We start from the raw sequence: 51,118 nt of genomic DNA, 5'->3' as shown, positions 1-51,118 counted from the left end.
TGGCATCTCATGCACCCTATTATAGAGTTGTGGCACTTTGAGTTTAACCATTCAGGAAAATCTTCTGTGCTTTCATTCTGTAAGGTAACACATTTGCTTGCATGTACTAGAAATCTATCATTATCTATTGCTCCTGTAGGACAATTTTTTTCGCATAAATCACAATTTGTACATGATTTCATAATCTTTGCTTCCTGCCAAGAATCCTCTTCACATGGTAAATCCGATATATATACTCCCATCCAATAAAAGCTGCTTTCGTTATTTAAATAGCATACATTGTTCTTCCCATAAGACCCAAGTCCACTTCTTGAGGCTACAAGCTTACATGGAAGATTAATTTTACGCATCTTGAAGCTATTTTCTAAAAGAATATTCTCAACAGTCGAAGTTACTTCACATATCTTCTTATGCTGCTTTTCTCCTTCAACACTCGAATTTAATAAATACATTGGAGGCATTATTACTGCCCTTTTTTTAGCTCCTAAGGTAAAATATATCCTGCTCATTGGCTGGGGCATTGCTATAACTATAATGGATTTGGCCTCTGGGAGCTCGTCCTTGTAATCATAAACAAATCCACTTAAGTATTTACCTATGTGAGTACTAACATCCTTATAATTATTCACTGTAGCTTCTATATCTGATTGTATTTCGTCCATATGCTTAATAGATATGATTCCTGCTTTAAATCCATGTGCTTCAATTTGATTGATAAAATCCTTAGTAATATCACTCATATGTTTGAACACCTCTTTAATATTTGATCAATTACATCTTTTTTTAAAACTTTATTGTGTCCTGATATACATAAGTCAAAATCCATCTTCTCATATTTTTTAAGAGAATTTATATAAATCTCCTTTTCACAGCAAAGTTCAGGAAGAAGCTCCTCCATATTATCACCAATATTGTCTGCAGCTATGAGAATCTTTTCTTTTTCATCAAATATACTTATAGAATCAATTGTATGCCCAGGAGTATAAAATAATCTAATTTTATCATCTGCAAAATACAGTTCATCTTCGAAAACTAAATTTGGCAGTGCCATTTTAACTTCCCCATAACAATAATTCTTGTTATTCTCCAACATATCTTCCCATTCTGATTCAATCTTTTCTCGGCACAATCTATGTGATACAATCAAGCAATCTTCAAATGAGCCATTCCCCCAGACATGATCCCAATGATAGTGAGTGTTTATCACAATTATTGGTTTAGAGTCATTTTCCAGGTACTTTTTAATTGGTTCAACACTTAAAGAGCCTAGGCCTGTATCAATAATATAATTGTATTTTTCACCCTTGATTAAATAAAGATTAAGATCCCATGTTGAAAAACCTTCATATGTAAATAAAATTCCTCTGTTTTTTATTTTCTTTGTATGCATCATAGCCCTTTCCCCTTATATTCAAATTTTTTATATTGATATTATAGATATACAAGTTAAAGCAGTGACAAGTCAAAAATCAAATTCTTAATTTGTTTATACCTAAAATATACTTTCAATTACCTGACTTGTTATAATTTAACATTCATTTCTATAATGATATCATATCAAGATCTACTAGTAAAATTAGTAATTTTTATGTTGGCGAAAAGCAAATAAATAAATTGATATTTGAAGTTTATTTATGAATGAAAATACAGAAAATAGATATCATCATTATGTTGATGATGGAGAAAGTTTCAGATATCAAGCAGAATAATAAATTTGGTTCCCATTGTGGAACCTATATAGGGTTCCTGAGTGAGATTAAAACTCATGCAATTTGGAAAACACTTACATTTCCGGAATTATAATAACGCATATGTTTTGTTATCAATATGAAATCCTGTAATCCACATCCAAAAAACACTTGACTTAGAGTTAACTTAAAGGGATAGTATTAACTTACAAGTGATTATATAGTTTAAATAATTACTATAGATAACCAATTTACGAATTTGACTTATTAGATAAACATATTTACAAATTTGCTAAGACTTTAAAGTAACATCTTTACTAGAAATTATAAATATTTTCATAGTTTTTCGCAGCAAAAGTATTTATAATTTAGGTAAGTTATCGCTTAAGTGTAAGTTCAAAGTTGGTTATCTATAAATTTTAAATTAATTAAGGAGAGAATCGTAATGGAAAATTTTAATTATTCAATCCCAACTAAGATTTATTTTGGAAAAGGGCAAATAAAAAATCTTGCAGCAGCAATTAAAGAATATGGAAATAAAGTACTTATAGCTTATGGAGGCGGAAGTATTAAAAAGAGTGGTTTATATGATGAAATGGTTAAAATCCTAAATGATAATGAAATATCATATGTTGAACTTTCAGGAATAGAACCAAATCCTAGAATTGAAACTGTTAGAAAAGGGGTTCAAATTTGTAGAGAAAATAATGTTGAAGTAGTTCTTGCAGTTGGAGGCGGAAGTACTATTGACTGCAGTAAGGTCATTGCAGCAGGAGTAAAATATGATGGTGATACATGGGATTTAGTAACTAACCCTGGAAAAATCAATGAAGTTTTGCCTATAGTTAGTATATTAACATTATCAGCTACAGGTTCAGAAATGGATGGATTTGCCGTAATTTCTGATATGACTTCAAATCAAAAACTTGGAACAGCTCATGAAAATTTAAAACCAAAAGCTTCAATTTTAGATCCTGAATATACTTATTCAGTACCTAAAAATCAAACAGCAGCGGGAACAGCTGATATCATGAGTCATATTTTTGAAACTTATTTTAATCACTCAAAAGGAGTAGATATTCAAGATAGTACAGCAGAAGGATTACTTAGAGCTTGTATAAAGTATGGTAAAATAGCAATAGAAGAACCTAGTAATTATGATGCAAGAGCAAATTTAATGTGGGCATCAAGCTGGGCAATAAATGGATTGATTTCTTATGGAACAGGAGCACCATGGGTTGTACATCCTATGGAACATGAGTTAAGTGCATTTTATGATATAACACATGGGGTTGGTCTTGCAATATTAACACCACATTGGATGAGATATTCTTTAGATGATAATACAGTTTTTAAATTTGCACAATATGGAATAAATGTGTGGGGAATTGATAAAAATTTAGATAAATTTGAAATAGCTAATAAAGCAATAGAAAAAACATCAGAATTCTTCAATGAACTAGGAATACCAGGAACTTTAAGGGAAGTTGGAATTGAAGAAGAAAAGTTAGAAATAATGGCTAAAAAAGCTGCGAATCCATCATTTAAATATGCATTTAAGCCATTAGATGAAAATGATGTTCTTAATATTTTTAAGGCTGCATTTTAATATTTATATAATATATAAATCTATAGAGGGAATTCCTGTAAAGGGGTTCCTTTTCTATTTGTAGCACAAAAGGTAAACATATGAATATCTATAATCAATAAAACTAATATTGAATAAAATTTGTATCAAAAGCCAACATAGTATTATAAATTAAAATCTATGGAGGCTAATATAATGTTGTTTAAGAGAATAATAATATTTATTACAATAATCATAATGACTTTTACATTAATGTATAACTATAAAAATAATGCATATGCCAGCCAAGTCTCAAACTCTAATTCTGAAAAGCTAGTCAATGTTGCATTCTTATTGTTTAATGCCGATGATTTATATATGCAGCATCTAAAAAAAGGTTTTGAAAATATAGAAAAGGAAAATCCAACTAAAGTTCACTTTACTTTCTATGACGGAAAAAATAATATAGGCGTCCAGAATGAGACACTAGATCTTCTTTCTAAAGATGAATCTGAAGTTGATTTAATTATTGTGTATTTAGCAGATGTTAGCGAAAATGCTGTAAATATGGCTCTTGATATAACTAAGCCCAAAAATATTCCAATGATTTTTTTAGGGATTCCTCCTGAAGTCGTATCAAATATCTCCAGAGATTGTAAGAGAGTCGCTTTTTTATCAGCAAACTCTGCTAAGGCTGGTACTGCTGAAGGCAATATATTAGTTAATCTATGGAATACCAATAAGAAAGATCTAGATAAAAATGGTGATAATATATTGCAATATGTTATCTTACAAGGTAGAATGGATAGCCCTACTGCAATTTCCAGAACAAAGTATTCTATTTCAGCACTTACTAATGCGGGAATAAACATAGAACAGCTTGCATCAGCAAATGATAACTGGTTAAAGGATTTAGCTAAAAATTCTATGGACTCTATATTTTTAAACTACGATGATAAAATCGAAGCAGTAATCTCCAATACTGATGTTATGGCAATAGGTGCTATTGAAGCATTACAAAAATACGGCTATAACAAAGGAGATAAATCAAAAAATATAGCAGTTGTTGGAATTGACGGATTGCCAGAGGCTAAAGAACTTGTTGACAACGGATTTATGACTGGTACTGTCTCTCAAGATCCAAATGTTTTAGTTAAAGCTCTTTATGATATTGGTACTAACTTAATTAAAGGCTTAAATCCAATAGAAAATACACACTATTCCCTTATAAATAAATTAATTGAAGTTCCATATTCATACGATACATACATTAAAAAATAACTTAAAAAGGTCAGTAACTAGATTCACTCTAGCTGCTGACCTTAATTCTTTTAATTTCTTTTTCTTTTTTATATTCTTAAGCTATTTTTTAACCTTCTATTTAGCTGAACAAATACTGACGAATTCTTCAAAAAGAGTCAGGTTATCGTCCAATCCTTCTGGATGCCATTGTACTCCCTGCATAAAAAAATCACCCTTATACTCTATTGCTTCTATAATACCATCCTGACTTTTAGCAGTGACTTTTAAACTTTCACCCAGCTCTTTAATACCTTGAACATGAAATGAATTTACTGATAGCTCTTTCTTTTTATAAACTCTTGCAAGAAATGAATCTTTCTTTAAAAAGACCAAATGTTGTTTTTCTTCCAGTTTTCGCCCAGCGCCGCTATGATCAATTTTAGTATTTATCTGCTTACTAATATCTTGATAAAGGCTACCGCCTTGCAAAACGTTAATCAGCTGACTTCCTCTACAAATCCCTAAAATTGGTATCTTCCTATTCTTTGCCACAAAGAATAAAGCTCTCTCAAATTCATTACGTAATTTAGTTTCTATACTCTGCTCTACTAACGGCTGCTCACCATACCATAATGAATCTATATTATCACCACCAGTAAATATTATCCCATCAAGAGACTCAACTAGATTATCCAGCGTTTCAATTGCAGAATTAATTAATATTGGAATCTCTAGTGGAATTCCTTCAGCTCTTTCAACCTTTTCTATATATTCATATCCCACATTGGAATACACCCTAAACGTCTCTTTCTTGATAGAGCTTGTAATACCAATAACAGGTTTCATATTATCCTCCCCTTTTCAACTTAGTCATATAAATGACATGCCAGAAAATGTCCATTACTAACTTCCTTTATAACAGGTGCTTCATGCCTGCAGCGTTCTCTCGCATATGAGCAGCGGCTGCAGAATTTGCATCCGGCTTTCCTGTTTTCCTGTGATATTTCCGACTCTTCTACTTCTAAGTTTAATCTCTGCCTTCGTAATTTTGGATGACTCACGGGTATAGATTCTAATAACATTTTCGTATATGGATGCATTGGATTTTCAAACAAATCTTTTCCATTTGCTAATTCTACTATACTTCCCAAATACATAACTGCAATTCTATCGCAAAAATATTTTACAACTCCCAAGTCATGTGAAATAAATAAAAATGTCAATGAATAACGCTTTTTTAGTTCATTAAGCAGGTTTATTATCTGTGCTTGAATCGAAACATCTAAAGCTGCTACAGGTTCATCTGCTACCACAAATTTAGGCTTAACAGCTAACGCTCTTGCAATTCCAATCCTTTGCCTCTGGCCGCCGCTGAATTCATGAGGATAGCGACCCAAAGCTTCCTTATCTATACCACAAACTTTCAAATATTCTTCTGCCATATTAAGTGCATCTTTCCCCTCATATGCTAGTTTATGCTTTTCAATTCCTTCTGATACAATTTGTCCAACTTTCATTTTTTTATCCAAACTGGCATAAGGGTCTTGAAAAATTATCTGCATATCTTTTCGTAAACTAGACATATCTTTATTAGAGATTGCCTGCTTATTTTCAATATCAAATAAAGTCTTATCCTCAAATGTAACTTTGCCCCCATCAGCTTCTATTAATTTCAAAATACTTCTTGCTGTTGTTGATTTTCCACATCCGGATTCTCCTACTAAGGCAAAGCTCTCTCCTTTTTTAATAGAAAATGAAACATCATCTACTGCATCTAAAACAACTTTTTCTTTCCCTAAAAAAGTTCTTTCAAGTATATATTTTTTCTTAAGATGCTCTACTTTTAAAATGACATCACTCAAGATTCTTTCCCTCCTCCTCATATATCCAGCATGCTGCTTTATGATTATCCTTAATTTTAAACAATGGCGGCTGCTCACTTACACATTTCTCACAAAACTTCTTACTGCATCTGGTACTAAAACGACAGCCAGAAGGCATATTAGATAAAGCTGGAACCATTCCTGGAATACTTGGCAGCTGTTCTCCATTTTCTAAGTTTAGAGGCTTAGACTCCAAAAGTCCGATTGTATATGGATGCTTAGGATTATCAAATAATTCATAAATATCACTTTGCTCTACTACCTTTCCTCCATATAGTACTATAACTTCATCACAAACTTCAGCTACTACTGACAAATCATGAGTAATAAATAAAATAGATGTATTAACATCCTTATTTAATTTTTTTAACAAATATAAGATTTGAGCTTGAATAGTAACATCCAAAGCAGTTGTGGGTTCATCAGCAATTAAAACTTCAGGTTCACAGCTTAAAGCCATTGCAATCATTACACGCTGCCTCATTCCACCACTTAAACTGTGTGGATAAGCGTTATAAATTTTTTCTGGATTTGGAATATGAACAGTCTTAAGAAGTTCAATTACTTTACTTTTAAGCTCACTTCCATGGAGATTTTTATGTATCTTAAGCGGCTCTCCAATCTGCCTACCTATTTTAAATAATGGATTTAATGAAGTCATTGGTTCTTGAAAAATCATAGAAATTTTATTCCCACGAATATTTTCAAGTTTCTCTTCTGAAAGTTTGCTTAAATCCTCTCCATTAAATAAAATTTCTCCCTTTTCAATTTGACTTATTTTTTCTGGCAAAAGCTTCATTATTGATAGCGCAAGTGTACTCTTGCCACAGCCTGATTCTCCAATTACTCCTAATACTTTGCCCTTTTCAAGAGAAAGACTTACATCATCTATAGCAATTACCTTACCATTATCACTGGTGAAGCTGACTGATAGATTATTAACACATAGATTTTGTGAATTCATATCATCTGCACCTCCTAAAGCTTCATTTTTGGATCTAGAGCATCCCTAAGTCCATCGCCTACAAAATTAATTGATAAAACAGAGAGAAATACCAATAATCCAGCAGGAATCCATAACCACCATTCATTTTGCAGTACACGCATGCTTTGGGCTGCAGATAATATATTCCCCCAGCTTGGTTGTGGTTGTTTTACTCCAAGTCCTAAAAAACTCAAGCCAGCTTCCATTAAAATCCCCTGAGCCACACTTAAGGTTGCATTTACAATGACCGGTGATAATATATTAGGTAGTAAATGCTTACGAATAATTTCAAAATTACTAAAGCCCATAGCACGAGCTGCTTCAATAAATTCACTATGCTTAAGAGATAAAATCTCAGCGCGCACAATTCTAGCTACACCTGTCCACTGAAGCAAACCAATAATTAAAATAACATTCCAGGCACTAGGTCCAATTAATGCTGCAATTGAAATTGCAATTACAAAGAAGGGAAAGCACATAACAGTATCAACAACACGCATGATAATATTATCAATCCACTTCCCATAAAATCCACTTATACACCCAAGAGTCACCCCTATAACCAGCTGCATTATAGTTGCACTAAGAGCAACTCCCAAAGAAACCTGTCCACCATAAAGTAATCTAGTAAAAACATCTCTGCCTAATTCATCAGTTCCAAGAAGATGCTTTAAGCCAGGATGACTTTCTATACTCATTAAATCTATTGAATCCCGTGAATAAGGAGCTACTACAGGCGCCAAGATTGCTGCTAATATAAATAGAGTCAAAAGAATAAATCCGAGCATTGCCAGCTTATTTTTTAAAAATCTATGTAAAATTGTATGCTTCAACTGTATTTCACCTCCCTCTAATCAAAGTTAATACGCTTATCAACTACGGCATAAAGTATATCTGCTAATAAATTAGTTAATAAACTGATCACTGCAACCATCATTACTATCCCCATAATAAGTGGATAATCACGGCTCATAACCGCATTAAAATTTAATCTTCCAATTCCCGGCCAGACAAAAATTGTTTCTGTAAGCAGTGCTCCAGATAGTAAAGCAGGTATCTGCATGGTTACTACTGTGATTAAAGGCAGCAATTCATTTTTTAAAGCATGCTGATAAATAATGCTTCTACGCCTAACCCCTTTTGCACGAGCTGTTCGTATATAATCTGTTTTAAGTATTTCAATCATGTCTGAACGGGTATAGCGCATTAAGCTTGCTGTATTTATAAGAGCAAGCACTATCATTGGCAGTATCATATGCTTTGCAATATCAAAAGCAGCTGCCCAGCCTTTTAAGTTAACCCCAGTACTGACCATTCCTGAAATCGGAAGCCAGCCTAAATCTACGGAAAATATTTTAATCAAGAGCATTCCAAAGAAAAAAGATGGAATTGATAGTCCCATGAAAGCAAAAACTGTAACGACATAGTCAGTTTTAGTACGCTGCTTTGTAGCACTTATTACACCACATGGAATTGCTATTAAAATACTAAGTATCATAGAGCATAAAGATAAAATCACCGTATTTCCTAAACGGCTTGCAATAACAGTTAATACTGGCTGCTTAAATTGAATTGAGTATCCAAGATTTCCTTGAAGCGCTCTAAGCAGCCACTTAAAGTATTGAATTAAAATAGGATCATTATATCCTAATTCATCTAACATTTTTTTCTGCATTTCTTTTGTTAAATTAGGATCCATCATAGAAGAAAATGGATCTCCAGGCTGCATCTTTACAAGGATAAATACAATAATAGAAATACCAAAAAGTACGGGAATGCTTTGTATCAACCTCTTAAAAACATATTTTCTCAAGAAATCTCAGTCCTTCCTATATAAAAATTGTATGCACCAAAGCTTTTGCTTTAATGCATACTTTTACTTCTATTCTTATAATTAAAATTTATATATATGTTGCAATTAATTTTATGCATTTTACATCGAGATATCTACTTAGTCTATAGCAATTCCAAATGTAATTTTATTATTGCAACATATATATTAAAATTATGGAGGTTTTTTACCATGTCTTTAATAAAAATCCTTCCAGAAAATGTACAGTTGATTTTGCTTTATTAAGGCTTAACCCTATTTTGAAATTGACCAGTTTTGAACATCTGGGAATACTGAATATGCTGAGTATTTGTAGCCTTGTAATTTAGGATTATATGCATGAATAGCATTTTGTGAATACAAGAAAACATATGGTACTTCATCATTTAGTAATTGTCCCCACTTAGCATAAATCTCTTTACGCTCATTTCTGTCAATTGTAGTTGCAGCTTTTTCAATTAACTCATCACTTTGAGCATTAATAAAGTTCGAGAAATTAAATTGTGAGCCATTTGCAATACTTGAAGACCAATAACGATCCGCATCACCTGGATCTACTTCTAAAGTAAAGCCGAGAAGACCCATGTCATAATCTCCTTCTCCCTTAGTCTTATCCATAGCAGATGCAACATCCATAGTGCTTATATTAACTTTGATCCCAACATCTTTTAAATTTTGTTGAATGATTGGAGCACTTTGTTCACGGATTTTATTCCCTGTTGGCACCATTAAATCTACTTCAAACTGCTTGCCATCTTTTTCAAGAACTCCATTATTATCATTCCAGCCAGCTTCCTTTAATAACTCTTTTGCTTTATCAATGCTATAGTCATAACTATTAAGTCCTGATTCTGGATAAGCCCAGCCAGCTAAAGATATTGGTGTATTTATAACTTGTCCATGTTCACCTAATAAGCTATCTACAATTCCTTTTCTGTTTATAGCATAAGTGATTGCCTGACGAACTCTCTTATCTTTAAAGAATTCACGGTTACTGTTCATAGTCATAAATTGATAATTTGCACTTGGTTTTTCCTCAATATTTATCCCAGCATCTTTCAAGGTTTTTAAATCTTCTTCTTTAGTGCTTGAAAGTTCTACTACATCAAGATCTCCTTTAGCTAATTCAGAAAGTTCTGTTTCTGCATTAGTAACTTTAAAGATGAACTTATCAATTTTAGGTGTTCCGCCAAAGTAAGTATCATTTTTTGCTAGTTCCACATATTGATCTGGCTTAAAATCTGTAAGCTTAAAAGGGCCAGTTCCTACTGGTTTATTAAGTAAATCACTTTGCTTATCCCAGTCTGCAATACTTACTTTACTCCAAATATGCTTTGGAAGAATGCCACGCTGTGAGAAGTTAGATAATGCAGGTGCATAGGTTTTAGTATAGGTAAAGCTTATTGTATTTTTATCAACGACCTTTATTCCACTAACAGAATCTGCCTTGCCATCATGATAATCCTGTGCTCCAGCTATCTTTGAAATTTCATTAAATCTTGGCCCTGTATACTTTGGGTCAGCCATACTTGTAAATGTAAAAGCTACATCATCCGCTGTAAAATCCTCTCCATCCTGCCACTTAACATCATTTCTTAAATGAAAGGTTAAAGTAAGCTGATCATCTGAAAATTCGTATTTTTCTGCAAGCCCTGGTTTAAATTCATTATTTTCATCTAATAAAATCAATGGTGAATATACCAAATTATTTACATTATTATCGTAAGTAGTATTTGATAATAATGGATTAAATAGTCCTTTTGGTGAAGATTCAACTGCATACCTAAGTACAGAACCATCACCAGCGCCTTGCGAAGCTGAAGGTGCATTAGTTGGTATTTCTGCAGAGGTAGATCCACAGCCAGTTAAGAATGATATTGATAACATGGCTAAAAGCATTCCAGCTAATAATTTATTTTTTCTAAAAAACATAATTACTCCCCTTTTTCATTAATTTATAATGTACATACTACTTAAAGAACCTAAATTGCTATGTTTATCTAAGATATTTTTCTCTTGTACAGGCTATATGTAGTTGATTATTTTAAAAATCCAATTCATAGTATTTTTATAGGTTTAGTATATGTCATGGTTGTTTAATTGTCAATAAAATACCAAAATAATTAATATATATTTCTAATTATTACATTTTATAACTACAAATAGCACATAAAATAAATACAGCCAAATCAATGACTGTATTCTATATAATGAATATATAAATAACATAAAAAAGCAGCAACTGGATTAATTTTAGTTGCTGCTTTTAATTTTGCTGGCTGCCTGCAATAAGTGTAGCGTTCTTTTCTAAGCACTGTGAGCATAAACCTTCAAAAACTATGCTTTGCTCTGTAAGATAAAATCCATACTTATTACTGATTCTATTATTAAAAATACTTATAAAATCATCTTTTACATCTATAATGGTTCCACACTCTTTACATATAAAATGATGCTTATGTTCACTTTCACTTGAAACCATCTCATAACGAGCGACATTATCGCCAAAGGTTAATTTTCTCACTATTCCAAATTGATATAGTAATTCTAAAGTCCTATAGACTGTAGCCAGACCAGTATCTGGAATTTTTATTCTAACATAATGATAAATTTCTTCAACACTTAAGTGATTATCTTTATTTTCAAATAAAACTTGTAGTATAATCTTACGTTGACAGGTAAGCGCAATTCCTGCTATTTTTAATTGTTCATATATCCTATCTAAATAACAATTCACAATATCATCTCCTGTATGATTTCATGAATTCATTATAAAATTTCTATTTAAAATTACTTTAAACTAATTATAAAAATTTTATAAAATATTTAATGAATTCTCCTTGCTACTTATAAAATAATTATTTACCTATATATTCATAGTAAGGAAGCCTAATTGAAATCCCCGTCTCATCAAATTCATATTGTGTACCATAAACAGGATTTCTATTATAAACTAAATTAATACCAGTATTATAAAGAGCTTTAGCAACATCTGCTGGATCTTGAAAAACAGAACCTGTCATTACGCCTGTATTAATTAATTCTCTGGCTTCCGGTATGGCATCAACCCCCACAACTGGTATGATCTTAGTATTATCTCCTTTATTATACCCATATTCCTGTAATGCTTTGACTGCACCTATTGCCATAGAATCATTATTGGCAAATATGGCTTCTATCCTATTACCTTGTTGTAAAAACAATGCTTTAACAGCTTCCTCTGCTCCTTTTTCATCCCAGTTGCATGCTCTTAGTGCAAGTTCCTGTGTCTGTATTCCTGAATTATTAACTTTTAAAATAGGATATTCAGTTTCTTTAACCGCCTCTAAGTTGTTTTCCTGTCCCATCAACATAATATACTGTAGTATATTATCTTTATTTCTATCTATTGCAGCCTTATTACTATTCCATAGATTAGTAATAATATTTCCTTGCAATAGCCCTGCTTCTTCTGCTTTTGTTCCTATATAACAGCTTTTATTATAAGATTTAATAGACTCTATAGAAGCAGGTTCCCTATTAAATAGAATTATTGGAATATTAACCTGCTTTACTTTATTAATAACCGACTGTGTACTACGTGTTGTAACTAAATTTACCATAAATAAATCTACATTTCTTCTTCTAACCAGCTCATCAATGCTTGTATTTTGTACTGACTGATCATTTTTACCATCATAGAAAGTAAATTTAATTGCTCCTTCATTTTGTTTTTGGATTTCTTCTAAGTTTTGACGTATTAAAGATATGTAAATATCATCAAAACTATATAATAATACTGCTACATTAATTGGCCTATTTTTGCCAAATATCTGACTAGCATTAGCTGTTATTTCAGTACAAGATATAATTATAAGAAATGTAATAATGGTGTTTTTTAATATATTCTTAGTCATTTTAATATCCCTCCTTTATCAAATCCCTTGATTATCAGCATATGTAAATTTCATCTTTCAATTTATATATTTACTAATCCAATACGATTTTATTATTTATTCCATTAAAGAGGCTTATACTAGGCATTTGATGCCAAATTCATCAAGTATTACAATAAATCATTTACTTTATACCTAACATTTAAAAACAATTTCTTCTTAATAATTTTCTATATATCAAATTACTATTTATTATATCTTTTTATAAGTGCTGTCGTGGAAAATAAACCTTGTACTTCTGCTAAATAAAAAATGAACTAAGATTATCTTAGTTCACTTTTTATATAAAACTATAAATAAGTAACTATTGCTGTATTTGCCATAAAGCTGGTACAGCACTTGGTTCCCAGCCTACTAACGAAGTATGCGCTTGAATACATTTATAAGTATTACCATTATATTGAAACCATCTTTTTTAAGAACTTATTTTTACTCAATACTTCCCTCTCCCTTTTTTATATTTCATTGATTTCCCAAGAATTTCAGTAAATTTAACCTGCATTTATAATATATTCAACCTCTGGTAATTACCAATTAAGTATTTAAATTCTATACATATTTCCATATTACTTCCATAGTTTTCAAGTTTAAAATTCTCATTATGATATCTATCATTTCTTTTTTACTTTCATACTCATATAAACGTTATATTCTCAGGATTCATCATTAGTCTTCTAAACTAAAAGAAGAAGGAAGAGTCTTAATAATTTATAATATCAATAAATTTTTTAACCAAACTTGAAACTTTTTCATTCTTACGTACACAAATAACAATTTCATTTTTAATATTAATATTGTCCACATAAACTCTTGATAATTTTCCCATGTCAACAAATTCCATAGCTGCTATTGACGAGCAAAAATTCACACCGTATCCAGATGCAGAAGCCATAAGAGTTTCATGCAATCCATTGAATTCAATTGCTACTTTAGGCATTCCAATACCATTGACATAGCAAAGGGATTCCAAAAGTACTCTTGCATAACTGCCTTTTTCTCTCATTATAAATGGTTCTAACATAATATCAGCTAAGCTAACCTTCTTATCAGCATACTTATGATCTGTTGAAACCACAAACCATAAATCATCATCCATTATTTTAGTAAAGTTTATTTTATCTACATATTTTATTGCTCCATTTCCTAAAACTGCAATATCAACCTCATATGAAGTAAGCTGGTTAATCGCCTCTTCAGTATTCATAGTACTAACTTCAATATTAACATTTTCATTACTCTGTTTTAATTTTGCTACCCACATAGGTATTAAGAAATTGGTTGAAAGATAATTACCTGCTATTTTTAAAGTACCACTTTTGCCTTGGTTATAATTATCTATAAGCGTTTCTATTCTATTTTCTATTTCAAAAATTGCGTCTGCTTCTTTTACCAGCTGCCTGCCTATTTCACTCAAGCGAATTCCCCTACCTTGTGGTAAAAATAATGTAATACCATTTTCCCTTTCAAACTTTTTAATCTGCGCTGTAATTGCTGGCTGGCTAATTTTCAATTGTTCCGCTGCAACTGTTACACTTCCAATTTTAGCAACCATATAAAATAATCTTAATCCATGTAAATTCATATTTCTCTCCATTCATATATTTTATTTATGAATATAGTAATAACATATATTATACATATATATTTTCCTTTGATATACTCTTCTTATAAATTATTGCCGGCATTTTTATAATAAATATATAGGAGAAGAAAATATGGAAAAAACTATTATATATTTGATTAGACATGGACAAACCGAATGGAATCTAGAAAAGCGAATGCAAGGACATAAAAATTCTCCCCTAACTAAACTTGGTCTAAGCCAAGCACAAAAACTACACGATAGACTTGCTAATGAAAGATTTGACTTAATATATTGCAGCGAAAGCAAGCGTGCTTATGATACTGCTAATATTATTAACGGTAATCGAAATATTCCTATCCATACAGTGACGGAATTTAGAGAAATTCATATGGGAAAATGGGAAGGAATGAAGCAAGAGGACATTATTGATACCTATCCAAAAACGTGGATTAATTTTTGGAACAATCCTCTAATGTATGTTCCTATTGATGGAGGTGAATCTTATCAAGAATTACGGGAGAGAGTTATTCCTAAACTTGAAGCGATCATCAATTCAAATCAAGGTAAAAAAATTATTATCGTAACTCATAGAATTACATTAAGAGTTATTATGTCTTATTTTAAAAATCAAGATATTCGTGATGCTTGCAATAATCCAGATATAGAGCCAGCCAGTCTTTCAAAAGTATGTATTCAAGATGGAATATCCACGATATTATTATATGGCGATATATCTCATTATAATTTTTTATAATTTATTGATATTTAAGTTTATTATGTAAATTTAAATATCATGATATAAATTTGCCACATCACTGACACAATGCCTCACTATAATGAAATTACAAAGTTCATATAACCTTTTTTCATAAATATTTACCCCATTAAATAAATATGCAAAATAAAGGAAAAAACTTAACCATTTAAGCTAAGTCTTTCTTTTATCTGTTATAGTACTTTATTGGGATAATTATAGTCTGTTTTGCTATGATTTTATAACGTTAAATCTTAAATTTTTGAATTATTTCATTAAGTTTTTGAGCAAGCTCTGCTTGGCTCTGAGCAGTTAATGCCACCTGTTCCATTGCTTGCGTAGTTTCATTCATACTCTCTTTTATTGTCTCTGCCTGTTCACTTGATTTTTGTGCTGTCTGTGCCATACCTTGTACAGCCTCACTTACTTGTCCTACTGTTGCTGTAATTTCTTCTGACATAGCTGCAATTTCTTCTGACATTTTACTTACAAAGTCAGAGTCGTTATAGTATTGATCACCAGTTTTTTCGTATGCAACAAATTGAGCATACACATCTTTATTAATAAAATCTAACATATCACTTCCAGTATCAATACTATTCTTAAACGCGTGCTGCACTTTTGCAATGGTTTCTTGAATACTTTTTACTGCACCAGATGATTGTTCAGCAAGTTTTCTAACTTCTTCTGCCACAACTGCAAAGCCTTTCCCTTGCTCTCCAGCCCTAGCAGCTTCTATTGCTGCATTAAGTGCAAGCAAATTAGTCTGTTCTGATATGCCAGCTATTGTATCTGCCATAATTTTAATATTATCTACTACTTCACCTTCTTTAATTGCCCGTTTCATATTTTCCTGTTTTTCAACAAATACTTTATTTGACTCTTGAATAGCTTTTTGGCTATTATCTTTTACCGCCAGAGCTCTTTCTTTAAACTCATTTGAATTATTGCTTCCATCCATAGCTTTTCTTGAAAGCTCATTTATACTTGAATCTACTTCTTGAATTGATGCACTCATCTCTTCTGCCCCTGCACTTGACTCCTGCATATTGCTGGTAATATTATTTACAGCTTCTTCTATACTAATTGATTTTGATGATAATTCTTCTACTGTAGCTGAAAGTTCTTCTGAGGAAGCACTCATGCTTTGAGAATCATCAATGATAGTTTTAATAAGCTCTCTAATATTATCCTGTGCTTTAAATAAGAACTCTGCTGTATTTCCAAATTCGTCTCTTCTTTTAATATTAAATTCATACGACAAATCATAATTTGCAAGTTTCTCACCGAATGACTTGATTATTTGAAGCGGTTTATTTATATCACTTGATAATATTAATCCAATTAAAATTGCTAATATAAGTCCTACAATACTTATTATTATCATTATTGTTCTTGATGTTGCATATATTAAGTTAATATTATTGTTGGCCAATTCCGCATCATCTAAGTTTATCTCTATTAACTTACTTAAACTGTCAATCATCTCATCACTAACTTCGGATATTTGTAAATATTTTTCTTTTGCTTTGCCAAAATCCCCTTGATCTACTGACTTAAGAATATCTTCCCTCAAAGTTCTATAATTCATCAAATAACTATTGAATGTATCAAATACTTTATTTTCATCATCGCTTCTAGATAAACTCTCATATTCGCTTATATATTTATTATCTTCATCTGTATTGCTTTGAATATCTTTTTCTAAGTCACTTTTCTTAGATAAATCTTCTACATATATTAGCTGAAGCATATCACTTTTGACTTCACCTAAATTTTCTTTCATATCTGTTAATACATATACAACTCTAAGATTTTGCTTATACATCTTTCCTGCATTACTTCCCACATTCTTGAGTGACACTATGCCGACCACTCCCACAACACTAATCAAAAATGCAACAATCAAAAATGCACTAATCAATTTAACCTTTACTCTTACATTCTTTAAAAACCCCATTAATCATACCTTCCTTCCCACTTTTGTAATTATATAATTCATTAAATAATATAATTATTTTGTCTAATTATATTATAACTTAGGTTACAATTAATTCAAATATTACATTTTACACTGACATATATATGAATATTTGTAATAATACTAATACTGTTTTATAGAATATATACATTTAAATTAAAAATATACGAAAAAATAATTATCCTATATGAATTTTGATTAGACAAAATATAATGACTAATTATTTCTCTTTTTACGTACATATCTTACCTATTCAGGCTTTATTTTTGGTTTTCTCTTTAAAGAAAATAAGATTTTACCAACTCTCTTTTAAACAAGTTTAATTATTTTCCAAGCTAAAGCTGATTCATATGAAAATATATTCTACCTAGGATTTATTTAGTATCTAGCTCTAGCTAGTATACTCTTTAAAAGGTAATCGGATGATTCTTCCACTTTCATCACACTTGTATTCTTGTGAGCAATCAAAACGTGTTCCACCAACTAAGTGCATTATAACCTTAAAAAATGCTTCTGCCATAACATCAGGATCTTGCAAAACAGTACCTGTCATATATCCATTTTTTATAAGATTTAATGATTCTGGTATTGCATCAATTCCAACAACTGGTATAGTCCTTGTATTATCATCTTTATTATATCCAAACTTTTGTAGTGCTTTTACTGAACCTACAGCCATAGTATCATTATTAGCAATTACAACTTCAATTTTATTGCCATACTGCACCAGCAAACCTTCCATCGCTTCTCTTGCTAAGCTTTCCTCCCAATTGCAAAATACTGAGGCAAGCTGCTCAACTTTTGTTCCCTCATCTTTAATTGTCATAATAGAGTATTTAGTTCTATCATTTGTTCCTGTATTATTCATCCCACCTTGCAATATCACATATTGCATTATTTCATCTTTATTTATGTCTATAGCATTTTTATTTTTATTCCATATATTAGCCAGCATTTGTCCTTGAAGCCTTCCTGCCTGTTCTGAATCAGGTAACACATAATATGCCTTATCATAGGATTTAACAACATTTTCATCTACCTTAAGTATTCGTTTGCTTGCAAAAATCACCGGAATATTTTTATTTTTGATTCGATCAATAACTTCCTTTGGATCATTCACTAAATCCACTAAACTTAATATAAGAACATCAATCTCCTCACTTTCTAATAGTGAATCAAGATTTTGATTTTGTATGTCTTCATTATTTTTACTATCATAAAAATTAAATTTAATTTTTCCTTTATTTTTATTCTCCAGGTTTTCTAATCTTTCTTTTAATTGAACAACATAAGGATCATCAAATCGATAAAAGACTACTCCTACATTAATTAAGCCTGCTAAATTAGGTGCCGCCCTATTACTAGTAACAGCCTCTAATAGTGTTATACTTACCATAATTATAACTACAATACTTATTGTCACTTTTTTTAATAATTTCATCATTAAACCTCCTGTAGTACTCTATAATTATAGGATTGTGTTTTAAAAATAAAATTATTCTTATAAAAATAGGAATATTTAAAACTCTATATTGCTTTAAATATTCCTTCTCTTCACATGTTTATAATATATATTACAATGTATAATTGATAATTATGGTTTAAATCCTTACAGCATTTCTTCAATTTATCAATATATATTTTTGCTTACATATTATATAAATTTTTAACTAAGCTACAGCTTAGTTTCACAGTAACATAAATATTTAAGTCTCTCTATCTTAAAGTTTGATTTAGCTAGGATTTCTGGCCAGCACTTAACCATTTCATAAGCTTTATTCTTCTTTTCCTGTGACAGACTGCTCCAGTTAACTAAATCAGGAATCTCTTTATTTTCATTGTCTTTAGCGCTACTGCATTTCCAGCCTATTTTCTTTCTGTACTCATACCAATAATTATGCTCATTTTCTGCTAATATCTCTATTTCTTTTTGCGTAAATTCTAAAACTTCTAATTCTCCATTTACAGAAACAACATCATAATTTATTTTTAGCAAAGAATTAGGTATATGTTTAGCCTGATCTCTATAATAGTTCTTAACTTCTTCACTTAATTTACTCCATGTACTCATAAACTTCTCATCAGCATGCTTGTTTGCTTCATTTAAGAATACGTCTTTTTGATGAATAGCTGCTGCAAGCGCTTCAATTTTCTCACTATAAAATGCATCATGCATTAAATGACGTAAAAACTGCTCTTCATCAACATGCAGCTTTAATTGTTCTTTTGAAGGTAAATCCGATTGCTCCCACTTTTTTGCATCGGTTAACATGCTCATTTCAAGTATAGCTTCCATAGATCTCGATTCATGTTTATATCTTTTAATTTTAAGCAAGGCTCTCAGTACTCCGTTATCAATTTGGGCTTCTCCATTTTCATTTATAAGATGAGGTACTTTTCTTTCTAATAAAGATCTAAGCAACATTGCCCTTCTTATCATAAATAAATGATCCCATTTATCATCAGTTTGATTAGGTCCTAAGATATTTACATATCCTCTCAAGCGGCTTATAAAATCTGGTCCCTTAGCTCCTTTAAATTCAATCAAAAATCTCTTTTGTTCCTCTTCATCTTTGATATCTTCTCCGCTGAAATCCTTAAAGGTGCTGCTTGTTCCTCCAGCAAATACAAAGATAGCTTTTCCTATTGGATGAACAGAATCTCCCACTCTAAATACACCATCCTGCATTGGCGCTAAGAAATATTTTAACCATCCTAATTTCTCACCAAGTGCAGAATCAAACTCATCAAAAAATACCAATGGTATTTTACCTTCTAATACAACATCTCTCACCTTATGAAAGGCATTAGCTAGATCTAGTGATGAGCTAAACTGAGACAGATTGAAATCTAATTTTTTAATTAGATTTGACGCAATGCTATTAGCAATTTCTACTATACCAAATGATTTTCCAGAACCCGGTGTACCAAATACAGCTATAGAAAGAGGACGAACTGTATTTTTTGTAGATATATATTCCAGCATGAGATTTTTAATGCTTCTATAACTTTCTATTTCAGCTTTATCAACTGTAGCTAAATTTCCAAATCGCGCTATAGGTATAGTGTTAAGTGCATTCTTTACACCATTTTTCACTATATCATAAGCTATCTCTGCCAGGTTTGTGGAACTCTTGTCCTTTAATATATACCAACAAGCACGGCAATCAGCATTATTTCTATTAGGAACTTTTACATCCTGCACGTAATCTTCTCTTACAAAATCCTTCTCATCTTCAGTAAATATCAAAGGATTAGGAAAGCTTGATCTTTGAGGATCTTCACCAAATCCATAAATAAAATACTTTTGAGCTAAAACAATTCCTTTGCTTATACCTCTGCTTATTGATTCTTTTAATTCCTCATCCTCTTCCTTTCCAGAAACAATTGCACTTGCAAGCCCAGAAACAAAGCATGAAGTAAGCCCATACATTTTACCCTGATAATCTTTAATAAATCCACCTTCAAATTCATAAGGCAAAAAATATAATTTAGTTTCAGCTGCACCTTCATTTCTATAATATATAGTCCCTTCAAGTCCAAAGGGAATTATAAGATGACGGCAGTTTGCTAAAAATGTAAGATTAGGATTATTATTAATCTGCCAGATGAAATCCTGAGCTGTCTTTTCCCAGGAAAGACTCTTACTTATATTCACTCCCTTTGAACGCAGGTCATCACTATTTATAATAACTATTGTATTTTCATTATGATGCTTTTGTAAGTGTTGCCAAAGCTCATTTGAGTCTATTGGATTATTAGTCTTATACAATATTATTGGTGCTGTATTATTTTCTTTTAGAGCCAAGGGCCAAAACTCCTTATTGGAATTAAATCCATTATTTTCATCATCTAATACAATCATATCAACATCTGGATCATCATCTATAATTGGGAGTGATTTAGGCATTCCTGATACAGGTCCTGTGAAACCCATAAAACGACTGACTCTATAAACCTTCTTCTTATCACTTTTATTAAACATCGGAAAAAGCTCTAGTTCTAAAGTAGAATTAAGAAATTCTCCTGGCAAAATTAATTCTATATCATGTAATTCGGGTGAAAGTACAGTAGCTTTCGTTGCTAAAGATATAAACTTAGCTAAGAGCAGCCCCTCTCCATTTTTTAATGTACTATGCATATTGGGATAGCCTTGCCAATTCATTCCTTCATTATTTTCTGGATGGGTTATCCATTGCAATAAATCTACACTAATATCACCTGACACAACAATTTTTGTATTCTTATTCTCCATAATTTACACCTCCTAATGCTAAAATCTTACTATTAATATACATTTCCCATTATTAATTTGTTATAAACACTATATATATTCCAATTGACAATGACTTATGAAATCATTGCAAAACTCTCCTTATAGTTCTTCAAGCTATCTAAAATCAATTTTCTATGATACTATGATATTAATAAAATTCTTCTTTATCAAGAACGCACTTTTTTGTCATACAGTGACAAAAAAGTCACTAATGCAAGTGTGAGGTAGTTAAAATGATTCAAATATCAAATAATCATGAAGAATGCTATATGAAAGAAAAATGTGCTAAATATGAAAAATGCCCAATGGTTTTGGTTCAAAATATAGTTTCTGGGAAATGGAAAATATTAATTTTATGGTACTTAAGTTATAGTACGCTTAGATTCAGTGACCTTCAGAGAAAATTACCTAATGTTTCTCAAAAAGTGTTATCAAGGCAATTAAGAAGTATGGAAGAGGATAACATTATACATAGAGAGGTATATGCTGTTGTTCCACCTAAAGTTGAATATAGCTTAACAGAGGTTGGCAAGAAATTAATTCCTATTTTAGAGATGATGCATACCTTTGGAGCTGAATACTTAGAAGAAGGACTTGATAAATAATTAACTATAGATCCGCATAAGATTTTTTATTTATCTAGTGTAATTTGCCACCATCCTGACACATTAACTAATTATAATAAAATCATAAAGTTAATAATAATTTTTTCATAAATATTTACCCCATTAAATAAATATTTCAATAAAGAGTATCACTCATTTCCTCTTTTGATGTGTTACTCTTTATTTATTAAAAAGATTCTATAAGATGAGATATGGGGACTTATTTTATTTTTTCAAATATTGCCAGTGTCTGAATATTTTCAATATAATATGTGTAATTATCCAAGTTATCCTCAAGGTTCATCTCATTGATCCAGTCAATGTATCCTTTGTATAGTTTCAATGCAAGCTCATCATTATAGGTCAATGCGATCCCTCCTTTTACATATATTACATTATATAACATTAATTTATACATTTTCTACACTATTTAAATTTCTTTTTCATTATTAAAACACAAATTATCAAATCTAACACCGCCCCCTTAGACTATTATCTTAACAGCCCAAGGCGAAAAACGGACAACTATCGGACATACACTTATTTAAGTTAATTTCATAATTTCTTTTAAATATTTCTTATTTAATAATCTGACCATCCTATTTATATTTCCATGCCTAATACAGTTAAATTGTTTTTAACTACATTCTTGCAGTCCAACGATATAAAAAATGATATAAAATCTTTTTTAAATAATTCCTCAGATTCAATATTCATAAAAATTCCCCCTCGCTTAATATTCTATATAAAAACAGCCATCATCTAAAACATAAATACTTCCAGTTAAATTATAATCACTCGATCTGCATCTTCCACCATATCAACAATTATAGCACTTTTTACATTTGCCTAAATTTTATCAAATGTTATGTAAACAATTTTTAACTTTTTTATTCTCTCTACATATTTAATTAGACGTTCCTTCTATGAAAAATTAAAATACTCTTACCATGTTTTGTAGGTAAGAGTTTTCATCATAATAATATATATTTCAAAGCAGCATTTGATACTTCAATGTATATAGCTAATATAGCAATAGCACAAGACAATAAGTTACGTGAATTGCTATTGCTATGATTTCCTTCATTGTTTCCCAGTAACGCGAAAAACATATTACTGTTTACCCATGTCGTGCATTTTTGTCGGAATGCAGGCAACCATCGCCAGCAAGGCAATGACCATCGCAACGAAAAATGTGATATGCAGGGCAAAAGTAAACGATTGGCTTTCAATAGCTTGAGCACTCAGCTCTTGTGCTGTTGCATTCTGTTTTCCCAAAGCTTGTAATGTTGTGAACAAGGCTCCTGATACGGTTACGCCCAGAATCATACCAATGTTTTTCATGGTGGAAAGTGTGCCTGATGTTACCCCTCTGTCCGCGTCGGGAACGCTTCCTAGAACAGCACTGTTGTTGGGCGTTTGAAACATACCATACCCAATCCCGATCAGAGCTACCACAAAGATCAGATAAGGCAACCCAGTATTCTGTCCAAGAAAGCCCATCAGCAATAAAGCGGCACCCATAATCCCCATGCCAGCAATACAAAGTCCACGGCTGCCGATTCGGTCGGATAGAGAACCGCTGATCGGAGCCGCAACCATAAAGGCGAGAGGCATAGGCAAATACAAAAGGCCGGTTTGAACCGTAGCAAAGTGCCGAAAAGTTTCAAGATAGAACGGCAAAAGAAAGATAAAAATGTACATAGCTGTAAAATTAAGCATTGCCGCTATTCCATTGTAAACAAATATTCGGCTGCGAAACAGGGTGATGCGCAAAATAGGGTTCGACTGTTTGCGTTCATAAAGCACGAATAGAAAACAAAGTATGACTCCAGCAGCCAACAATCCGATAAACAATCCAGTAGACATATAGGATTCTCCTACCGTATCAAGCGGGATTAAAATCAGCCACAGAGACAAAATAAACAAAGCTCCGCCTTTCCAGTCAAACAGTGCATTTGTTGTCTGTGGCTCGTCCTTTTCAATGTTGCGAACAGCCAAAAAGATAGCAATCAAGCCCACTGGAACATTGACAAAAAAGATGCTATTCCAGCCGAATGCAGCAGTCAATATGCCACCAAGAAGCGGACCGAGACAAAGGGCTATGGCAATGGAGACAGCTGTCACGCTAAGTGCTTTGCCGCGGTCTTTCTCCTCGGCAGCATGAGTGGAAATTGCCGGCCCAGATGAAATTATCATGGCTCCTCCTACTGCTTGTGTGATACGCCCAAAAATCAATATGTATATATTTCCAGATAGGCCACATATCAACGAGCCCACCGTAAACATCGACAGCCCTGTTACAAAAATCCGTTTTCGCCCAAAGGCATCCGCCAGTTTTCCGCATAGCAATAACATACTACTGATAGTAATGAGGTATGCAGTAACCACCCATTCGGTCAATGTAAGAGAAATGTTAAAATCTTTTTGAATTACCGGTAATGACACGTTTACTATGCTGTTGTCGATTTGGCTCATAAAACTGCCCAACGCAACGGTAATCAAAATGTTTCGTAGTTTTGTACGTGAAGTATGTTTCATAGGTACCACTCTCCTTTCCAAGATAAGGATGTTAAAATACGAGAAATTTCTCACATTTATAATAAGCCGCAAGTTCATCGTTGTCAATAGTATGCGAGGAATTCCTCACATATTATTGACAAGTATTCTGTCGGAGAATATAATGACGATAAAAGGAGTGATCGTATGAGTGAAGCAAGACCTATCCGCAGACCTAGGCAGTCCAGAGGAATCGCATCTCGGTCAAAAATCGTTGATGCTGCCTTTAAAATATTTCAGGAAAAGGGATATTACGGCACCAACACCGAAGACATTGCAAAAGCCGCTAATGTTTCCATTGGATGCCTGTATTCATACTTCAAGGATCGTGACGATTTGTTCCATGAGATACTTAACCAGAGGAATCAGATTTTCCTTCAACTGCTTCCTTCCGAATCAGTCACGATAAAATCAAAAGAAGATATCCGCGAGTGGTTGAAAAAGCAGATAGTCCGAGTAGCCGAATTTCAAAAGAGTTATCAACGCATCTATACAGACGTTCGTTCCCTTTCTTATTCTTCCACTGTGATTTCACATATTCTTACGGAGCAGCGAAACCATCGTCTCCATGTAGCAATGGAGTTTTTCAATACGCATAAACAAATTCTTAAAGTGGAAGATATAGAAGCGGCTGCGATTCTGTTCTGTAATCTTATTTCTGTCACCACAGAACAAATTGCATTCCGGGAAAACGATATCTCGGAAGATCGGATTTTGCAGGCTGGAGTTGATGCCTTGATGGCGTATCTGTTTGATTTCACGTAACAGCAGCCATATAAAAGTTTTTTTGTGTAAATCCATCAGTAAAAGTTGGCATGATAACGCAGTTACTTGGATTAACTAATGAATTCGTTAATTGGATAAGTAATTTAAATCTGCTGGATTTATACTGGTAGGAATATCTATAGTAGTACAACTTTTTGAATAAGAAAAGGCTTAACCGTTGCAGTTAAGCCTTTCTTTTTTTGTACATTTGTACTCCCAGCGGGAAAAACTTTAATATTTTTATAAATTCTTTTACAAATATAATTTTATGTAAAGCGCCTATCTTCAAAACTTAGCAAAAAGATATTGTATCTACAAAATAGCTTATACATTTATATGTGTTTATAAAATGTCGGTATTTTGTCGGTTATTTTATTGAACCATAAATACACTTTCTAACATATACAATGTCCCTCTTCTTTCTTCATAATTTGGGGCAAAAAGATGCACTATTCATTTAGAATAATGTGTTATATATATTACTAATTAAGTTATTATTTTTTTTAATTCAGAACACTATAATAATCTGAAACTGGTCTTATTCCAACTGCAGCCTCTAATGTTGCAATTAGATTTTCATCTCTCTCTCTTTTATCAGTGGTAACAAATTCTCTTATAGATTCTTTATCAGAATTGATAAAAATTAAATTCCTTATTTCTTGCATTTCCATTTTTAGTTCTAAATCTTTATTATGTATATTTAAGAGTTCAGCAAGTTCCTCTTCATTTATCAATAAGTCAAGTTTAAAAATAGCTGATAAAAAATTTCTTTTTCCACCACTTTTCAAATAGCAAGGTTTCAGTTTTTTTACAATTTCTTTATTTTCTATCTGTATTCCTAGCTCTTCTAAAATTTCTTTTTTTATGTTATGCTCCAAATTTAAAAATTCCCCGCTAATATCCTCTTTATCAATTCCACCACCAATAAATTGTAATTTGAAAGGAAAAGCTGTGCATTCGTTCATTTCTCCAATAGCAAACTTATTATCAATAGTTTCAATCAGTACAGAAGTGTGGATAATTCTACAATCATCATCTTCATAATTATTTTTATGCATTGTATATAAAAAATGTGCATAGTTAGTTAATCCAACGTAAATATGTATTTCACTTCCATTAATCTTTATTTTATAAATTGTAAATACATCACCATTAAAAAGTTTTTTCCCGGTGTTTAAAAGGCTTTCCCAATGACTTTGGACTCTTTTACTATATTCTTTTGCTAGGGATATTTTTTTATTTGTGTAATGTACTTTTACATTATCATCGAACTTTAACATATTAATTTCTTTCATAAATTATAATTCCCTCCACAATTGTTTTTCAAGATATAATCTACTATTTAGAAGTAATTATAACATAAATTGTAAATATAATATTGTTCAGCTTTTAAGGAATGTAATTCATATTAATTACTACATCAAATCTACATACTTATATATTTCTAAAAATTCATTTATGGAATTTAAAGCAAATAAGTGGGGGCATGTGGTGTAAATCAAAGCTTTCTATTAAATTTTACATAGTAGGGGAATATAAATTCACCTCTTTTTTATTCATCCATGAATTACGCACTAAAAAAATCATAAATTTATTCTATAGAATAATACGATTTTACAATTTGCTATTTATTTTTAGTGATTTATAATTTAAGAATGTGTGAAATAAACAATTAATATCCTAACTGTTTTCCTACGATAATTACTTTTATTCTATTTTGTATAAATTGCCCTTTAATTATTGTAAAGTCATTACATATTCTATTTGGACTTTTACAATCTACACAATATCCTAAAGTAGTACATGGAGTGTTTTTCCCTAATCTTTTTGCGTCAATTGGAGCCGAGTAATTTCTGACTCTTTTTTCTGCTTCTTCTATATTCTTAACAATCTTATTTATACCAGTTACTAAGATAACTTGCTTAGGTCCATAAATCATTGGTGCAACTCTACTTCCATTTCCATCAATATTATAAATCTCTCCCTCTTCAGTTAATGCATTTGTGCTACATATAAAAGTGTCAGCAGAAAAGTTTTTAATATATATTTGTTTTTTTTCTTCACTTGTAATTCCTTCTTTGTATTTATCTAAAAAAGTGTAGTTCCCTTTACGAAGAAAATCTATAGCTCTCGTTTCAAAAAGTGTAATTGAATCGCCTACACCCACTACAGAATTTTCATCTATAAGTTCTTTTAAAAGTTTTATTAGTTCAACTTCATCTTTGACAAAAAATCCTGCCATATTGCGTTTTCTTAAATTATTAATAGTTCTCTCAATTTGTTTTTCTAAAAACCACAAAACATCATTATCCATCTGAACATATATCCTTTCTATTTAATTGCTCTTTGCCTCTTATACTAATTGAATTATCTATCAAATTATAAATTTCAATATCTTCATAATAAGTAGATACAAAACCATCTAAATCATGATTATTATAAAAGCCTAATTGCTTTTGAACTAGTTCTTCTATATTAATCCTATTTTATCCTCACTTTTATTTATATATTAATTTTGCGTGCTAATTGCAAACTTATCAATTATTATATCATATTTAATTAATACCGCATTATTCAATTATCAAAGAACACTTTTATAATTTATTACGTCAAATCTACATACTGTGCAGATTACAATAAAATTTATCTTCACATATTAAAAACAATGATAGGAGAACAGAACCTATCATAGCAATAACTTTCGTTGTCATTTCTTTGTTACTTTCTGTTATTGTACAACACCCTAACGTTTTAGGCCTTGCACTCTAAATTTAAGTTGACATTCCTATCTCATAAGCATATAATTTTTATGTAAGTATAAACATGTAAATATATACACGTTTGTACTTACATATATATTTAAATATACATCTAGGAGTGATTTATAGTGAAAGATTTAAACGAATTTTTTGGAAGTCATTTTATTTATACTTACGAAAATGGCTGGGAATATGAATTTTATATTAAAAATGAAGATACTCTCGATTATCGTATCCATAGTGGAATGGTAGCAGGACGCTGGGTCCGTGATCAAAAAGTAGATGTTGTAAAAATTGCAGATGGAGTCTATAAAGTTTCATGGACTGAACCAACTGGTACAGATGTTTCTCTAAATTTTATGCCGAATGATAAACGTATGCATGGTGTTATTTTCTTCCCTAAATGGGTTCATGAACATCCTGAAATTACAGTTTGCTACCAAAATGACTTTATTGACCTAATGCACGAATCTCGTTTAAAATATGAGACTTATCCAAAGTATGTTGTTCCAGAGTTTGCCAACATCACTTATTTTAAAAATGAGGGAATAAATAATGAGAAAGTTATATCTCAAGCACCTTATGAAGGTATGACAGATGATATTCGTTCTGGAAAATTGACTTTTTAAATAAGTAAAAGTATATATATCCATAAAATAAACAAAACGTTATTCTTAAAGAGGATAGCGTTTTGTTTATATAGATAGAGAACTATCTATATGCTATGATTAATTCATAATAAATTCTTATATTTGTCTGCTATTTTTATTTATCCGATGTCTAGTCTAGCCACTTTAACACTCCAATCTTCTATTAAAGTGGGAGATAACAGTGACACGACCCTAGATAAGTTCAACTAAAATTCAGATGGAGATCAAACTCCACCTGAATCAAGTTTCACTTGATGTTATTAGCTTCAAAATTCTCCTAAACAGGTGCATTTTTATTTTCTCCTTGAATTAAGTTTAATTCATTCATCTTTTTTATCTCACGATATATAAAAATTAAAGATATCATTGCAGCAAGAAAATCAGCTAATGGAACAGATACAAAAATACCAGTGACTTTAAGAAATATTGGGATTATTAACATTAATGGTATCAAAAATAAGAATGGTTTCATTATTGATAAAAATAATGCAGGCTTAGGTTTGCCAATATACTGAAAAAAACTTGAAGCAATTACTTGAACGCCTACTAAAGGACTCATAAATATCATTACTCTTAAAATAGGAACCGTCAATGCTACTAATTCATTATCAGATGTAAAAACACCCGCTATTTTATTTGTAAAACTAATAATTATAACTAAAAATCCCAATGAAATTAAAACTGATGCTAAAATTGCAAGCTTTAAGCTTTGTTTTACTCTATCGAATTTTTTAGCACCATAATTAAATCCTATAATAGGCTGAAGAGCCTGTCTAATTCCATACATAGTAATGGTAATAAACCCGAATACACGATTATATATACCAATTGCAGAAACATATAAGTCAGATCCTCCATAAATTTTTAATGAATTATTTAATACTATGGCTAGAATTCCATAAGCCAGTTGAGTCATAAACGTAGATAATCCTAGGGAAATCGCTTCCTTTAATAACTTTATATTAATTGTTAAATTTTTAACTTTTACCCCTAAAATTTTACTATTAAAACAGATGTATACTAGTAAAAATATGAAACATATTATTTGCGAAATGTCTGTAGCAATGGCAGCTCCTTTTATCCCATATTGAAGTCTTGTAATCAATATATAATCTAACGGAATATTAATTACAGGTCCTATTATCATGCTTATCATAGCAATATTAGCATGTCCTTCTGATTGTATGATGCTATTGCTAATAATACTAAAAACAAAAAAAACACTACAATATAAAGTAATTCTAAAGAATGTTACAGCATAGGGTAGTATATTTTCCAAGGAACCAAAAATATATAACATGGGTCTGATGAAAACTAGTCCTACAACCATAATTAAAATTCCTAATAGAATAGAGGATGTTAATGCAGTACCCACAGCCTTTTCTGCTCTTAGTTTATTTCCAGCTCCAAGACTTCTGGAAGTTATAGAAGCAATTCCAACTCCAATCATTTGAGAAAGGGCCAGTATTATTTGTTGAATAGGAAAAACTATAGTTAAAGCTGCAATTCCTAAGCTACCATTAGGCTGATTACCTATAAAAATTGCATCAATAATATTATATAATACATTAGCTAAAAATACACTTATGGCAGGGAGAGAAAACTTAAAGAGTAATCTTTTGATACTACCTTCCAAAATAAAATTTTCAAGTTCAGTCATATTATTACCTCCAAAAAGTTTATATTGAATTATATATTTATAATATATTGTTAATTATAAATTCCTATAATAAAGTATTGTGCTAGTTGATTCATCGTATTGAAAATAGTTGCTTTTTTATGATAGAACTTTCTGCCTTGTAAAAATTTAAGTCATTCTTTTCAACTATATTGTATCTAATTAAATCAATACCTACCATATTATATATACTATAGTAATTGTTTCCATTGTAATTCGTTGTGAAATTTTTGTCAAGCTCGCATTCACTTATAATAGAGTTCACCGTATCAGTATCAAGTAATAACGCTATTGGGTTATCAACTATATTTTCATTATTAATATAAATAAAATATATCAGACTATATCCTTACAAATATAGTCCTATACAAATCAAGTATTTTAGCCACTTTACTGATAATCACATATATCTATAAACTGCCTTGTACGTTTAAATATATTTTGAAAATGTCGGTATTTTGTCAGTATCTTCTTCCATATTTAAATTTAATTATTATGACCTAAAGTGTAGTTTTCGAATACTTTTTCAAACCATTTAATACAATATAAATAAGTTCAAATCATACTTAATTATATTTTGTTTAATATTGGTCATAATATAAATAAGAAAAGCTTAATAGTTAGAGTGCTAAATTAGAGTAAAAACACCTAAATTCCTATAGATAATCTTAACAAACTCAAAGATATCTCTTAATCTAATATTTATATTAACCCCTTATTTTACTCACTTAAATACTACTCGGAAATAAAATATATATAATTATAGTTGTTTATATTTTATGATACAATACAAATAGAAAAGCTTAGTACTGCTAATACTAAGCTAATCCTAGAACGTTTTTTAGTTTTAGGGCTATTAGATTACGAACGCTTATTTGTCAGATGGGGCGTTCTTTTCTGTTGTCTTAAAATTTATTTTAAAACCTTTTATGCCAGTTTCAAGACTAAAATCACAGTTCTTGGAACTGCTTCTCAAAGCTCTATTAACTAATATCACTAAAATTAATGTTACTGATACTATCAAAACACAAATTATCAAATCCAATACCACCTCCTTAAACCATTATTTCTAACAGCCAAAGGTGGGTAAACATTCAAAAACCATCGCACCCATCTTTACGGAACATAGGATTATTATAATATTATTGAATTGTAATTTAAATAATTATTTACTTTTCATACAATAAGGAAATCAACGAGCAGCTACCTCAATTTATTATACATGGATTACGGCATACACATGCTGCTATATTATTGCTTAAAGGTGAAAATATAAAAGTCATATCTGAAAGGCTCGGTCATAAATCAACTCAAATAACATGGGATACTTATAGTCAAGTTTTACCTTCAATGAAAAAGCAAACAGCCGACCTATTAAATAATATTTTTAATGATCTATATATTTTTTTACTCAAAAATGTCGGTTAAATATCGGTATTTTGAGTACAATAAAAGCTACAACCGTTCATATAACTAAGTTGTAGCTTTTATATGGTACTCCCAGCGAGAATCGAACTCACATCTATCCCTTAGGAGGGGATTGTTCTATCCATTTAACTATAGGAGCATATATCAAAAAATTTAAACATATTTATTTCGTACCTTTAAATTTTATTATAATTATGTGTCATTGTCAAACTAATAATTTATATTTCTTTCCTACTTAAGTAAACTTATCAAATAAAATCAAAAGTTTAATCGCCAAATCTTCATGATTTGGCGACTTTTAAGACACATGAAAATAAATATTAGTTAAAGGATGCGTTATATATTAAAGTTAGAAATCATATTCAAAATATTCCTCCATAAAGCTCTCAAGCTGCTGCTGAAGATTTACTTTTTCCTCATACAAGTTATTTATCTTTTCATAATCATCACAATTCTCATTAATTTCTGCTTCTAAGACTTTTAGCTTTTCTTCTAATTCTTCTATCTGCTTTTCTAATCTTTGCTTTTTAAACTCATTATTATTTGACTTTGTTGTTTTAACTGCTTTTTCTTTTTGTTTTTTTATAATTTTATTACCAGCATCAGTATTTCTTAGAGCTTCTCCTGATGCCTTAAGCTCAGCTGATTTTTCCTTATAATACTCATAATTACCGGCATATGATACTAGAGAACTGTTCTTTAACTCTACAACTCTGTCTGCTATATTATTTATAAAATATCTATCATGAGAGATAAAGAAAAGTGTACCGGTAAAATCTTTTAAAACTCCCTCAAGCTCTTCTCTCGAATCTATATCCAAATGATTTGTTGGTTCATCTAAAATCAAAAGATTTATCTCATTGTACATGAGCATTGCTAACTTAAGTCTGCTCCGTTCCCCTCCTGAAAGAGAACCAACCCTTTTAAATACCATTTCCCCAAAAAACATGTATTTTGCAAGGTACTCTCTCGCCTTTCCTTCTGTTATTGTTATTCCGTCTCTGAAGCTTTCCAATATGCTCTTGTTTTCATCTTTAAAGCTTATATTTTGCGGTAAATATCCAAGCTTTATGCCGCTTCCTAAAGCAGCTGTTCCATTATCTGCTCTTAAGTCTCCAAGTAATATCTTTATCAAAGTAGACTTTCCACAGCCATTTGCGCCTATTAAAGCTACCCTTTCTTTATTTCTAATTAGTAAATCTATTTTATTAAATAGAGCTCTTTTACCATAACTCTTACTTAATTCCTTGATTATGACCACATTATCTCCTGATCTTTCTCCAATATTAGTATGAATATTCATACTGGATCTTTCCAAAACTGGCTTATCTACTCTTTGAAGCTTATCTAAAAACTTCTGCATATTTGCAGCTCTTTTAAAGAATTTTTCGTTATCTCCTCTCATTCCCCAATCTCTAAGCTGAGCTATGGACTTTTCAATCTCTTTTATCTTCTTTTGCTGGCTTAAAAACGCCTCCATTTGAAGCTTAAGCTGTCTCTCTTTTTCATTAACATATGCTGTATAGTTTCCCTCGTAGCTTGTAGATACCATATCCTCTATCTCTATTATCCTTGTAACCACATTATCTAGAAAATATCTGTCATGAGATACTATCATAACTATACCTTTATATTCTTTAAGATAAGCTTCAAGCCATTCCATAGTTTCTAAATCCAAGTGATTAGATGGTTCATCTAAAAGCAGTATATCTGGATTTTTAAGAAGTATTTTTCCTAAAATCACTGTGGTTTTTTCTCCTCCGCTAAGTTCAGAGAATAGTTTATTTTTAAACTCTTCATTAATTTTAAGTCCCACACAAACCTTGCTTAACTTTTCTTCTTTTTCATACCCTCCAAGGCTTTCATAAGCCATCTGAACTTTTGAATAACAATTCAAAAGCTTTTCCATATCTTCTTCATTGTTATCTGCTAATTGCTTTTCCAAAACTTCCATCTCTTTTTGCAATCTATCTATATTTTCAAAAGCTGTGTTTAGCACATCAATTGTTTTAAAGTTTTTAGGGTATACCGGCATCTGCTCAAGGTATCCAAGAGTTGAGTTCTTTTTAATTGATATTGTGCCTTTCTCATAACCTTCAACCCCCATTATTATTTTTAAAAGAGTACTCTTTCCACATCCATTTCCTCCTACAATCCCAACCTTTTCACCTGTCTGAATATCAAAGGTCACATTCTCTAAAACCATATTTGCCCCATAATATTTTTGTAATTTATTCAAAGCTAATTCTATCATTTTCATTTCCCCCAGTTTCTTTTAATTTTTCCTCTATATTCTTGTGCTTGTTAATCTTTAATAGCAATAATATCATTACTGGTATATATAAAAGCCCTATAAGCTCAAAGGTTACTGAAAATCCAATCTTTTCTGCTAAAAGACCAAAGAGCGGAAATACACCTATCATAAAAATGCTGAAGCTAAAGCTGTCAAAAGACAGTATTGTTGCCCTATATTCCGATGGTATCCTTGAGTTTATATAAGTACTGAGTACAGTAAAAGCTAATCCTCCTGTTGTTGAAGTCAGTAGAAAGAAAACTATGGCTGACTCCTTACTTAAGCCTAAGCCTAGCAGAGATATTATATTTGCTATCGATATGCTTATTAACGTTCCTCTTAAGCTTAATTTATTCTCAACCTTGTATGCGTATTTTGAGCTTACTGCCTCGAGCAGACTACTTACTGCACATATTACCGCAATCATGGTTTTTGAATAGCTCATATCTGAGAAATACTGCTGACTATAGAAAAACACAGTAGTTTGAAGACTTCCTGCTAATGCTGAAAATAATATTAAATACAATACTATCTTTCTTTTCTTAAGTACTCTCATACTAGTATTCAATTGATTTATTATTAAACTTCCTTGAATTTCTTCTTTATCATCCTTATGAACTTGTGGTTCATTGAAATTGTAGGCAGCTATTAATGCAGCAATTTGCACAATTGTTCCTAGTATATACGCATATAAGAACCTTACATCAGACAAAATTCCTCCAAATAAAACCGCTATTCCCTGGGAAATACACATAATGAAAGATAGATTTCCCCACAATACTTTATACTTTTCTTCTTCCCCAAGTTCTTTAAGACTGTCATAAATCAAAGCTTCTCCAGCTCCAGAATTTAAGTTCATTGCTGCAGCACTTAAGACAAAGGAAGCTGCAAAGCCTAAAAAGCTATTTGACATAATCATTAGAATACATGAAATTATGCTTACAAACCTCCCTAAGACTACACTGAACTTCTTTCCATACAAATCTGCAATAACCCCTGTAGGCAGCTCAAATAACACTGATGTTATATGATAAATTGATTCTAAGACTCCTATCTCAATTAACGACATGCCCTTGAAGCCTAAATATAAGACCCATATGGCTGAAGTGATGTTCAATTGTAATAAAAAATTATATATATAACTGACTTTTATATTTCGTTTCAATTTTTCCTTCATGTTTATCTCCTCCAAAATCTTAGGCACAAAAAAATAAATAGTAGCTAGAAGCATTACCTATTCTTTACTTGTGCCTTAATACTGATTTTTTTCAAACAAAAATAAGCCCCTTACTAACCTAAAATATTTTTATTAAAGGTTAATAATAAAAGGCTTATGGAAAAACTGCATCCTATAATTTCATGTACACAAAAAAGACCCAAGTATAAACCTTGAGTCCTATAAAATCCTTATTTATCAGTATTTAAACTAACTTAAAGATATAGATCATGGATTTACACTATAATCGGTACTTATTCTAAAAATGGACGCACTTCTCCCGTTAAATGCTAAAATTGCAGTTTTATTAAACGAACTGCTAGATATCCATTGTTTATTTGAAATAACTTCAATTGTACCAACTATATTAGCCATAACCTACCCTCCTTATAAAAAATCTACTTTAGAAATTATGTATTTCCTCTACTTTCAAACGCTAATTGCAACTATTGCTTAATCATAATTTCTAAAAGAATGTTATATTATAATCATTATACTTGAAATAACAGGAAATTGCAATAAAATAGAACTACTCATGATAAAAAATAAAGCTGCCCAAAGTAACAACTGCAATCCTACTTTAAGCAACTCACTAACTTTTCTAGATCATTAATCTGATCTGTTGTTTTTTAATACTATTTTCATGAAAAGCCCTCCTGGCCTTTCTTCCTCAACTGTAAACTGTGCATTGTAAACTGTAAATTATTCTAAGTTGTTTTTATCTTAAATTTCTTATTAACTCTATTTCTAAATACATCAACAATCTTAGTTATCAAAGGTCCCGAGCATACTATTACTGCTAAAGCTATCACCCAATCCCTTAATCCTACTTTTGATAAACTGAATATGAATCTTCCAATTGGAGTTAAAAATCCAAGCACTATGATCCCAAACATTGCAAAACACAATATAGTCTTAAACTTTGTTAATGGTCTTGCAACCCTGAATAATATAACCATGCTCATTCCGCCGAACATCAATACTGCAAGCGTCCTGCCGTACTGCATTGGCAACTTCATTTGAATGGACAATAAAACTGTCACAAGGGTAAACACTGCAATCAATATTCCATTTGGAACACTAACCGTTACAATCCTCGTCAAGAATCCTTTCTTAACTCCACCGGTACTTGGAAGTAATGCTAAAAAGAAGGATGGAATTCCTATAGCACAACTTCCTATTAGGGATAATTGTATTGGAAGTATTGGAAACTCTATAAATAATATTGAACATGCAAAAGATAATATTATGCAGAATATAGTCTTCGATAAAAATAGTTCTGAAACTCTTTCCAAGTTATTAATTTGCTTTCTTCCTTCTTCAATAACTTTTGGAAGTGCACTAAAATCTGATTTCATGAGCACTAATTGTGCTACCGCCTTTGTTGCATCAGATCCATTTGCCATTGCTATTCCACAATCTGAAGCTTTAAGTGCAAGTACATCATTTACTCCATCACCTGTCATTGCAACAGTATGATCCATTTCCTGAAGCGCTACAACTATTTTCTTCTTTTGATGCGGAGTTACTCTTCCAAAAACTGTAGTCTCTTCGATTACTTTCTTTAGCGCCTCATTATCTTCTGGTAATTCCCTTGCATCGATATATTTATCCCAATTTTCAACCCCTGCCCGCCTTGCGACTTCTGAAACTGTAACCGGGTTATCTCCTGATATTATTTTTACCTCCACACCTTCTCCTCTGAAGTATTCTAATACCCGTGGTGCTGCTTCTCTTATAATATCTTCAATTAATATCAAAGCAACACTTTCTATTTTTCCTTCCAGCCTTTCATTTAACTCATTATGAAGCTGAGCTAACAATAAGACTCTTTTTCCTTTACTAGCTTCTTCTTTAACTATACCTTCTATAAAATGATATTCCTTATTTAATATCATCTCTGGTGCTCCTAAAATCCATGTTCCAAGTCCCTCAAAAGCAGCGCCGCTCCATTTTCTTTTAGATGAAAAAGCGATTTTATCTGTACATTTTATGCTTTTATCATATTCTTTATATTTTTGGAGTATAGCTTTCTGAGTCGGATTATTACTTGGAAGATTATTAATTAACACTGCTAATATGTTATCTATCTCTTCAGAAGCTCTGCTTCCAATATTCTTTACTTCAGCTAACCTTAAATCTCCTTGTGTTATTGTTCCTGTCTTATCTAAGCAGAGGACATCTACTCTTGCTAATACTTCTGTTGCACACAATTCCTGAACTAATGTATCATATTTTGATAATTTTACAATTGAAACTATAAAGGTCGCACTCGTTAATAGTACAAGTCCTTCAGGTATCATTCCAACAATTCCTGATACTGCTCCTATAGCCGCATCCTGCCATGTATTTCCGGGAATTCTTAACTGAGATAGTATTAAAAACACTGATAATGGAGGCACAATCCATATTATCACCTTAAATATCTTATCAATAGCTGCCTGTAATTCTGAATTTATTATTTTAAACTGTCTTGCTTCTTCTGCAAGGCTTGAAGAATAAGTCTCTTTTCCAACTTTCGTAACTACTACATAACCCTCTCCAGAAACCACAAAGCTTCCAGACAATAACTTTTCCTTAGTATTCTTTGCTATTGCATCTGCTTCACCTGTAAGCATCGATTCATCTATTTCAAGTCCATTACTCTGCAAAACTTCTCCATCTGCGAGTACCTGCATACCGGTCTCTAAATAAATAACATCATCTAATACAATTTCTTCTATCGGAATTTCTTTTACGTTTCCATCCCTAAGAACCTTTGCATGAGCCATACTTATAACAGATAACTTTTCTAAGGTACGCTTTGCTTTAACCTCTTGAATTACACCTATTAATGTATTAACTATTATAACCCCAACAAAAATGGCATTCTTAGGTGAACCTGCTAAAATAATTGCGGCTGCAAGTGCAAAATTTATTGCATTAAATTTTGTAAATAGATTTGCTCGTATTATCTGAAATATGGTTCTTGACGGAGTTTTAGGAATATGATTAACTTTACCTTCTTTAATCCTCTGCTTAACTTCTTTCGATGTCAAACCTAGAATCTCTTCATCATTTTTCTCCTGCATATTATTTAAATTCATTAAATTTCTCCTGCCTATGTAAAATTATTTTTTACTGTTATTTAACATAACAAACCATTTATAATATATAAATTCTAATTAAATATATACACTTTTTAAAATATAATTGTTTTAAAAGATTCTAAAAAATTTCATCATTAATTAGTTAGTTATAAAATGTACATTGTTAATCAGAATATATATATTATACCTTATTTTGATATTATTTTTCCCTATAAATTTACTTAATTTTAAATAAATTAATTTATCTCTAATTTATTTAAACTTTCAAAACCTTAATTTATATATTATACTGATTAATGTAAAGAGTACTATATTAAGGAGGTACAAATTAATGCTAAGAACTATATTTTTTTATCCATGCCTTATAATAAGCCTGATTTTTGCTTCTATTCATAGAATTAAAATAAAATCTTTAACTAATAAAGGTGATTTGCAAAAAAGAAAAGAATATATTCATAAGGTAACTCACTCATGGGGTAAATTTGTTATACGTGTAAGTGGCGCTAAAGTTAATGTTATTGGATCAGAAAATCTTCCTAAAGATAAAACGGTATTATTTGTTTCTAATCATCAAAGTAACTTTGATATTCCATTATTGCTAAGTACTATTGATATTCCAAAAGGATTTATTGCAAAAAAAGAACTTGAAAGCTGGCCTTTTATAAGCACCTGGATGAAATATATTAACTGCATTTTTATGGATAGGAATAATTTAAGAAAATCTGCTGAAGCCATAGTTGACGGCATAAAGCTATTGAAGTCTGGGTACTCAATGGTAATATTCCCTGAGGGCACAAGAAGTAAGGGTAAACCCGTTAATGAATTTAAGGGCGGCAGTTTTAAGCTTGCTACAAAATCAAAATGCCCAATAGTTCCGCTTACTATAAATGGAACATATAAATTATTAGAAGCTAACAATAATAAAATTAAAGGGGCAGAGATAGAATTGGTAATCCATCCTCCAATAGAGACTTCTTCTCTAAGCAAAGAGGAACTAGAAAATCTTCCAGAATACGTTCATTCTATCATATCGAGCAAATACAAAGCTAACTAATTTAAAAATATCCACTGTCTCAAAATTTGAGACAGTCTTTTTCTATATAATTAAGATTTATATCAATATTTTATTAAAAATTTAAATTTATACGTTTTTTTGGTATATGTAATCGTAATTTTGGCTCATAATATTGTATGGATACTTTTTGACATGGCTTTGCATCATATGTTATAATAAGTTCATTTGGCTTATATAAAACTTTAATATAAGTTATTAAGGAAATTTTAACTAATTTTATATACAAAAAAATAGAAACGAGGATATTTAATGAATGACAATCAATTTGCTACATTAGGTCTTAAAGAGAGTATTGTTAGAGCAATATCGGACCTTGGTTTTACACAACCATCTCAAATTCAAGAGCAGAGTATTCCGGTAACCCTTAGTGGCGCTGACTTAATAGGGCAGGCACAAACCGGTACTGGTAAAACTGCTGCTTATAGTTTACCAATACTTACAAAGATGAGCAATGCAAGAGGTATAAAAGCACTTGTTTTAGCACCAACAAGAGAACTTGCGGTTCAAGTTAACGATGAAATAAAGAGACTTTCTAAATATGAAAAGGCTGAAGTATTATCTGTTTATGGCGGAGACTCAATTGACAGACAAATCAGAGCCCTAAAGAAAGGTACTGTAGATATCGTTGTTGGAACTCCAGGAAGACTTTTAGATCTTTTAAAGAGAAAGTGCCTTCATTTAGACAGCATAGAATTTTTAGTATTAGATGAAGCTGATGAAATGCTTAATATGGGCTTTATCGATGATATAGAAGCAATTCTTAGCCATACACCAGCTGAAAGACAAACTTTACTATTTTCAGCAACAATGCCTGATCCAATAGCAAAACTTGCTAAAAGATACATGAAACCAGATGCAAAGCTTGTTACTATAAAGAAAAGCTCACTAACTGTATCTAAGATTGAACAAAGTTATTTTATGATAAATAACAAACACAGATTAGAAGCTCTTTGCAGATTATTAGATTTAGATAATCCAAGTTCGGCTATAATTTTCTGCAGAACTAAAAGAGGCGTTGATGAGCTTGTACAAGAATTGCAGTCAAAAGGCTACATGGTTGAAGGAATGCACGGAGATATGACTCAAGCTCATAGACTAACTACTTTAAATAAGTTTAAAGAAGGTACATTAAGCTTATTAATTGCTACTGATGTTGCTGCCAGAGGTATAGATGTAGAAGGTGTAACTCATGTATTTAATTATGACTTACCTCAAGATGTTGAATCTTATGTTCACAGAATTGGTAGAACTGGTAGAGCTAACAAAAGCGGTACTGCTTATTCATTAGTAACTCCAAAGGATTTTTCAATGCTTAAGCAAATCCAAAATGTTACTAAGAGCTCAATTACACAAAAACCTGTTCCAACTGCCGAAGAAATTAACAGTAAGAAATTCAAGAATATGATTTCAGCTGTTAAAGAAGCTATTGATGCTGGCGAACTTACTAAATTTATTCCAAGTGCAATAGAATTAACTGAAGCTAATGATCCAATATCAGTTATTGCAGCATTGATGAAGATAAAATTTGATAATGAAATAGTCTTTGATTATAGCTCAGACAAATTAGAAGCACCTAAAAAAGAAGATGTTCGTTTATTCTTCTCTGTTGGTAAAAAAGATGGTTTAACTCCAAAAGTATTAATTAATTACATTAGAGATATGACAAAAATTAATGCTTCAGCAATTGGTCAAATTGATCTTATGGAAAATTTCTCATTTGTAACAGTCGATGAAACTGTATCTGCTAAAATATTAAATAAATGTCCAGGCGGAAAAATTAATAGGAAAAAGGTCAATGTTGAAGTTGCTAATAAACGTAAGAAGTAATTAATTCTTACATTAAGGGAAGATTTATTCTTAGGTATATACCTAAAGCTTATCCTCCCTTTTTATTTTGCATTTTTATATTGAAAGAACATACTTAAATTCGTGACAAATTGTGAGTGACAAGTGATAAATTAATGAAGAAAAGCTTATTGCTTTTCATTAATATTAAAATTATCTACAGCACATTTTATTTTTATTCACATATATCAATAATTATCCTCATTATCCTCATCATATGAATCCACTTCTATTGAATCTACTTCTATAATATTAGTACCACCTTCCAATATATACTTTTTAGGCATTCTTATGCTGAGAACTCCATTATCAATATTTTTAAGTACCTGATCCGTATCGATTTCTTCAATATTTTCAAATTTTTTATTATATGATTTTTTTACAATCATATTGTTATATAAGATTCCAAAACCGCTTCTTTGTACTTCAGATCTATTTGCATTTACCTCTATTATTCCTGGATCATATCTTATACTCAATTCTCTAAGATCAATCCCTCTTAAATTTATTGTCAATAAATACATATCATCATCTTGCTTAAGTTGAATAAAACTGCTCTCTGTCTCTTCATCTTTCTCTAAGTGCTCATTAGAAGCCTCTTCATAGCTTTTTGTAATTTCGCTTAGATCGATATTATCTAAAAAAGATTGTATTACTCCACTTATATTTCCAATATTATTGAGATTCAGCTTATCGCTAAATCCAAAAGAAAATATCTTAAACATTTTATCCTCCAAATATACTTCTTAATATTTATATAATATTTATAAAGTACTAAATTGTTTAAAATATTTTCTTAATTGCTAGGATTACTTCCTCTAATCTGCATTTTCATCTGTATGAGATTGCTTAAGAAAAGAGACTATCATTTTTTGATAGTCTCTTTCTTTATTTATTAAAGTTACTTATGGTATCTTTAAACATATTCATCTGATTCTTTGTCTCTTTCACTTCCTTATCGTCAAGACCGCCTCTACCCAATCTATCTGAAAGAGAGACTAATACTATTTCATTCACATCTACATCCTTTACCATGTCTCCAATGCTTTGAAATTTCATGTCTTTAGTTACAAACAAGCTCTGCATATGCCATCTTACGAGGCCTCTGACTTCATTAATAAATTCTTCCTCTTCATTAAAGCATTTAAAAAACTTTGTAACCATATCAGCACCTACACTGTCATGATCATATGAAGTCAATCTTCCTTTTCTAAGCTTAGTCGTTGGCTTTTTACCTATATCATGCAGTAAAAGTGCCCACATAAATGCTCTTTTATTTTTACTCTTTTCTCTACTTTTTACCCCTTCATCAATGACCATCATTGTATGGATAAACACATTTCCTTCTGGATGATATTTTGGATTCTGCCCTACCTCCTGCAGCTCCTTAATCATTGAAAATGGATAATCATCAAGTAGATGCTTTTTAAGTGCTTCTTTTATGTAATCAGATGGTTTATTGTCATTTAGTAAATGCTTTTCAATTTCTAAAAAAATATCTTTATCAGTCATAATACACTCCATTAAACCTTTGCAGATATAAATTTAATTTAGCTGCAAATTTATTTTTAATAATCTTACACTTCAAGAAATTTTGTAAGGATTTTAACTTTAATTATCAATTTTAAATTGCTAATTAAAGCATGTATATAATAATTTATTATCTCTAATATTTAAATTATTAAACAAAATTAATCTGTAATCTTAAGAATATTGAATATTCTACAACAAACATAATATTTTATGTTTACTGATATCTTAATTTTAACATCTTTTTTAGTCCATATAAATTCTTATATGAAAAAAGAAGTAGATAAAACAAATTTTATCTACTTCTTTAAATAGGCTGTATTAAACAAGAACCTTACAGAAACTTTTTCTACTGCTCTCTTATAGAGCTTTGTCTCCTCTTTCGCCAGTTCTAATTCTCACACATTCTGCAATATCAACAACAAATATTTTACCATCCCCAACTTCACCAGTTCTAGCAATTGATGTTATTAATTCGATAACTTCTTCTACCTTTTCATCTTCAACAGCTATCTTTACTTCTATTTTTGGTAATACATTAGTTGTTATTTCAGTTCCCCTATGATATTCCTTCCAGCCACGTTGTTGTCCGCATCCCATAACCTGGCTTATAGTTACACCATTAATACTATTATTTTGTAAAGCTTCTTTAATATCTTCAAGCTTTGAAGGTCTTATAATCGCTTCTATTCTTTTCATAATATATTTCCTCCCCAATCAACTATTGTAATATACATACATATCTCTTTAGAAAGTCTTTATCTAAAATTATATCATAAAATATCCTTAAATAGATTCTCTGCTTCAATATATATTATATTATTAATATTTTATTCTTATACCCAATTAGTCTAATCCATTATATGCTGGATAAGCAGATTCACCATGTTCAGCTACATCAAGACCATCAGCTTCTTCTGAACTTTCAACTCTGATATTCATGAATAGTTTCATAACTTTTAAGATTATGAATGTCATGACTGCTGCAAATACTACTGTTATTGCAATACCTTCAATTTGAGCAATTAAAAGATTAACATCTCCAAAGAAAAGACCATTCCATTTTGCTACAGAGTTAATTGATGTTTGAGTAAATAATCCAGTTGCAATACCGCCCCAAACTCCGCCGATTCCGTGACATCCAAAAGCGTCAAGAGCATCATCATATCCGAATTTAGCTTTTACTACGCTCATGAAGAAGAAACATATTGGAGATACTACAGCTCCTATTATGATTGAGCTCCAAAGTGGAACAAATCCTGCTGCTGGTGTAATTGCAACTAATCCTACAACTGCTCCAGTTGCTGCTCCAAGCACTGTTGGTTTACCATGTTTAACTTTTTCAATAAACATCCATGAAAGCATTGCTGCTGCTGCTGCAGTATTTGTTGTCATAAATGCATGTACTGCAAGTGGACCAGCTCCTAATGCACTACCTGCATTAAATCCAAACCATCCGAACCAAAGTAATGCTGCACCTAAAACTACAAAAGGAATATTGTGTGGTTGATATGACATCATACCATATCCACGTCTCTTACCTAAAACTATACAAGCTACAAGTCCTGAAACTCCTGAACTTATGTGTACTACATCTCCACCAGCGAAATCTACTGCTCCTAAAGAACCAATTATTCCGCCGCCCCATACCATATGAGCTAATGGATAGTATACCAAGATTGACCATAGACCTATAAATATGAATAATGCTGAGAATTTCATTCTACCTACTAAAGATCCAGTTATAAGTGCTGGAGTAATAATTGCAAACATCATTTGGAATGCTGCGAAAAGTTCATGAGGTATAGTAGGTGCAATTGCTACAGGATCTCCGCCTACGCCGTTGAATAAGAAGAAGTTAAATCCACCTATTACTCCTCCAATATCATCACCAAATGATAATGTATAACCTATAAAAACCCACAATATTGATGCTAAACCACAAATAAAAAATGAAGACATTAATGTATTTAAAACATTTTTTCTACGAACCATTCCACCATAAAAGAATGCAAGTCCTGGAGTCATTAAAAGTACAAGTGCTGAACAAATTAATATAAAACTGCTATCGCCTAAATTAATTTCCATAATAATATCCCCCTCTAAGTATTACTTTTATATTAAAAGCCTATTTTTAGTATTTCTTCAAATTAATGTTAGTTAAAAGTAAATGCGCATGTTACTTCTACAAAACTAACCTTGTAAAATTTTTTTTATAATTATAATATTATAATTTTTACTAACAAAAAAAGGTGCTTGAAGAATATACTTTTCATATATCTTTCAAACACCGTTGTTTTATCTTAGTATATTATCTTAATATACTTTTGTCAACATTTTTTTCATTACTAATTTTAATTTGTTTTAATACTTTTCAAATTTATTCCAAATTATTGCTTATTATCTTTTTTATGTTTGCATGCTTAGTAGGCATGTCTTCTTCCGTATCAATTAATTGAATTAAATTTACCAAATCCCGAAGTTTACTTATTTTATACCAGTCCTTCATAAGTTTATAACTTGAATTTTTATTGTATTCCTCTTCAAAAGCCTTAATTAGCTTGCTATTAAAGCACTCTTCATATCTAAAGAATTGTCCTATATCCGCTAAAGGATGCCCTGCCATTGCAAACTCCCAATCTAATAATCCAGCCAGTTTACCATCCTTTATCAAAATATTTGTTCCTTGAAAGTCTCCATGAACAAGTCTAATATCCTCATCTAATTTTGTTAATATTTTTTCATTTTCTTTAACTAAATTATTTATTTTCTCCACAATACTTTTTCCTAATCGCTCTTTAGCCTTATCTCCCATAGAAATTTCATACCATAAGCTAAGAGGCGGTAATTCTTCTGCTATATTTAAATTTTCATCTAAAAATCCTGCTTTATTAAATTCGTGACTATGTATTTGAGCTAATGACCTTGCGGCTTCTCTAACAAAGCTTTCTTCTAATGAATATCCCTCATTAATGGCTTTTCCTAATGTGCTGCCTTCTAGATACTCATAAATTGCATATTCTCTCCCTTGAATCAATTCATGTGTACTAAACTTATATATTTTAGAAACAGGAAAAATAGAATTATTGGCTAACTGTCTCAATAATTTAATTTCCTTCTTATGCTCTTGATCTGTAGATAAAAATATTTTTAAAATATACTTTTTATTTAATTGATCTGATTGAACAATATAATTTGTTGTCCTACAGCCTTCATTTACTTTCGTTACACAAACAATATTTTTTTCTTCCAATACACCTTCAAATAACTTGCCAATTTTATCAGAATCAATCTCCAAAAACGGAAATGTTCTCTCCCATCCATATTCCATAAGTATACCTCGCCTATAGCTAATTATTTTATTCAAATTCAATTATAATATATTATCATTATATATGCTTAAAAAACTAGCTACTTTTTATAAATTACCACAACAATAAATTTCTCCATAATAATTAAAGATGCCCTAACAATTATTTTTATTAGAACATCCTTTTTAATTAATTACAATCTAAATAATATATTTTCATATTTTCCAAGAATTGTAGACTTTTTTAACTTCAAGGTTTTTAAGATGCCTCTAAATTTCTCACATAGTCATATGCTTCTTCTATAGCTTCTGTCTTTGTTTCATATATATTGCTTTCTCCTACCTTGACCATGAACTTCATTTTATTTAATACTTTCATTGGCTGCTCCTGCACATGAGTAAGGCAGAACCTTATATTTAGAGTATTACAATGTTTAAGCAGCCTAGTTAGTGCATCTATAGCTGAGGCATCTATGGCATGAGTATGACGCATGTCTAAAATAACAACCTCAACTGACTCCTCAAGCTTTTTCATCTTTGTAATAAATTCCTGTACTACACCAAAAAACATTGGTCCATTTATTTGATATACATGTATTTTTCCATGTGCTTTTTCCAAAACAGTAGATATATCTTCATCAAAAACACCTTCGTCTACTAAATCTCTAATTTGAGTCGTATCTGATACTCTTTTCATAAATAAAAACATTGTCATAATCATACCTACGCCTATTGCTACTACTAAATCAAACACAACTGTACAAGCAAATGTGACCAATAATACAATTACATCACTTTTAGGCGCCTTTAATAATGCCTTAAATACTCTCCATTGACTCATATTATAAGCTACAATAACTAATATAGCTGCTAATACGGTCATTGGTACTAGCTTCGCAAAAGGCATTAATACTAACATAGTAATTAATAACAATATAGCATGAACTATTCCTGAAATAGGACTTCTTCCGTTTGATTTTATGTTAGCAGCAGTTCTTGCTATTGCACCTGTAGCTGGTATTCCACCAAATAGTGCACAAGTAATATTAGCTATCCCCTGAGCTGTAAGCTCCATATTGGAATCATGAGTATCTGAAATCATTCCGTCAGCTACTGTTGCTGATAACAAGGATTCTAAAGCTCCTAAGATAGCAATTGACATAGCAGGTGCAAATAGCTTGTTTATTTGATCCATGCTAAGTGCTGGGAATGAAGGTTCTGGCATTGCAGATGAAATTTCTTTAAATCTGCTTCCTATAGTTTCTACTGGTATATTTAATACTTGTACAAAAATAGTTGCAGCAACCAATGCAATCATTGAGCCTGGTATTGTTTTATTAATTTTAGGCCAGACCACCATTATAATTATAGATCCTAATCCTATGAATAAGGACCATGTATTTAATGTTCCTATGTTTGCAAAATAACTCTGCCATTTCCCCAAAAATTCTGCTGGTACATTGTCAATTGACAGTCCAAGAAAATCTTTGACTTCCGTTGATATTAACGTTACTGCTATACCCGCAGTAAAACCTATAGTTATAGTCTGCGGTATGTATTTAATTAATGATCCGAACTTTAATAATCCCATAATAATTAATATAATTCCTGCCATTATTGTAGCTGTAATAAGTCCATTTAAGCCATACTCTTGAATAATAGAATAAACTATTACAACAAAAGCAGCTGTTGGCCCCCCTATTTGAACTTTACTCCCTCCTAAAAATGAAACTATAAATCCTCCAAATATTGCAGTTATAAGTCCCTTCTCTGGTGATACTCCTGATGATATCGCGAGGGCTACTGATAATGGTAATGCTATTATAGCAACAATCATACCTGCTATAATATCTTTCATTATTTGTTCTTTTGTAATTTCCTTGTTCTTAATCATAGAAAAGAACTTGGGTGTCATTTTAAATCACTTCCTTAAATTTTTTGTCAGATTTCATAATACTCCTAATTTCTGTAGTAGTCAAAGTAAACCTCGCACTTATCTTATATTTCATCTTCCTCACAATGGTTCCTTTTATAAAAACATATTTGCTAAATAATAAAAATTAACCTATATCTTAGATTTCATAATAAGATATAGGCTTTGCTTTTCAGTTTAAAGAACTTCACTATACATTTTTTTCTTTTTATAATATTTTGTCTAACTTAATTTTCAATTCTTCTGTTATCCCAACCAATGGTAACCTAATTTCATCTGATTCTATTAATCCAAGCTTATTTAAGCAATATTTTAATGGTGCTGGATTAGGTTCTGCAAATAGAAGTGGTATCATACCATATAATGACTTCCATCTCTTTAATGCTTCCTCATGATTATTTGATTTAACCAAATTATATATATCTATGAATTCCTTAGTTTTTAAATTAGCTGATGCCATTATACCACCTTGTCCACCAAGCACAAGTGTTGTATAAAAATATGCATCATCACCTGTTAAAATTGAGAAGTCCTTTGGCGGATTTAATAATAATTCTGTTGTCTGTTTCATGTTTCCAGAACAATCTTTTATTCCTACTATATTTTTTAATTTTGCTAATTTATGAACTGTTTCATTTTCAATGTTTGTCCCAGTTCTATATGGTATATTATAAAGAATCATATTTAAACTAGTTGCTTCTGATATATATTTAAAATGCTCATAAATTCCTGCTTGATTAGGCCTAGAGTAATATGGTGCTACAGATAATATTCCATCCACATCATACTTTTCTGCTACTTTTACCATTTTAGCTACTTCACTAGTATTATTTCCACCTAGCCCTACAAATACTGGTACTCTTTTATTATTGCATTCCATGGTTTTAGCTAAAATATCTTCATATTCGTAAGATAAGACTGTAGGAGATTCTCCTGTGGTTCCAAGAGGTATTATTCCACTTACACCTTCCTCTATATAATGATTAACCATTTTTTCATAGGATTTTAAATCAACTTTCCCATCCTTAAATGGTGTTATTAATGGTACTATGACTCCTTCGATTTTCATAACTGTTACACTTCCCCACATATTTATTTCATAAAAAATATACTAATTATCATAAACTTTCTATAGATTAATAAACTAAAATTTCATCTATTAGATCTCTAACTTATTCTGATATCTTTATTTCATTTATCACTATTATATTATTATAATTTTTTACATCTTACACAGCTAAAAATGCTAAAAATATTGTAAAAAATGCTATTCATTTTATATTACCTATATAATAACCACATGACGCATTTCTATATTTTTTTTCCATTAATACAATTCTTTAGTGAGATTTCAAAAGCTGTACTCATATTATCCACTCTATAAGTTTTAATAAACTTTATACCACACCTCCTTATTTAATACTTCATAAATAAGAAACCCGCTGGTAAAATACCAACGGGTAGAGTAATTCATAAAGATTTTCATAAAATTAAAATATAACAATAAAGCAATTTTATTATTATTTTTAATTTCATCATCCTTGTAGCTCTCCACTTTCGTGACAGTTATACATATATTTTATGCATACCCAGAAATAAATCTTTGCATGATTTAAATCTTCGGCCATAATACCTTTCCTTACAAATCAACGTTTGCCAACTCATAATAAGTACTCTTTATTAATAGCGCCTCTACCTTAGGTTTCCGTTATTAAATTATTACAATTATATCACTTACTTAATTACTTGTAAATAAAAGTCCAGATGCTATTTTAGCAAACAATAATATTATTACCAGTACTATTACCGGCTTTATGAACTTAGCACCATTTTTTATTGCGAAATGTGCACCAAGATAATTTCCAACTACTGCACATATAGCTGCAGGTATTCCTATCATAAAAAATACTTTTCCATTTAATATGTACGCTATAAGCGCTGCTAAATTAGATGCTAGATTAACTATTTTAGCATTACCTGATGCTGTTATAATATCAAGAGATAAAAAAGATGTAAATGCTAATATTAAAAAGGTTCCTGTACCTGGTCCAAAAAAACCATCATACGCACCTATTATAATACCTATTGCTAGTGCTATTAAATACACTTTTTTCTTAGATAACTCTTTTTTCTTTTTCTCTTGTCCAATTCTTCTATTGAAGAGCATAAATAGTCCAACCACTGGTAGAATTACAATTAAGCAATATTGTAAATATTTATCATCTAAAATTAATACTAATTGTGTCCCAAACCACGATCCAATTAATGCGCCGAATGCTGATGACAATGCTGATTTAATTTTTATATTTCCGCTCTTAAAAAACTTGGCAGATGCAATTGATGTACCAATGCAATTTGCAAATTTGTTCGTTCCATATGCTACATGTATAGGAATTCCAGCAAAAATATATGCAGGTAGAGATATAATTCCTCCACCCCCAGCAGCAGCGTCCACAAAGCCTGCGCAAAATACTAATGGACATATAATAAGTAACATTACTCCATAAGAATACATAGCGCGCCCCCATTATATATACTTTGAATTTTAATTCTATTCCCTACAGAATAAAAATAATCAAAATAAAAAAGATAGTCATCCGACTATCTTTTATCTTACCTCGCAACGTCCTACTCTGCCACACAGTCTCCCATGCAG

General features: G+C 30.9%; 41 protein-coding genes, 1 tRNA gene, 1 pseudogene and 1 riboswitch. Of the genes and pseudogenes, 9 read left to right on the top strand and 34 right to left on the bottom strand.

Going from position 1 to position 51,118, the window contains the following annotated elements:
- Positions 1-740 (bottom strand): 4Fe-4S binding protein (locus CLOBL_RS16035; RefSeq protein ID WP_077859968.1); only part of this gene is annotated, 740 nt, incomplete at its 3' end.
- Positions 737-1,393, bottom strand: coding sequence for an MBL fold metallo-hydrolase (locus tag CLOBL_RS16030; protein WP_143323882.1), 657 nt, complete (start codon positions 1,391-1,393; stop codon positions 737-739). The genes CLOBL_RS16030 and CLOBL_RS16035, both read right to left, overlap by 4 nt.
- Before the next feature lie 740 nt (positions 1,394-2,133).
- On the opposite strand from CLOBL_RS16030, the gene CLOBL_RS16025 reads away from it, so the two are divergent.
- Both CLOBL_RS16025 and CLOBL_RS16020 read left to right on the top strand, forming a co-directional pair.
- Positions 2,134-3,297 carry an iron-containing alcohol dehydrogenase gene (locus tag CLOBL_RS16025; protein WP_077859967.1) on the top strand — a complete coding sequence of 388 codons (1,164 nt, stop codon included), beginning with the start codon at positions 2,134-2,136 and terminating at the stop codon, positions 3,295-3,297.
- Positions 3,298-3,471: 174 nt separating this feature from the next.
- Complete coding sequence (locus tag CLOBL_RS16020) at positions 3,472-4,536, top strand: galactose ABC transporter substrate-binding protein (RefSeq protein ID WP_077859966.1); 1,065 nt, start codon at positions 3,472-3,474, stop codon at positions 4,534-4,536.
- Between the two features lie 96 nt (positions 4,537-4,632).
- Here CLOBL_RS16020 and CLOBL_RS16015 read toward each other — a convergent pair whose 3' ends face one another.
- The 10 genes and pseudogenes from CLOBL_RS16015 to CLOBL_RS15975 all read right to left on the bottom strand — a co-directional run bounded on the left by CLOBL_RS16015 (position 4,633) and on the right by CLOBL_RS15975 (position 14,713).
- Complete coding sequence (locus tag CLOBL_RS16015; protein ID WP_077859965.1) at positions 4,633-5,343, bottom strand: gamma-glutamyl-gamma-aminobutyrate hydrolase family protein; 711 nt, start codon at positions 5,341-5,343, stop codon at positions 4,633-4,635.
- A gap of 20 nt (positions 5,344-5,363) precedes the next feature.
- Entirely contained in the window at positions 5,364-6,359 is a 996-nt protein-coding gene (locus CLOBL_RS16010; protein WP_077859964.1) for an ABC transporter ATP-binding protein, read from the bottom strand.
- Entirely contained in the window at positions 6,352-7,344 is a 993-nt protein-coding gene (locus CLOBL_RS16005) for an ABC transporter ATP-binding protein (protein WP_077859963.1), read from the bottom strand. The genes CLOBL_RS16010 and CLOBL_RS16005 overlap by 8 nt, the downstream gene beginning before the upstream one ends.
- A 14-nt stretch (positions 7,345-7,358) precedes the next feature.
- Positions 7,359-8,198, bottom strand: a complete 840-nt coding sequence (gene opp4C, locus CLOBL_RS16000; RefSeq protein WP_077859962.1) for an oligopeptide ABC transporter permease — start codon at positions 8,196-8,198, stop codon at positions 7,359-7,361.
- A 17-nt stretch (positions 8,199-8,215) separates the two neighbouring features.
- Positions 8,216-9,178 carry an ABC transporter permease gene (locus tag CLOBL_RS15995; protein WP_009167522.1) on the bottom strand — a complete coding sequence of 321 codons (963 nt, stop codon included), beginning with the start codon at positions 9,176-9,178 and terminating at the stop codon, positions 8,216-8,218.
- Positions 9,179-9,451: 273 nt separating this feature from the next.
- Positions 9,452-11,128, bottom strand: a complete 1,677-nt coding sequence (locus tag CLOBL_RS15990) for a peptide-binding protein (protein WP_077859961.1) — start codon at positions 11,126-11,128, stop codon at positions 9,452-9,454.
- A gap of 334 nt (positions 11,129-11,462) precedes the next feature.
- Positions 11,463-11,933 (bottom strand): Fur family transcriptional regulator, encoded by a 471-nt coding sequence (locus CLOBL_RS15985; protein WP_077859960.1) that lies wholly within the window; start codon positions 11,931-11,933, stop codon positions 11,463-11,465.
- Between the two features lie 121 nt (positions 11,934-12,054).
- Positions 12,055-13,092: a galactose ABC transporter substrate-binding protein gene (locus tag CLOBL_RS15980; protein WP_077859959.1), complete on the bottom strand. Its 1,038-nt coding sequence runs from the start codon at positions 13,090-13,092 to the stop codon at positions 12,055-12,057.
- Between the two features lie 343 nt (positions 13,093-13,435).
- Positions 13,436-13,522 (bottom strand): annotated as a pseudogene (locus CLOBL_RS29165) (carbohydrate-binding protein); the annotation flags it as partial.
- Between the two features lie 309 nt (positions 13,523-13,831).
- Positions 13,832-14,713 (bottom strand): LysR family transcriptional regulator, encoded by an 882-nt coding sequence (locus CLOBL_RS15975; protein ID WP_077859958.1) that lies wholly within the window; start codon positions 14,711-14,713, stop codon positions 13,832-13,834.
- Between the two features lie 133 nt (positions 14,714-14,846).
- Here CLOBL_RS15975 and CLOBL_RS15970 point away from each other — a divergent pair, with 133 nt between their 5' ends.
- Positions 14,847-15,470 (top strand): histidine phosphatase family protein, encoded by a 624-nt coding sequence (locus CLOBL_RS15970; RefSeq protein WP_077859957.1) that lies wholly within the window; start codon positions 14,847-14,849, stop codon positions 15,468-15,470.
- A gap of 247 nt (positions 15,471-15,717) precedes the next feature.
- Here the strand turns inward: CLOBL_RS15970 and CLOBL_RS15965 are convergent, their stop codons facing one another.
- The 3 genes from CLOBL_RS15965 to CLOBL_RS15955 all read right to left on the bottom strand — a co-directional run bounded on the left by CLOBL_RS15965 (position 15,718) and on the right by CLOBL_RS15955 (position 21,706).
- On the bottom strand, positions 15,718-17,430 hold the full coding sequence (locus CLOBL_RS15965) for a methyl-accepting chemotaxis protein (RefSeq protein WP_077859956.1): 1,713 nt from the start codon (positions 17,428-17,430) through the stop codon (positions 15,718-15,720).
- 412 nt (positions 17,431-17,842) lie between these two features.
- Entirely contained in the window at positions 17,843-18,892 is a 1,050-nt protein-coding gene (locus tag CLOBL_RS15960; RefSeq protein WP_077859955.1) for a galactose ABC transporter substrate-binding protein, read from the bottom strand.
- 234 nt (positions 18,893-19,126) lie between these two features.
- Positions 19,127-21,706 (bottom strand): RyR domain-containing protein, encoded by a 2,580-nt coding sequence (locus tag CLOBL_RS15955; RefSeq protein ID WP_077859954.1) that lies wholly within the window; start codon positions 21,704-21,706, stop codon positions 19,127-19,129.
- A 254-nt stretch (positions 21,707-21,960) separates the two neighbouring features.
- Here CLOBL_RS15955 and CLOBL_RS15950 point away from each other — a divergent pair, with 254 nt between their 5' ends.
- Positions 21,961-22,332 (top strand): helix-turn-helix domain-containing protein, encoded by a 372-nt coding sequence (locus CLOBL_RS15950; RefSeq protein WP_077859953.1) that lies wholly within the window; start codon positions 21,961-21,963, stop codon positions 22,330-22,332.
- A 220-nt stretch (positions 22,333-22,552) separates the two neighbouring features.
- Here CLOBL_RS15950 and CLOBL_RS28080 read toward each other — a convergent pair whose 3' ends face one another.
- Positions 22,553-22,699: a hypothetical protein gene (locus CLOBL_RS28080; protein ID WP_179117774.1), complete on the bottom strand. Its 147-nt coding sequence runs from the start codon at positions 22,697-22,699 to the stop codon at positions 22,553-22,555.
- A gap of 746 nt (positions 22,700-23,445) precedes the next feature.
- Positions 23,446-24,873, bottom strand: coding sequence for an MFS transporter (locus CLOBL_RS15945; protein WP_179117773.1), 1,428 nt, complete (start codon positions 24,871-24,873; stop codon positions 23,446-23,448).
- Between the two features lie 165 nt (positions 24,874-25,038).
- On the opposite strand from CLOBL_RS15945, the gene CLOBL_RS15940 reads away from it, so the two are divergent.
- Complete coding sequence (locus CLOBL_RS15940) at positions 25,039-25,656, top strand: TetR/AcrR family transcriptional regulator (protein WP_077859951.1); 618 nt, start codon at positions 25,039-25,041, stop codon at positions 25,654-25,656.
- 503 nt (positions 25,657-26,159) lie between these two features.
- On the opposite strand, the gene CLOBL_RS15935 is transcribed toward CLOBL_RS15940, so the two are convergent.
- Positions 26,160-26,951: a hypothetical protein gene (locus tag CLOBL_RS15935; RefSeq protein ID WP_077859950.1), complete on the bottom strand. Its 792-nt coding sequence runs from the start codon at positions 26,949-26,951 to the stop codon at positions 26,160-26,162.
- A 377-nt stretch (positions 26,952-27,328) separates the two neighbouring features.
- Entirely contained in the window at positions 27,329-27,970 is a 642-nt protein-coding gene (locus tag CLOBL_RS15930; RefSeq protein WP_077859949.1) for a lactate utilization protein, read from the bottom strand.
- A gap of 573 nt (positions 27,971-28,543) precedes the next feature.
- On the opposite strand from CLOBL_RS15930, the gene CLOBL_RS15925 reads away from it, so the two are divergent.
- A complete protein-coding gene (locus tag CLOBL_RS15925; protein ID WP_077859948.1) occupies positions 28,544-29,044 on the top strand; it encodes a phenolic acid decarboxylase in 501 nt (166 codons plus the stop codon).
- A gap of 298 nt (positions 29,045-29,342) precedes the next feature.
- On the opposite strand, the gene CLOBL_RS15920 is transcribed toward CLOBL_RS15925, so the two are convergent.
- Both CLOBL_RS15920 and CLOBL_RS28075 read right to left on the bottom strand, forming a co-directional pair.
- Positions 29,343-30,725, bottom strand: a complete 1,383-nt coding sequence (locus tag CLOBL_RS15920; protein WP_077859947.1) for an MATE family efflux transporter — start codon at positions 30,723-30,725, stop codon at positions 29,343-29,345.
- 889 nt (positions 30,726-31,614) lie between these two features.
- Positions 31,615-31,788, bottom strand: coding sequence for a hypothetical protein (locus tag CLOBL_RS28075; protein WP_179117772.1), 174 nt, complete (start codon positions 31,786-31,788; stop codon positions 31,615-31,617).
- Positions 31,789-31,904: 116 nt separating this feature from the next.
- Here CLOBL_RS28075 and CLOBL_RS15915 point away from each other — a divergent pair, with 116 nt between their 5' ends.
- The gene (locus CLOBL_RS15915; protein ID WP_077859946.1) at positions 31,905-32,171 is read left to right on the top strand and encodes a tyrosine-type recombinase/integrase; all 267 of its coding nucleotides are present in this window, start codon (positions 31,905-31,907) and stop codon (positions 32,169-32,171) included.
- A gap of 64 nt (positions 32,172-32,235) precedes the next feature.
- On the opposite strand, the gene CLOBL_RS15910 is transcribed toward CLOBL_RS15915, so the two are convergent.
- From CLOBL_RS15910 to CLOBL_RS15895, 5 genes are all read right to left on the bottom strand, one after another.
- Positions 32,236-32,310, bottom strand: a tRNA-Arg gene (locus CLOBL_RS15910).
- Between the two features lie 210 nt (positions 32,311-32,520).
- Complete coding sequence (gene abc-f / locus CLOBL_RS15905) at positions 32,521-34,425, bottom strand: ribosomal protection-like ABC-F family protein (RefSeq protein WP_077859945.1); 1,905 nt, start codon at positions 34,423-34,425, stop codon at positions 32,521-32,523.
- Entirely contained in the window at positions 34,403-35,641 is a 1,239-nt protein-coding gene (locus tag CLOBL_RS15900; protein WP_242953859.1) for an MFS transporter, read from the bottom strand. The genes abc-f and CLOBL_RS15900 overlap by 23 nt, the downstream gene beginning before the upstream one ends.
- A gap of 267 nt (positions 35,642-35,908) precedes the next feature.
- Positions 35,909-36,055: a hypothetical protein gene (locus tag CLOBL_RS28070; protein ID WP_009167542.1), complete on the bottom strand. Its 147-nt coding sequence runs from the start codon at positions 36,053-36,055 to the stop codon at positions 35,909-35,911.
- A gap of 332 nt (positions 36,056-36,387) precedes the next feature.
- Positions 36,388-38,766: a cation-translocating P-type ATPase gene (locus CLOBL_RS15895; protein WP_077859944.1), complete on the bottom strand. Its 2,379-nt coding sequence runs from the start codon at positions 38,764-38,766 to the stop codon at positions 36,388-36,390.
- A 334-nt stretch (positions 38,767-39,100) separates the two neighbouring features.
- Between CLOBL_RS15895 and CLOBL_RS15890 the strand changes: the two genes are divergently transcribed.
- Both CLOBL_RS15890 and CLOBL_RS15885 read left to right on the top strand, forming a co-directional pair.
- On the top strand, positions 39,101-39,823 hold the full coding sequence (locus CLOBL_RS15890; RefSeq protein ID WP_077859943.1) for a lysophospholipid acyltransferase family protein: 723 nt from the start codon (positions 39,101-39,103) through the stop codon (positions 39,821-39,823).
- A 270-nt stretch (positions 39,824-40,093) separates the two neighbouring features.
- Positions 40,094-41,671, top strand: coding sequence for a DEAD/DEAH box helicase (locus CLOBL_RS15885; RefSeq protein ID WP_077859942.1), 1,578 nt, complete (start codon positions 40,094-40,096; stop codon positions 41,669-41,671).
- Between the two features lie 206 nt (positions 41,672-41,877).
- Here CLOBL_RS15885 and CLOBL_RS15880 read toward each other — a convergent pair whose 3' ends face one another.
- From CLOBL_RS15880 to CLOBL_RS15845, 8 genes are all read right to left on the bottom strand, one after another.
- Positions 41,878-42,414: an Hsp20/alpha crystallin family protein gene (locus tag CLOBL_RS15880; RefSeq protein ID WP_077859941.1), complete on the bottom strand. Its 537-nt coding sequence runs from the start codon at positions 42,412-42,414 to the stop codon at positions 41,878-41,880.
- Positions 42,415-42,577: 163 nt separating this feature from the next.
- Positions 42,578-43,201 (bottom strand): HD domain-containing protein, encoded by a 624-nt coding sequence (locus CLOBL_RS15875; protein ID WP_077859940.1) that lies wholly within the window; start codon positions 43,199-43,201, stop codon positions 42,578-42,580.
- A gap of 378 nt (positions 43,202-43,579) precedes the next feature.
- Entirely contained in the window at positions 43,580-43,918 is a 339-nt protein-coding gene (locus CLOBL_RS15870) for a P-II family nitrogen regulator (protein WP_009167548.1), read from the bottom strand.
- Between the two features lie 147 nt (positions 43,919-44,065).
- Positions 44,066-45,307 carry an ammonium transporter gene (locus tag CLOBL_RS15865; RefSeq protein WP_077859939.1) on the bottom strand — a complete coding sequence of 414 codons (1,242 nt, stop codon included), beginning with the start codon at positions 45,305-45,307 and terminating at the stop codon, positions 44,066-44,068.
- A gap of 292 nt (positions 45,308-45,599) precedes the next feature.
- A complete protein-coding gene (locus tag CLOBL_RS15860; protein ID WP_077859938.1) occupies positions 45,600-46,550 on the bottom strand; it encodes an aminoglycoside phosphotransferase family protein in 951 nt (316 codons plus the stop codon).
- Between the two features lie 238 nt (positions 46,551-46,788).
- Entirely contained in the window at positions 46,789-48,444 is a 1,656-nt protein-coding gene (locus CLOBL_RS15855) for a SulP family inorganic anion transporter (RefSeq protein WP_077859937.1), read from the bottom strand.
- 226 nt (positions 48,445-48,670) lie between these two features.
- A complete protein-coding gene (dapA, locus tag CLOBL_RS15850) occupies positions 48,671-49,531 on the bottom strand; it encodes a 4-hydroxy-tetrahydrodipicolinate synthase (protein WP_077859936.1) in 861 nt (286 codons plus the stop codon).
- Between the two features lie 467 nt (positions 49,532-49,998).
- Positions 49,999-50,165, bottom strand: a riboswitch (Lysine riboswitch).
- A gap of 35 nt (positions 50,166-50,200) precedes the next feature.
- Positions 50,201-50,977, bottom strand: coding sequence for a TSUP family transporter (locus CLOBL_RS15845; RefSeq protein WP_077859935.1), 777 nt, complete (start codon positions 50,975-50,977; stop codon positions 50,201-50,203).
- Positions 50,978-51,118: the final 141 nt, after the last annotated feature.

Source organism: Clostridium sp. BL-8, assembly GCF_002006495.1.
Classification (GTDB): domain Bacteria; phylum Bacillota; class Clostridia; order Clostridiales; family Clostridiaceae; genus Clostridium.
This window is presented reverse-complemented; position numbering and strand designations above follow the sequence as displayed.

What these genes read in the sequence shown, in the direction of transcription:
- CLOBL_RS16030 (WP_143323882.1), bottom strand. Translation starts at nt 1,393, where the DNA reads ATGATGCATACAAAGAAAATAAAAAACAGAGGAATTTTATTTACATAT.
- CLOBL_RS16025 (WP_077859967.1), top strand. Translation starts at nt 2,134, where the DNA reads ATGGAAAATTTTAATTATTCAATCCCAACTAAGATTTATTTTGGAAAA.
- CLOBL_RS16020 (WP_077859966.1), top strand. Translation starts at nt 3,472, where the DNA reads ATGTTGTTTAAGAGAATAATAATATTTATTACAATAATCATAATGACT.
- CLOBL_RS16015 (WP_077859965.1), bottom strand. Translation starts at nt 5,343, where the DNA reads ATGAAACCTGTTATTGGTATTACAAGCTCTATCAAGAAAGAGACGTTT.
- CLOBL_RS16005 (WP_077859963.1), bottom strand. Translation starts at nt 7,344, where the DNA reads ATGAATTCACAAAATCTATGTGTTAATAATCTATCAGTCAGCTTCACC.
- CLOBL_RS15990 (WP_077859961.1), bottom strand. Translation starts at nt 11,128, where the DNA reads ATGTTTTTTAGAAAAAATAAATTATTAGCTGGAATGCTTTTAGCCATG.
- CLOBL_RS15980 (WP_077859959.1), bottom strand. Translation starts at nt 13,092, where the DNA reads ATGACTAAGAATATATTAAAAAACACCATTATTACATTTCTTATAATT.
- CLOBL_RS15975 (WP_077859958.1), bottom strand. Translation starts at nt 14,713, where the DNA reads ATGAATTTACATGGATTAAGATTATTTTATATGGTTGCTAAAATTGGA.
- CLOBL_RS15970 (WP_077859957.1), top strand. Translation starts at nt 14,847, where the DNA reads ATGGAAAAAACTATTATATATTTGATTAGACATGGACAAACCGAATGG.
- CLOBL_RS15965 (WP_077859956.1), bottom strand. Translation starts at nt 17,430, where the DNA reads ATGGGGTTTTTAAAGAATGTAAGAGTAAAGGTTAAATTGATTAGTGCA.
- CLOBL_RS15960 (WP_077859955.1), bottom strand. Translation starts at nt 18,892, where the DNA reads ATGAAATTATTAAAAAAAGTGACAATAAGTATTGTAGTTATAATTATG.
- CLOBL_RS15955 (WP_077859954.1), bottom strand. Translation starts at nt 21,706, where the DNA reads ATGGAGAATAAGAATACAAAAATTGTTGTGTCAGGTGATATTAGTGTA.
- CLOBL_RS15950 (WP_077859953.1), top strand. Translation starts at nt 21,961, where the DNA reads ATGATTCAAATATCAAATAATCATGAAGAATGCTATATGAAAGAAAAA.
- CLOBL_RS15945 (WP_179117773.1), bottom strand. Translation starts at nt 24,873, where the DNA reads ATGAAACATACTTCACGTACAAAACTACGAAACATTTTGATTACCGTT.
- CLOBL_RS15940 (WP_077859951.1), top strand. Translation starts at nt 25,039, where the DNA reads ATGAGTGAAGCAAGACCTATCCGCAGACCTAGGCAGTCCAGAGGAATC.
- CLOBL_RS15935 (WP_077859950.1), bottom strand. Translation starts at nt 26,951, where the DNA reads ATGAAAGAAATTAATATGTTAAAGTTCGATGATAATGTAAAAGTACAT.
- CLOBL_RS15930 (WP_077859949.1), bottom strand. Translation starts at nt 27,970, where the DNA reads ATGGATAATGATGTTTTGTGGTTTTTAGAAAAACAAATTGAGAGAACT.
- CLOBL_RS15920 (WP_077859947.1), bottom strand. Translation starts at nt 30,725, where the DNA reads ATGACTGAACTTGAAAATTTTATTTTGGAAGGTAGTATCAAAAGATTA.
- abc-f (WP_077859945.1), bottom strand. Translation starts at nt 34,425, where the DNA reads ATGATAGAATTAGCTTTGAATAAATTACAAAAATATTATGGGGCAAAT.
- CLOBL_RS15900 (WP_242953859.1), bottom strand. Translation starts at nt 35,641, where the DNA reads ATGAAGGAAAAATTGAAACGAAATATAAAAGTCAGTTATATATATAAT.
- CLOBL_RS28070 (WP_009167542.1), bottom strand. Translation starts at nt 36,055, where the DNA reads ATGGCTAATATAGTTGGTACAATTGAAGTTATTTCAAATAAACAATGG.
- CLOBL_RS15895 (WP_077859944.1), bottom strand. Translation starts at nt 38,766, where the DNA reads ATGAATTTAAATAATATGCAGGAGAAAAATGATGAAGAGATTCTAGGT.
- CLOBL_RS15890 (WP_077859943.1), top strand. Translation starts at nt 39,101, where the DNA reads ATGCTAAGAACTATATTTTTTTATCCATGCCTTATAATAAGCCTGATT.
- CLOBL_RS15885 (WP_077859942.1), top strand. Translation starts at nt 40,094, where the DNA reads ATGAATGACAATCAATTTGCTACATTAGGTCTTAAAGAGAGTATTGTT.
- CLOBL_RS15880 (WP_077859941.1), bottom strand. Translation starts at nt 42,414, where the DNA reads ATGTTTAAGATATTTTCTTTTGGATTTAGCGATAAGCTGAATCTCAAT.
- CLOBL_RS15875 (WP_077859940.1), bottom strand. Translation starts at nt 43,201, where the DNA reads ATGACTGATAAAGATATTTTTTTAGAAATTGAAAAGCATTTACTAAAT.
- CLOBL_RS15870 (WP_009167548.1), bottom strand. Translation starts at nt 43,918, where the DNA reads ATGAAAAGAATAGAAGCGATTATAAGACCTTCAAAGCTTGAAGATATT.
- CLOBL_RS15865 (WP_077859939.1), bottom strand. Translation starts at nt 45,307, where the DNA reads ATGGAAATTAATTTAGGCGATAGCAGTTTTATATTAATTTGTTCAGCA.
- CLOBL_RS15860 (WP_077859938.1), bottom strand. Translation starts at nt 46,550, where the DNA reads ATGGAATATGGATGGGAGAGAACATTTCCGTTTTTGGAGATTGATTCT.
- CLOBL_RS15855 (WP_077859937.1), bottom strand. Translation starts at nt 48,444, where the DNA reads ATGACACCCAAGTTCTTTTCTATGATTAAGAACAAGGAAATTACAAAA.
- dapA (WP_077859936.1), bottom strand. Translation starts at nt 49,531, where the DNA reads ATGAAAATCGAAGGAGTCATAGTACCATTAATAACACCATTTAAGGAT.
- CLOBL_RS15845 (WP_077859935.1), bottom strand. Translation starts at nt 50,977, where the DNA reads ATGTATTCTTATGGAGTAATGTTACTTATTATATGTCCATTAGTATTT.